General features: G+C 67.1%; 49 protein-coding genes (2 of these 49 cut by a window edge). 18 read left to right on the plus strand and 31 right to left on the minus strand.

Going from position 1 to position 57,671, the window contains the following annotated elements:
• Positions 1-546: the 3' portion of an SLC13 family permease gene (locus K9U15_RS06145; RefSeq protein WP_301155766.1), read on the plus strand. It extends 867 nt beyond the left edge of the window; the window shows 546 of its 1,413 coding nt (coding positions 868-1,413); the start codon falls outside the window, past its left edge; its stop codon occupies positions 544-546.
• 168 nt (positions 547-714) lie between these two features.
• Here the strand turns inward: K9U15_RS06145 and K9U15_RS06150 are convergent, their stop codons facing one another.
• The gene (locus K9U15_RS06150) at positions 715-2,214 is read right to left on the minus strand and encodes a helix-turn-helix transcriptional regulator (protein ID WP_154270536.1); all 1,500 of its coding nucleotides are present in this window, start codon (positions 2,212-2,214) and stop codon (positions 715-717) included.
• A gap of 273 nt (positions 2,215-2,487) precedes the next feature.
• On the opposite strand from K9U15_RS06150, the gene K9U15_RS06155 reads away from it, so the two are divergent.
• The 5 genes from K9U15_RS06155 (at position 2,488) to K9U15_RS06175 (ending at position 8,915) form a co-directional block, all read left to right on the plus strand.
• Positions 2,488-2,712, plus strand: a complete 225-nt coding sequence (locus K9U15_RS06155) for a zinc-ribbon domain-containing protein (RefSeq protein WP_096228009.1) — start codon at positions 2,488-2,490, stop codon at positions 2,710-2,712.
• 52 nt (positions 2,713-2,764) lie between these two features.
• A complete protein-coding gene (locus K9U15_RS06160; protein WP_096228008.1) occupies positions 2,765-5,386 on the plus strand; it encodes a molybdopterin-dependent oxidoreductase in 2,622 nt (873 codons plus the stop codon).
• A gap of 4 nt (positions 5,387-5,390) precedes the next feature.
• Positions 5,391-6,215 carry a 4Fe-4S dicluster domain-containing protein gene (locus tag K9U15_RS06165; RefSeq protein ID WP_096228007.1) on the plus strand — a complete coding sequence of 275 codons (825 nt, stop codon included), beginning with the start codon at positions 5,391-5,393 and terminating at the stop codon, positions 6,213-6,215.
• A 70-nt stretch (positions 6,216-6,285) separates the two neighbouring features.
• On the plus strand, positions 6,286-8,580 hold the full coding sequence (locus K9U15_RS06170; RefSeq protein ID WP_227115182.1) for a molybdopterin-dependent oxidoreductase: 2,295 nt from the start codon (positions 6,286-6,288) through the stop codon (positions 8,578-8,580).
• A gap of 5 nt (positions 8,581-8,585) precedes the next feature.
• Positions 8,586-8,915, plus strand: a complete 330-nt coding sequence (locus K9U15_RS06175) for an oxidoreductase (RefSeq protein WP_096228006.1) — start codon at positions 8,586-8,588, stop codon at positions 8,913-8,915.
• Positions 8,916-8,967: 52 nt separating this feature from the next.
• Here K9U15_RS06175 and K9U15_RS06180 read toward each other — a convergent pair whose 3' ends face one another.
• Positions 8,968-9,228 (minus strand): hypothetical protein, encoded by a 261-nt coding sequence (locus tag K9U15_RS06180; RefSeq protein ID WP_096228005.1) that lies wholly within the window; start codon positions 9,226-9,228, stop codon positions 8,968-8,970.
• 538 nt (positions 9,229-9,766) lie between these two features.
• On the opposite strand from K9U15_RS06180, the gene K9U15_RS06185 reads away from it, so the two are divergent.
• Positions 9,767-10,198, plus strand: a complete 432-nt coding sequence (locus K9U15_RS06185) for a PadR family transcriptional regulator (protein ID WP_015539665.1) — start codon at positions 9,767-9,769, stop codon at positions 10,196-10,198.
• Positions 10,199-10,334: 136 nt separating this feature from the next.
• Here the strand turns inward: K9U15_RS06185 and K9U15_RS06190 are convergent, their stop codons facing one another.
• From K9U15_RS06190 to K9U15_RS06230, 9 genes are all read right to left on the minus strand, one after another.
• The gene (locus tag K9U15_RS06190; RefSeq protein ID WP_096228004.1) at positions 10,335-10,772 is read right to left on the minus strand and encodes a GNAT family N-acetyltransferase; all 438 of its coding nucleotides are present in this window, start codon (positions 10,770-10,772) and stop codon (positions 10,335-10,337) included.
• Positions 10,773-10,785: 13 nt separating this feature from the next.
• Positions 10,786-11,760 carry a DUF169 domain-containing protein gene (locus K9U15_RS06195; protein ID WP_087191351.1) on the minus strand — a complete coding sequence of 325 codons (975 nt, stop codon included), beginning with the start codon at positions 11,758-11,760 and terminating at the stop codon, positions 10,786-10,788.
• Positions 11,760-13,118: a radical SAM protein gene (locus tag K9U15_RS06200; RefSeq protein ID WP_096228003.1), complete on the minus strand. Its 1,359-nt coding sequence runs from the start codon at positions 13,116-13,118 to the stop codon at positions 11,760-11,762. Before K9U15_RS06200 ends, K9U15_RS06195 begins: the two co-directional genes overlap by 1 nt.
• Positions 13,119-13,131: 13 nt before the next feature.
• Positions 13,132-13,998, minus strand: a complete 867-nt coding sequence (locus tag K9U15_RS06205; RefSeq protein ID WP_154270270.1) for a DUF2064 domain-containing protein — start codon at positions 13,996-13,998, stop codon at positions 13,132-13,134.
• A gap of 71 nt (positions 13,999-14,069) precedes the next feature.
• On the minus strand, positions 14,070-16,301 hold the full coding sequence (locus K9U15_RS06210) for a molybdopterin-dependent oxidoreductase (protein WP_123674669.1): 2,232 nt from the start codon (positions 16,299-16,301) through the stop codon (positions 14,070-14,072).
• Positions 16,298-17,281, minus strand: a complete 984-nt coding sequence (locus tag K9U15_RS06215) for a heterodisulfide reductase-related iron-sulfur binding cluster (protein ID WP_123674668.1) — start codon at positions 17,279-17,281, stop codon at positions 16,298-16,300. The genes K9U15_RS06210 and K9U15_RS06215 overlap by 4 nt, the downstream gene beginning before the upstream one ends.
• Before the next feature lie 114 nt (positions 17,282-17,395).
• Positions 17,396-18,376, minus strand: a complete 981-nt coding sequence (nrfD, locus tag K9U15_RS06220; RefSeq protein ID WP_301155767.1) for an NrfD/PsrC family molybdoenzyme membrane anchor subunit — start codon at positions 18,374-18,376, stop codon at positions 17,396-17,398.
• Positions 18,376-18,954 carry a 4Fe-4S dicluster domain-containing protein gene (locus K9U15_RS06225; RefSeq protein WP_041239379.1) on the minus strand — a complete coding sequence of 193 codons (579 nt, stop codon included), beginning with the start codon at positions 18,952-18,954 and terminating at the stop codon, positions 18,376-18,378. The genes nrfD and K9U15_RS06225 overlap by 1 nt, the downstream gene beginning before the upstream one ends.
• Positions 18,955-18,982: 28 nt before the next feature.
• Positions 18,983-21,880, minus strand: coding sequence for a molybdopterin-dependent oxidoreductase (locus K9U15_RS06230; RefSeq protein WP_123674667.1), 2,898 nt, complete (start codon positions 21,878-21,880; stop codon positions 18,983-18,985).
• A 772-nt stretch (positions 21,881-22,652) separates the two neighbouring features.
• Between K9U15_RS06230 and K9U15_RS06235 the strand changes: the two genes are divergently transcribed.
• The 3 genes from K9U15_RS06235 to K9U15_RS06245 all read left to right on the plus strand — a co-directional run bounded on the left by K9U15_RS06235 (position 22,653) and on the right by K9U15_RS06245 (position 25,236).
• The gene (locus K9U15_RS06235) at positions 22,653-24,407 is read left to right on the plus strand and encodes a collagen binding domain-containing protein (RefSeq protein WP_227115181.1); all 1,755 of its coding nucleotides are present in this window, start codon (positions 22,653-22,655) and stop codon (positions 24,405-24,407) included.
• 135 nt (positions 24,408-24,542) lie between these two features.
• Entirely contained in the window at positions 24,543-24,725 is a 183-nt protein-coding gene (locus K9U15_RS06240; RefSeq protein WP_154270573.1) for a type II toxin-antitoxin system HicA family toxin, read from the plus strand.
• Between the two features lie 22 nt (positions 24,726-24,747).
• The gene (locus K9U15_RS06245; protein WP_154270574.1) at positions 24,748-25,236 is read left to right on the plus strand and encodes a type II toxin-antitoxin system HicB family antitoxin; all 489 of its coding nucleotides are present in this window, start codon (positions 24,748-24,750) and stop codon (positions 25,234-25,236) included.
• Positions 25,237-25,406: 170 nt separating this feature from the next.
• Here K9U15_RS06245 and K9U15_RS06250 read toward each other — a convergent pair whose 3' ends face one another.
• The 6 genes from K9U15_RS06250 to K9U15_RS06275 form a co-directional block, all read right to left on the minus strand.
• Positions 25,407-25,988 carry a hypothetical protein gene (locus K9U15_RS06250; protein ID WP_154270575.1) on the minus strand — a complete coding sequence of 194 codons (582 nt, stop codon included), beginning with the start codon at positions 25,986-25,988 and terminating at the stop codon, positions 25,407-25,409.
• Positions 25,989-26,079: 91 nt separating this feature from the next.
• A complete protein-coding gene (locus tag K9U15_RS06255; protein ID WP_154270576.1) occupies positions 26,080-26,799 on the minus strand; it encodes a methyltransferase domain-containing protein in 720 nt (239 codons plus the stop codon).
• Positions 26,800-26,827: 28 nt separating this feature from the next.
• Positions 26,828-27,667, minus strand: a complete 840-nt coding sequence (locus K9U15_RS06260; RefSeq protein WP_087191913.1) for a hypothetical protein — start codon at positions 27,665-27,667, stop codon at positions 26,828-26,830.
• Between the two features lie 42 nt (positions 27,668-27,709).
• Positions 27,710-29,209 (minus strand): ATP-binding protein, encoded by a 1,500-nt coding sequence (locus K9U15_RS06265; RefSeq protein WP_087191912.1) that lies wholly within the window; start codon positions 29,207-29,209, stop codon positions 27,710-27,712.
• A gap of 61 nt (positions 29,210-29,270) precedes the next feature.
• Positions 29,271-30,890: a VWA-like domain-containing protein gene (locus tag K9U15_RS06270; RefSeq protein ID WP_301155768.1), complete on the minus strand. Its 1,620-nt coding sequence runs from the start codon at positions 30,888-30,890 to the stop codon at positions 29,271-29,273.
• A gap of 39 nt (positions 30,891-30,929) precedes the next feature.
• Positions 30,930-33,101, minus strand: coding sequence for a leucine-rich repeat domain-containing protein (locus tag K9U15_RS06275; protein WP_301155769.1), 2,172 nt, complete (start codon positions 33,099-33,101; stop codon positions 30,930-30,932).
• A 181-nt stretch (positions 33,102-33,282) separates the two neighbouring features.
• Here K9U15_RS06275 and K9U15_RS06280 point away from each other — a divergent pair, with 181 nt between their 5' ends.
• On the plus strand, positions 33,283-35,472 hold the full coding sequence (locus tag K9U15_RS06280; protein ID WP_301155770.1) for a sigma-54-dependent Fis family transcriptional regulator: 2,190 nt from the start codon (positions 33,283-33,285) through the stop codon (positions 35,470-35,472).
• Between the two features lie 197 nt (positions 35,473-35,669).
• Here K9U15_RS06280 and K9U15_RS06285 read toward each other — a convergent pair whose 3' ends face one another.
• The 8 genes from K9U15_RS06285 to rpoN all read right to left on the minus strand — a co-directional run bounded on the left by K9U15_RS06285 (position 35,670) and on the right by rpoN (position 44,510).
• Positions 35,670-36,002: a hypothetical protein gene (locus K9U15_RS06285; protein ID WP_087191908.1), complete on the minus strand. Its 333-nt coding sequence runs from the start codon at positions 36,000-36,002 to the stop codon at positions 35,670-35,672.
• Between the two features lie 54 nt (positions 36,003-36,056).
• The gene (locus K9U15_RS06290; RefSeq protein ID WP_087191907.1) at positions 36,057-36,320 is read right to left on the minus strand and encodes a hypothetical protein; all 264 of its coding nucleotides are present in this window, start codon (positions 36,318-36,320) and stop codon (positions 36,057-36,059) included.
• Positions 36,321-36,398: 78 nt separating this feature from the next.
• Entirely contained in the window at positions 36,399-36,743 is a 345-nt protein-coding gene (locus K9U15_RS06295) for an oxidoreductase (RefSeq protein WP_096227989.1), read from the minus strand.
• Between the two features lies 1 nt (position 36,744).
• Positions 36,745-39,084 (minus strand): molybdopterin-dependent oxidoreductase, encoded by a 2,340-nt coding sequence (locus K9U15_RS06300; RefSeq protein WP_096227988.1) that lies wholly within the window; start codon positions 39,082-39,084, stop codon positions 36,745-36,747.
• Between the two features lie 44 nt (positions 39,085-39,128).
• On the minus strand, positions 39,129-39,305 hold the full coding sequence (locus K9U15_RS06305) for a hypothetical protein (RefSeq protein WP_154270581.1): 177 nt from the start codon (positions 39,303-39,305) through the stop codon (positions 39,129-39,131).
• 580 nt (positions 39,306-39,885) lie between these two features.
• Entirely contained in the window at positions 39,886-41,109 is a 1,224-nt protein-coding gene (locus K9U15_RS06310) for a CynX/NimT family MFS transporter (protein WP_087191904.1), read from the minus strand.
• 40 nt (positions 41,110-41,149) lie between these two features.
• On the minus strand, positions 41,150-42,415 hold the full coding sequence (locus tag K9U15_RS06315; RefSeq protein WP_096227987.1) for a CynX/NimT family MFS transporter: 1,266 nt from the start codon (positions 42,413-42,415) through the stop codon (positions 41,150-41,152).
• Between the two features lie 709 nt (positions 42,416-43,124).
• Positions 43,125-44,510 carry an RNA polymerase factor sigma-54 gene (rpoN, locus tag K9U15_RS06320; RefSeq protein WP_154270584.1) on the minus strand — a complete coding sequence of 462 codons (1,386 nt, stop codon included), beginning with the start codon at positions 44,508-44,510 and terminating at the stop codon, positions 43,125-43,127.
• Between the two features lie 277 nt (positions 44,511-44,787).
• On the opposite strand from rpoN, the gene K9U15_RS06325 reads away from it, so the two are divergent.
• Complete coding sequence (locus tag K9U15_RS06325) at positions 44,788-45,606, plus strand: MBL fold metallo-hydrolase (protein WP_301155771.1); 819 nt, start codon at positions 44,788-44,790, stop codon at positions 45,604-45,606.
• Positions 45,607-45,813: 207 nt separating this feature from the next.
• On the opposite strand, the gene arsS is transcribed toward K9U15_RS06325, so the two are convergent.
• Both arsS and K9U15_RS06335 read right to left on the minus strand, forming a co-directional pair.
• A complete protein-coding gene (gene arsS, locus K9U15_RS06330) occupies positions 45,814-46,800 on the minus strand; it encodes an arsenosugar biosynthesis radical SAM (seleno)protein ArsS (protein ID WP_154270184.1) in 987 nt (328 codons plus the stop codon).
• A gap of 2 nt (positions 46,801-46,802) precedes the next feature.
• Complete coding sequence (locus tag K9U15_RS06335; protein ID WP_041239384.1) at positions 46,803-47,135, minus strand: arsenosugar biosynthesis-associated peroxidase-like protein; 333 nt, start codon at positions 47,133-47,135, stop codon at positions 46,803-46,805.
• A gap of 597 nt (positions 47,136-47,732) precedes the next feature.
• Between K9U15_RS06335 and K9U15_RS06340 the strand changes: the two genes are divergently transcribed.
• The 4 genes from K9U15_RS06340 (at position 47,733) to K9U15_RS06355 (ending at position 51,059) form a co-directional block, all read left to right on the plus strand.
• Positions 47,733-48,344: a hypothetical protein gene (locus K9U15_RS06340; RefSeq protein ID WP_301155772.1), complete on the plus strand. Its 612-nt coding sequence runs from the start codon at positions 47,733-47,735 to the stop codon at positions 48,342-48,344.
• A 604-nt stretch (positions 48,345-48,948) separates the two neighbouring features.
• Positions 48,949-49,902, plus strand: a complete 954-nt coding sequence (locus K9U15_RS06345; protein ID WP_301155773.1) for a SpoVA/SpoVAEb family sporulation membrane protein — start codon at positions 48,949-48,951, stop codon at positions 49,900-49,902.
• Between the two features lie 61 nt (positions 49,903-49,963).
• Positions 49,964-50,260 carry a hypothetical protein gene (locus K9U15_RS06350; RefSeq protein WP_301155774.1) on the plus strand — a complete coding sequence of 99 codons (297 nt, stop codon included), beginning with the start codon at positions 49,964-49,966 and terminating at the stop codon, positions 50,258-50,260.
• A 139-nt stretch (positions 50,261-50,399) separates the two neighbouring features.
• Positions 50,400-51,059, plus strand: a complete 660-nt coding sequence (locus K9U15_RS06355) for a LemA family protein (protein ID WP_301155775.1) — start codon at positions 50,400-50,402, stop codon at positions 51,057-51,059.
• Positions 51,060-51,074: 15 nt separating this feature from the next.
• Here K9U15_RS06355 and rimI read toward each other — a convergent pair whose 3' ends face one another.
• Together rimI and K9U15_RS06365 are read right to left on the minus strand one after the other, a co-directional pair.
• On the minus strand, positions 51,075-52,454 hold the full coding sequence (gene rimI / locus K9U15_RS06360; protein ID WP_301155776.1) for a ribosomal protein S18-alanine N-acetyltransferase: 1,380 nt from the start codon (positions 52,452-52,454) through the stop codon (positions 51,075-51,077).
• A complete protein-coding gene (locus K9U15_RS06365) occupies positions 52,402-53,748 on the minus strand; it encodes a nitrate/nitrite transporter (RefSeq protein WP_301155777.1) in 1,347 nt (448 codons plus the stop codon). The genes rimI and K9U15_RS06365 overlap by 53 nt, the downstream gene beginning before the upstream one ends.
• Before the next feature lie 263 nt (positions 53,749-54,011).
• On the opposite strand from K9U15_RS06365, the gene K9U15_RS06370 reads away from it, so the two are divergent.
• Positions 54,012-55,319, plus strand: a complete 1,308-nt coding sequence (locus K9U15_RS06370) for an MFS transporter (RefSeq protein WP_087191892.1) — start codon at positions 54,012-54,014, stop codon at positions 55,317-55,319.
• A gap of 132 nt (positions 55,320-55,451) precedes the next feature.
• Positions 55,452-55,790 (plus strand): hypothetical protein, encoded by a 339-nt coding sequence (locus tag K9U15_RS06375; RefSeq protein ID WP_087191891.1) that lies wholly within the window; start codon positions 55,452-55,454, stop codon positions 55,788-55,790.
• A gap of 483 nt (positions 55,791-56,273) precedes the next feature.
• On the opposite strand, the gene K9U15_RS06380 is transcribed toward K9U15_RS06375, so the two are convergent.
• Both K9U15_RS06380 and K9U15_RS06385 read right to left on the minus strand, forming a co-directional pair.
• A complete protein-coding gene (locus K9U15_RS06380; protein ID WP_123674481.1) occupies positions 56,274-56,525 on the minus strand; it encodes a hypothetical protein in 252 nt (83 codons plus the stop codon).
• Between the two features lie 237 nt (positions 56,526-56,762).
• Positions 56,763-57,671, minus strand: partial view of an MFS transporter gene (locus K9U15_RS06385; RefSeq protein WP_301155778.1) — the 3' portion only. The gene runs 501 nt beyond the window's last position; 909 of the gene's 1,410 nt are visible here — the last part of the coding sequence; the start codon falls outside the window, past its right edge — the gene reads right to left on this strand; its stop codon occupies positions 56,763-56,765.

Below are 57,671 nucleotides of genomic sequence, written 5' to 3' on the forward strand. Positions count from 1 at the left end.
GTCCTCAACGCCACGGTGGTCGCCCTCATCGGCCTGACCGTCATGTTCCTGCCGGGCATGGACCTGCTCACCTGGAAGGAGTTCCAGGGCTCCGTGCCGTGGGGCATCGTCATCATGTGCGGCACCATCATGTCCATGGGCGGCGTGGTTGAGGCCACGGGCGGCGCGGCGTTCCTCGCCGGCGCTATCTCCGGCAGCGGCGTCATGGACCTGGGCTTCTTCGCGGCGTTCGCGCTCCTGCTCGCGCTCATCTACCTGCTGCACACCGTGTGCCCCATCGGCGTGGCCATCCTGGGCATCTTCCTGCCCATCATGATCACGCTGTGCGCCGGCTTCGGCGTGTCGCCGGCCGTGCCCACCATCGCGCTGGCCGTGGTAGTTGCCGGCAACTACCTCATGCCCGTGAACCCCACGGTCATGCTGACTTACGGCGAGGGCTACTACACCTTCGGCGACATGTTCAAGACCGGCATCGTTCCCTCGGTGGCCCTCGTGCTCATCATGGCCGCCTGGATGCCGTTCATCGTGGGGGTCATGGGCTTGTAAGGCGCCCCTCGCTTTCGCAAGCACCCCGCGTGCAAGGACCCCGGAACCGCTACGGTTCCGGGGTCCTTCTTCGTGCCGGCCGGGAAGCGGCGACCCCCCTAGGGCAAGGACTTCCTGCAGGCAGGCCGGTACCGCTCTGCGGGAGACGGCCGGGCGCGCACCCGAGCCTCACTCCCCGTCGTAGCCCTCCACGATGTTCATGAGATGCTGCTGCGAGCTGATATCGAGCTTGCGGTAGATGTGGTAGATGTGGGACTTGGCCGTGGCCGGGCTCACCACCAGCTGCTCGGCGATGTGCTCGGCGTTGCGCCCCTTGGCCAGCAGCAGGAACACCTCCTCCTCGCGCGGCGTAAGGCCGTAGCGCTGGGCCACGAGCTCGCAGCGTTTCCTGAAGAAGCCAGGCCCCGACTGGTCGGCACCGGCATCCCCTGCGGCTTCGAGAGCCCGTTCCGCGGCAGGAGGCGCCAGCAGCTCGTTCAACCGCTTCCGCACCTGGGCGTCGTCGCCCCCGTACACGCAGAACGCCACGACCAGCACCAAGGCGAACGCCACCATCAGCAGGTCGAGTTGCGTCCCCGCAAGCGGATACGCGAACACCGCGAGGTAGGCCACCGCCGACCCGGCCAGGAAACCCAGGTAGCTGGGGGTCTGGCGCAGGGCGAACCGATCCACCGGATGCAGCCGGAACTCGTAGTTGTCGATGCTCGTGGTGCACCATCCCACGATGGTCGAATGCGCGAGCGCGGCGATGATCATGCCGCCGCACACCACCCGCCCCGGCCCGTCGAAGAACGGAAACAGCAGCATGCCGGCCATGAGGACGGGCAGCGAGATGCGCTGGACGACCGCCATGTCCACGTCCACCTTGGACCCGAGCACCGCCCACAGAAGCGCCACCAGCGTGCCCACCAGCCCGCTCGCGCCCCCGATGACGGCCACCTCCTGGCCCATGGAGCACAGCTCGATGGCCATGAACCCGTACACCGCCCCCTGGCTGGCAACCGACAGCGCGGCCGGCACCGTCAGCACCTTCGTGCGGCGAAATGCCCCCACGGGCAGGATGCGCTCGGCGGGGATGCGCGTGGAAAGGTAGGCCGCCAACCCCACCGACCCCACGATGAACAGCGTGATCTCCGACAGGTTGAGCCACTGGGTGTCCGAGGCGTTGGCAAAGACGAACAGCAGCGTGCCCCCGATGGAGCCCAGCCCGATGGCCACCGCGGTACGCCGGGTGGGAATCAGGCTGAAGAACACGCACCAGTACATCATGATGCTTCCCTGGGCAACGCCGAACAGGGCCCAGGAGACCACCGAGACGGCAAGCGGGATGCCCGCGAACGCCGTGTTCACGAACGCGTTCGCCACCGCCGCGAGCGCGAGCAGCGAGCCGATGGCAAACAGGCGGTTGCGGTTCTCGAAAGCCCAATCGGCCTTCCATGCGCAGAACGCGAACGTGGCCGCCAGCGTCAGCACCGACACGATGCGCAGGGCCGTGGCCTCCCGCACATCGCAGAACCCGAGGAGGGCGAGGGAGGGACTGAAGGTGGCCGACAGCTCCCACCCGATGAGGAACGCGAAGCCGATGGTGGCAAGGACGTAGGTCAGGCGCAGATCATCGGGCGTCCTTGTCTCGGTTGAAGCTGTTTCCGCAGGTGAATAAGGTGTCATCCCCGCTCCTCAACATCAGAGTATGATAATGTTCCGGCCTATTCCCGCAATTCAACCTTAGCAGCGGTAGATAATTTTCCCCCAACGAAGAATACTGCCCGCATACGGGAGGAGGCGATTGCCCTTCCCGCATGCGGGCATTTTAGCGTTCCCGCGCTAAGCGCACAACCGCCCGCCTCGATCGCCGCTCCACACTGGCCGGTCGCTTTGCAGGGGGCATCCGGCAACCGCCGCACCACGACCACGCGGCCCTGCACGCAGAGAGGACGAACCATGTGCTTCAGACCACCCACCGTCGACAACGGACCCGTGAAGTGCCCCAAGTGCGGCGCCGAGGTCGACCCGAAGGCCGACGCCTGCCCGAGCTGCGGCGCCAAGGCGGCGCCGATGCCCGGGATCCCCACGCCCCCGGGCGCTCCCACCCCGCCGCCGGTCCCCGGCGTGCCCGGGGCGCCGAAGGCGCCGAGCGTGCCCAAGCCGCCCGCGCCCACCGCGTAAGGGGAGAGCGGGAAGGTTTCGAAGGGAAGCCAAGAGGAGAGGAGAGCAACGCATGACCACCAACGTGAAGGGCACGCCCATCGTGAAGGGCCTGGGCTTCGACAGCTTCGGGCTCGGCGCGAACGCGTGCACGGTCGACATCGACGAGGAGCAGGACAAGATCCTGCGCATCCGCCCGTTCCACTTCGACGAGCACCAGACGCCCGAGGAGCTGAACGCCTGGAAGCTCGAGGCGCGCGGCAAGACCTTCGAGCCGGGCTTCAAGACGCTCATCTCGCCGCTGTCGCTGTGCTACAAGAAGCGCGTGTACTCGAAGAACCGCATTCCCTATCCGATGAAGCGCGTGGACTGGGACCCGAACGGCGAGCGGCACCCCGAGACGCGCGGCACGAGCGGCTACGAGCGCATCAGCTGGGACGAGGCCGCGCAGATCGTGGCTGGCGAGATCAAGCGCATGCACGACGAGTACAGCCCCGAGGCCATCCTGTGCGAGATCGACGGCCACGGCGAGACGAAGGTCGTCCACGCAGCGCACGGCTGCATCACCCAGCTCCTCGACCTCTGCGGCGGCTTCACCCTGCAGGCCCGCCAGCCCGACAGCTGGGAGGGCTGGTACTGGGGCGCCAAGCACGTCTGGGGCATGGACCCGCTCGGCCAGCAGAACCAGCAGAACAACGTCATCAAGGATATCTCGGAGCACGGCGACGCGGTGCTCTTCTGGGGCTGCGACCCCGAGACCACGCCACTCGGCTGGGGCGGCTACATGGCGAGCCGCCTGTGCTACTGGTTCACCGAGCTCGGCATCAAGCAGATACACATCTCGCCCGACGTGAACTACACCAACGCCGTGCACGCCGACAAGTGGATTCCCGTGCTGCCCAACACCGACGCCGCGCTGCAGCTGGCCATCGCCTACACGTGGATCAAGGAGGGCACCTACGACCAGGCCTACCTCGACACGCATGCCGTGGGCTTCGAGAACTTCAGGCACTACGTGCTGGGCGGCGAGGACGGCGTGCCGAAGACCCCGAAGTGGGCCGAGCGCATTTGCGGCGTGCCCTCCTACACCATCAAGGCCCTCGCCCGCTACTGGGCCGCGCACGCCGTGTCCATCGCGCACTGCAACGGCGGATCGTTTATCCGCTCCTGCTTCGCGCACGAGCCCGCGCGCCTCGAGGTGGCGCTGCTCGGCATGCAGGGCGTCGGCAAGCCCGGCGCGAACCAGTTCAAGTTCATGGAGTGGACGCTGTTCGGCATCCCCACGCTCGATCCGCTGCCGCCCTCGGTGCACATACCCAGCCTCGGCGCCGCCTACCGCGGCTACGTGACCGGCACGAAGGCCAGCTTCATCCCCAAGACCATGATTCCCGAGGCCATCATGAACCCGCCCGTGCAGTGGTACGGGCATATCGCGGCCGGCTTCCCGCGCGAGGACCAGTTCGACGGGCCCTACACGTTCCCGCCCGAGGGCGGCAGCCGCATCCATATGGTGTGGTCGGACTCCCCCTGCTGGGAGACCTGCTGGAACGGCGGCTTCAAGATGCAGGACGCCCTGCGCCACGAGTCCATCGAGTGCGTGGTCGTGCAGCATCCCTGGATGGAGAACGACACCCTGTTCGCCGATATCATCCTGCCCTCCAACACGAAGTTCGAGACGGAGGACATCGGCACCGACTGCGATTCCGGCCAGTGGAACGTCGTGTTCTACGAGCGCCAAGCCATCCAGCCCATCGGCGAGTCGAAGTCCGACAAGGAGGTCGTCGCCGAGGTTGCCCGCGCGCTCGAGCAGTACGGCGGCGTCTACGAGGGCATGCTGGACAAGTACCTGGGCGGCAAGACCGACGACGAGTGGATCAAGGTAGGCTTCGAAACGAGCGGTGTTCCCGAGGACCTCACGTTCGAGGAGTTCAAGGAGAGGCAGTACTACGCCTTCCCCACGCGCGAGGACTGGAAGGACATCCCCGCCGGCATCCGCCAGTTCCACGACGACCCCGAGGGGCACCCGCTGCGCACGCCGTCGGGCAAGCTGGAGTACTACTCAACCACGCTCTCGCACTACTTCCCCGACGACCGCGAGCGCGGGCCCATCCCGCACTGGATCGACGAGGGCGCCGGCCACCAGGAGCGCCAGTACCTGGAGCGCGGGCGGAAGTACCCCTTCCTGCTCGTCTCGAACCACCCGCACTTCCGCGTGCACGCGCAGCATGACGACGTCACCTGGTTCCGCGAGATCGAGACCTGCAAGGTGACGGGCCCCGACGGCTACAAGTACGAGCCGGTATGGGTGAACCCCGTGGACGCGGGCAAGCTGGGACTTTCGACGGGCGACGTCGTGAAGGTGTACAACGAGCGCGGTGCGGTGCTCGGCGGCGTCATCGTCACGGAGCGTATCATGCCCGGGGCCGTGTACCAGGACCACGGCGCACGCTGCGACACCATCGTGCTGGGCGAGGGCGGCCTGGACCGCGGCGGGGCGAACAACCTCATCGCCCCCACGGCCACCACGTCCAAGAACGCGCACGGCGAGGTGACGAGCGGTTTCCTGGTGAACATCGAGAAGGTCGACGTGTTCGCGCTGGCCGAGCAGTACCCGGAGGCGTTCGGGCGCGACTACGAGCCCGAGTGCGGCCTGGTGGCAACCGCCCGCGTGGTCGACGGCAAGGAAGGGGAGTAGGGATATGGGCAAGGTGTTCGTGTTCGACGCGGCCAAGTGCAACGGCTGCCGCAACTGCCAGATAGCCTGCAAGGACGAGCACGTGGACAACGACTGGAGCCCCTGGTCGAGGCCCCAGCCCGACACGGGCCACTTCTGGTGCCGCATCGAGGAGCGCGTGCGCGGCCAGGTGCCGAAGGTGAGGGTGTCCTACGTCATGCACCGCTGCCAGCACTGCGAGAACGCGCCCTGCATGGCCGCGGCGCCCGAGGCGGTCTACCGCCGCGAGGACGGGCTGGTGATCGTGGACCCGGAGAAGGCGGCCGGGAGGCGCGAGCTCGTGGAGGCGTGCCCCTACGGCGCGATCTTCTGGAACGAAGAGCTGGCCATACCCCAGAAGTGCACCGGCTGCGCCCACCTCGTGGACGCCGGCGAGGCGCCGCACTGCGTGGACGTGTGCCCGCACGGAGCCCTGCGCTTCGGCGACGAGGAGGACCTCGCCGCCGAGATCGCGGCTTCCGAGGCGCTCGTTCCCGGGCGCGCGGGGGCGGACAGGCCCCGGGTGTTCTACCTCAACCTGCCGAGGCGCTTCCTGGCCGGCGTCGTGGTGGACCCGGAGGCCGACGAGGTGGTCCCCGGCGCCAGGGTGACGGCCGAGAACCTGGCCACGGGCGAGGTGCTGGCGACCGAGGCCGACGAGTTCGGCGACTTCTGGTTCCACCAGGTGGGCGCAGCCGGCTGGCGCGTGTACGCGGAGGCCGAGGGCTACCTCACGCGCGTGCTGGAGGCCTCGACCGTGGACGAGGACCGCAACATGGGCCCGATCGAGCTGTACCGGGCCGAAGCGTAAACCCCGCGTCGAGGGCCGCGCCGCACGGCCGCGGCCCTCGACGCTCAGACGAACCAGGTGAGGAGGAGCCATGTCAGAGATGTTAACAGGCGGGAACCCCGCCCAGGGCGTGCCGACGCCGCCCACGCAGGACGACCCGAGCGGACGCAAGTGGACGTGGGAGGAGGACGGCTGCACGGTCATCCGCTCCAACGCGCGGTCGGGCCCGGGATGCCACGACAACTGCGGCGTGCTCATGTACGTGAGGGACGGGGTGCTGGAGAAGATAGAGGGCGACCCGGAGAACCCCTACAACCAGGGGCGCCTCTGCCCGCGGTGCCTGGCGTTCAAGGAGATGCTCTACCATGAGGACCGCCTGAAATACCCCATGAAGCGCGCCAAGGAGGACCGCGGCAAGAACGCCTTCGAACGCATAACGTGGGACGAGGCCTACGACATCATCGAGCGGGAGATGAAGGCCGTCATCGAGCAGTACGGCAACGAGGCCATCTGGGTCACGCAGGGCACCGGCCGCGACATCAACGGCTACGGGCCGCTCATGGCCCAGTACCTGGGCACGCCCAACTACGGCACCGGGTTCCTGTCGGGCCAGGCGTGTTACGCGCCGCGCATCTTCTCAACCGCGCTCAAGGCGGGCGGGCTGTTCGTGTGCGACTACGCGCAGTTCTTCCCCGACCGCTACGACGACCCTCGCTGGGAGGCGCCCGAGTACATCCTCGTATGGGGCAACAACCCGGTGGTGGCCAACTCCGACGGCACGCTCGGCCACTGGATCGTGGAGAGCATGAAGCGCGGCAGCAAGCTCATGGTCATGGACCCGAAGCTCACCTGGGTGGCCGGCAAGGCCGACGTGTGGTTCCAGGTGCGCCCCGGCACCGACGCGGCGCTCGCGCTCGCGCTCTGCAACGTCATCATCGAGGAGGGCCTGGAAGACAAGGAGTTCGTGAGCTGCTGGTGCTACGGCTTCGACGAGTTCGCCGAGCACGTGAAGAAGTACACGCCCGCCTTCGCCGCCGAGACCTGCGGCGTGCCCGAGGACCTCATCGTGGAGGCGGCCCGCAAGATCGGCCGCGCGAAGTCGTGCTGCCTGCAATGGGGCGTGGCGATGGACCACACCTCCGAGGGCTTCATCACCGGCATGGCGTGCTTCGACCTCATGGCGCTCACCGGCAACTTCGAGAAGCCCGGCACCATGGTGGCCGCGAACCCCGTATGGGATATGAGCGTGACATGGATGCCGCGCGAGAAGGTATGGGAAGGGTGCTCAGAGCCGGTCAAGGACCAGGGACGCACCATGAACTTCAAGTACCCTGCGCTCAAGGCCATGGCCGCCATCAGCCCCGACATGCTGCTCGAGGCCATGGAGACAGGCGAGCCCTACCCCATCAAGGCCATGTTCATGATGCAGAACAACGCCATCGCCTGCATGGGCGCCCAGCCCCAGCGCATCCTGCCCGCGCTGCAGAAGATGGAGTTCAACGTGGTGGTGGACCTGTTCCTCACCCCCACGGCGCTCGCCTGCGCCGACGTGCTGCTGCCCGCCGCGTGCTTCGCGGAGCGCATCGGCATCACCGGGCACCAGCCCTACGCGCTCGGCGCCATCGCGCAGGCCGTGGAGCCTTTGGGCGAGTGCAAGTCGGACCAGCGCATCATCTACGAGACGGGCAGCCGCTTCACCGACGAGGCTCACAAGAAGTGGGATGACGAGCAGGGCTTCTACGACTACCTGCTGCGCAAGACCGGCTATACCTACGAGACGCTGCGCGAGCGCACCTGGGCCTACCCCGAGTTCGAGTACAACAAGCACGAGAAAGGGTTGCTGCGCCGCGACGGCACGGTGGGCTTCGCCACGTCCACCGGCCGCTACAACTTCTACTGCCCGGAGATGCTGCACTTCGGCCTGTCGCCCCTAGCCGATTACGAGGAGCCGCCCGAGAGCCCGGTGTCGGCGCCCGAGCTCGCCGAGAAGTACCCGCTCGTGCTCACCACCGGCGCACGTCCTTGGGGCTTCTTCCATTCGGAGCACCGCCAGAGCCCGTCCATGCGCCGCCTGCATCCCGACCCAACCGTGCTCATCCACCCCGAGACGGCGGCCGCCTACGGCATAGCCGACGGCGACTGGGTGACCATCGAGAACAACTTCGGCTCGTGCCGCCAGAAGGCGGAGCTCACCACCCGCATCCGCAAGGACACCGTCTCGGCCGACCACGCCTGGTGGTTCCCCGAGCGCGGGCCCGAGGACGGCACGCTGTTCGGCGTGATGGAGTCCAATATCAACAAGCTCGTCCCCATGCGTCCCGGCAAGGTGGGCTTGGGAGCGTCGTACAAGTCGCAGCTGTGCACCATCGGCAAGGTAGAGGAGTGATCGGCATGAGGCAAATGCTTGCAGTAGACTACGAGTTCTGCACGGGGTGCCACACCTGCGAGATAGCCTGCCAGCAGGAGCACGGCCTGGCGCCCGACCGGTTCGGCATCAAGCTGACCCAGATAGGCCCCGACCAGCTGGACGAGCGCCGCTGGCAGTACGAGTTCGTGCCCGTCCCCACCGACCGCTGCGACCGCTGCGCACGCCGGCAGGCGGCCGGCAAGGCGCCGACCTGCGTGCAGCACTGCCAGGCGGGTTGCCTGTACTACGGCACGCTCGAGGAGCTTGCCGAGAAGATCGACCTCGGCAAGAAGAAGCTCGCCCTGTTCAGCTAGCGCCTTTTCTGCCCGGCTCGCATGCCTGAAGGGGCGGTGCTGCAAAGCCCCTTCAGGTCGAGGGCGGGTCCTCGAGGTCGTCGGGGGCCGGGAGGCCGCCCTCCTTCCCCGCATCGGGCGAAGGGCTGGTGTCCTGCGCGGCGAAGAAAGCATCGATAACCGATTGGTCCCGCTTCGTGCCCAGAACCGGCTTGCGCTCGAAGGCAGCCGCCTTGGCTCGACGGGTGGGACCCTTACCGAAAACAGAGCGCTCCACGACGCGGGCCTCTGCATTGTCGAGCCTGCGCGCATGGCTGTGAACGTCCTCGTGCATGCAATCGCCTCCCTTGTCGCTCTCGCGCCTCGGCGCACCGCTACCGCGGTCGCCCCGGTCCATGCATCCATGATAGAAAGGCGGCATCCCCTCCCAAGGATGAACTCGGTAGCTGGGCAACGTGTTCTTGGCGACTGGCCTACCGGTCTCCCTAACGGTGCGATCAAAGCGGCGAACGGTGCGAGGTTTTTTAGTTTGCGCAGGTCAATGATTATGTCGAGCACCCGACAGCCGTCAAGGGGCAACCGTTTGGCGGTCGGGGCGGCCGCGAGCGCGAGCGCCCCGACCGCTCCGCCGCCCGCTTCCTCACGGCTGATCGGGGCGCCGCTCGCACTCCCAGCCGCCCCGCCTCCGCACGAGGAGATTGAGCGCCGTTCGCCCTCTCCCCGCCAAAACGCCAAGAAAATATTGGCATATTGCAACTAGTTATGAGATGATAGTGTTTGCAATTCTACCTAAGGAGACGCGTCCACCCTCCGCGCAGCCGATGCCGGAGCACAGGGGCGAAGTCCATTCTCGCGAGAAAGAGGTTCCGCCCATGTGGAGCAGCTGCCATCCCAAGTCCGACGAGGATATGAAGGAGTGCGCCGAGCTCGGCAAGTCGCTCAACCGCCTGTCTCAGCCCACCATCCTCACGCTGCTCGCCTGCTCCGACAAGCCCCTGCACGGCTACGTCATCGTGCAGCAGGCGGCGGAGTCCCCCATGTTCGGCGGCAAGAAGCCCGACGCCACCGGCATCTACCGCGCCCTCAAGCGCATGGAGGAGGCCGAGCTCGTCACCTCCGTATGGGACACGCCGGAGGAGGGCTCGGCCAAGCGCCTGTTCTCGCTCACCGACAAGGGCCGCCGCTGCCTGCGCCGCTGGATCGACGCCCTGGCCTGCTACGAGCTCACCCTCGAAGAGCTCCGCGGCCTCGCCGCCGGCGCCCTGGGCATCGACCTCCCCGACGCTCCCCTGTGCTCGCATTAGCAACGCCCCGCCCCTGCTGCACTAACGTAAACGGCGCCCACCGACGTGAGCGCCGTTTGCTTTTCGGGAACCGGCGCCGCTGCGCCCGAAGCCCGGAACACGGCCCCGTCGGGAAGGGCCGCCGCGCAGGGAGGGCCTACCCTTCCCGCACCTTCCGCACGGGCACCGGGCCGCATTCCTCGCGCATCTCGCAGTGGTCGCAGTCGTCCACGAGGGACATCTCGATGAGGTCCCAGCCGATACGCTCGTAGCCCAGGGCCTCGTAGAACGGCAGGCTCCCGCCGCGCGACACGAGGCGCAGCTCGCCGTGGCGCTCGAGGGCCTCCTCCATGAGCGCGCGGCCCACACCGAACCCGCGCCACGTCTCGTGGGTGATGACGGGGTTCACGAACGCCGTGCCGTCGTCGGCGAGCGCGATGCGGACGAACCCCACCACCTCGTCGTCCTCGTTCACGGCCACGCGCACGCCCTCGATGGAGGGGATGGCGTCCATGCCCTCCAGGTTGGCGTACCCGTCGAGCACGGCCTTGTCGTCCGGCCGCGCATCGCGTATGGTGAACAGCTCGTTCGTCATGGGAGCTCCTTCCCTACATGATAGGCGGAACGTAGATCTTCATGCGCGAATCCGGGATGGCCTTCTTCGCCAGCTCCGTCAGGCCCTGCGCCACGATGGGCAGCTTGTCCACGGGCAGGCCCATGAACATCATGTCCTCGGCCACGTCGGTGGCCGCACGGCAGCCGTAGCAGCCGAACGTGATGTTGGGCTCCTGCTCCGTCAGGGGGTACAGCACCGCCTCCACGCACATGGAGTTGAACCCGCTCGCGTGGAAGTCGAAGCGGTGGCCCGAGTAGTAGCTCATGGACATGCACAGCCACATCATCTGCTCGGGCGTGCCCGTCACCACCACCACCTCGGGCTTGCGCACCGTCTTCGCCAGGGGTGCCACGTAGGTGGCGCGGCGGCTCTTCGGCGGCAGCGTGGGGCGCTCGGCCACCATCCGGGCGGCGGCCTCGGCGTTCACCACCTTGTGGAACAGCACGTATATCTCGCCGGTGGCCAGCTTCTCGGGCACGCCGGTCATGCCGAAGATGGACGTGCCGTCCGGGCACGAGTGCCTATGCGGCGGCATGAGGATGCTCGCACCGCGGCGCGCGGCCATCATGGCCTGGCAGAACCGCTGGTTCTCGGGCGGCAGGGGCACGTCGGGCAGCGGCTCGTCCTTGTCGATCAGGCTCACGGCCACCGGCTGCCAGCGCAGGCCCAGCTTCTCCATGATCACGCGCTGCCATTCCGCGTACTGCTCGCGCAGCTCGCGCGAGATGGGCTCGGCCCGCGGCTCGTCGGCAAAGGGATCGTACACCGCGTCGCCCGTGGCCTCTACGGAGAGCGCGCGCTGCGGGCAGTTGCCAGCGCACGTGGTGCATCCCACGCAGTCCTCGATGCGCGCCGCGAAGGGATGCCCCTCCTCGTCGGCCTCCAGCACCTCGCACGGGCAGAACGCGATGCACAGCCCGCACTTCACGCACCGGTTCGGGTCGTTCACAATTCGGTAGTCGGCCATCAGCGCAGCTCCTCCTTGCACCACGGCGGGTACACGCGCCGCCCGGCGGAATCGGTCAGATGGTACGAGCAGAACGGGATGGCGCGTCCATCGGGCACCGTCACCATCATGGAGCACTCGCGCAGGCGCTGCGTGTCCATGGACACCGCGTCCATGTAGTTCATGATGACCACGGAGAGCCCGCTCGCCACCTCGACGCCCTTCTTGTCCAGGATGTCCAGGAACACCGAGCCCTGCGGGCTGTCGGGCGAGTACCCCGCGTGGTACTCCTCCATCGTCATGGCGCGCGTGGCCGGGTAGAACCCGGACGGATGCGCCGGCACGCCCGCGGGAGGCTCGCCCTTCACGAAGAACACGCCCGTGTCGCACAGCGGGTTCGAGCACCCGAGCGGCCACACGTCGCGCGGCTCGATGAGCCCGTCTGACTGCGCGGCCAGCTGGAAGATCACGTCGCCCGAGCTCATGGGCAGGGCGCGCTCGGCGTCGAAGCGGCCCGACGTGAACGCCGGCTGCAGGGCGAGCCCCGCCACCACGTCGGCGTTGTCCAGGCAGAAGCGCAGAAGGTCGCCCAGCTGCCCGTCGTTCAGGCCCGCCACCACGGCCACGGACAGCACCACCTGGATGCCCACCTCGCGGCAGCGCTCGATGACGCGCATCTTCACGTCCAGGATGTCACGCCCGCACGTGCCCTCGTACACCTCGCCCGTGAGCCCGTCGAACGACAGGTACACGCCGGTGAGCCCCGCCCACACAAGCTCCTCCAGATACCCGTCGCGCGCGGCGATGACCAGGCCGTTCGTGTTCACCTCGATGCCCCAGAAGCCCTTCTCGCGGCCCATGCGGATGATCTCGGGCAGGTCCTTGCGGCACGTGGGCTCGCCGCCCGTGATCTGCACGGCGCCGTCGGTGCCCACCGCGTTCGCAATGACGTCGTACATGTCGGAGATCTCGGCCAGCGTGGGGTCGCCCTCGCCCGTCTCGGCGCTCATGAAGCACACGGGGCAGTGCAGGTTGCAGTTGCGCGTGACCTCGATCTCCAGCAGCGTGCCGCGCCGCTGGTGGCGGCTGCACGTGCCGCACCCGTGCGGGCACGGCGCCGAGGCGGGCAGCGTGTTCTGCGGCGCCGTCATCGGGAACGCGAGCGAGCGCAGCCACTGGTAGTGCTCGGCATCGGGCCACATGCGCGTGGCCAGCCTTCCGTGGTCGGGGCAGGTGCGCTCCATCCACACGACGCCCTCGGCGTCGGCGTACACCTCGGCCGGCAGCTCGTCCAAGCAGTCCGGGCAGAGCGCCGTGGTCTTGTGCAGCGGCGTGCGCTGCGCGGCCGGATCGGCCGCCGTGTTCTCGTTCGCTCCCATGGCGGCGCTCCTGCTATTCCTGGTCGATGTACTGGCGCGGATCGTGCTCGTCGTTCGGCGGGGTGATCACCTGGATGCCCATGTAATCCACCCAGTCCAGCACGCGCTGGGGCACGAACAGGTCGGTCTGGAACGCGGCCGCCTGCTTGATGGCGCGCATGCACGAGATGGCGTGCGCGAGGTCGGTCTTCTCGTCGATGTCGGCCACGGGCGACAGGAACGCGGAGGGCACGTCGCGCTCCTCCAGCTTCTCCATGTAGCCGTCGAGCGCCGGGCGACCGTCCAGGTTGTAGTAGACGCCCTGGTGGTCCATCGGCGTGTTGTGGCTGAAGCCCACGAGCGACGTGCCGCATTCCTGGCACGGCGCCTGCACGAAGCCGGGCTTGCCGATGCTCTGGAAGTAGTCGAGCCACTGGAACGCCTGCACGATGTGCGACTTCGGCATGGTGGGGATGTCGCCGCCCACGGACACGATGTGCTCGTAGCCCTGCGCGAAGATCTCCTTGAACGCGTAGTCGAAGTGGTCGTCGAACGTGGCGCCCTTGTCCGTCATATAGTGGATCTCCATGGGCCAGGGGCCGATGGCGTCGTAGGTCTCCTTCATCAGCTCCACGTTCTCGGCGGGCGTCGTGGACACGAAGAAGTCGTACGTGACCTTGTCGACGCTCGGGTCGGCCGCCACGGCCGCATCGTTCTCCATCTGCAGCTCCATGAGCGCGTGCATGGCAAGCTCGCTCACGTCGTACAAGCTGCGCTTGAAGAACTCGGCCGCCTGCGCCGGGCTCAGGAAACCGTCGTGCTCGGTCGTCAGGCGCGTCTTCACCATGCCCGGCACCGGGGGCTTGCTGAACAGCAGCAGCGCTTGCTTCTTCTCGGCCATAGGAACTTATCTCCTTCTCGTCGTTCTTACCAGTTGTCTCCCGCGTGCGCTCTCCGCGCACGGCAATTCGTCTATTCCCAGCTCAAAGGCTCGTCGATGCGCCGGATGACGCAGTCGATGGCGTTGTACGACCACGTGCCGATCAGCGGCTCGCCCGGCTCGCACGACGTGAGGCAGTTCACGTTCGACTCCCACATGCCGCCGAGGTCGGGGCCGCCCGGCTCCCACTCGGGATGCCACCAGCCGTAGTCCACGTTCACCAGGTCGTCGCGCAGGGGCGCGGTCTCCAGTATAAAGCGTGCCGAGCCCTTGTCGGTGGCGATCTCCACGCGGTCGCCCGGTTCCAGGCCCAGCCGCTCGGCCGTGGCCTCGCTCACCTCCGCCACCGGGTGCGGCGACTTCTGGCGGAAGGCCGGGTTGTTGAAGTACATCGACGCGTTGTAGGGCTGCTTGCGCGAGCCGGTGATCATCGGCAGGTGCGCGCCGCCCGCGCGCTCGGCGTCCTCCACGAGCCCCGGCGAGCACAGGGGCGTCGCCGGCGCGGCCGGTTCGGGCAGGCGCGGCCCGCCGAGCGTCGGCAAGAACTCGCTCGCCAGCTCTATCTTGCCCGTGGTGGTGGCGAAGCCCTGCGGCTTGCCGTCGGGGCCCGGCAGATCGTGCTTGGCGTACGCCGGCGGCTGCCAGTAGATGCCCAACTGGCAGAACGCGTCCCAGTCCATGCCCGCGCGCGCGAGCTGCGCCGCGAACGCGTCGGCCAGCGTCTCCTCCGGCCACGCGTCAACCTGGCCCAGGCGCAGGCCAAGGCCGCGGAACACGTCGTAGTCGCACCTTCGCTCGTAGTACGGCTCCACGGCGGCGGGGCCGCCGTAGCCCATGTTCGCCACGCCGCCGTGCACCTGCAGCACGGGGCGCTCGATGGCACCGGCCGCCGGCAGCACGTAGTCGGCGATCATGGCCGTGGGCGTCATATAGTAGTCCAGCACCACCAGCAAGTCCAGGCCCATGAGCGCATCGAACACGCGGTGCGTGTCGGCATAGGTGAGCAGCGGGTTCGTGGCGTTCACGATGAGCGCGCGCACCGGGTACGGCTCGCCCTCCTCCATGGCGCGCAGCACGAGGTGCGGCAGCGCGGAGGTCAGGTAGCGCTCCGGCAGCGTGCGGCCCAGCTTCTCGGTGAGCTTGCGGGCGCGGTCGTAGCCTTCGTAGCACTGCAGCGGCGTGAAGGGCGTGTTCAGGCAGCGCGCGCGCCTCTCGGGCGCAAGCGCGTCGGACATCTCCAGCTCCATCTCCGACACGAAGTCCGGCCCCTCGGCCAGCACGCACGAACCGGGCTTGTCCACGTTTCCCGTCACGGCGCGCAAACAGCAGATGGCGCGGTGCGTGGGCGCCACGTTCGCGCCCACCTGGTCAACCCCGCGGCCCGACACGAGCGCCGCGGCGCCCGCCCGCCCGAACAGGCGCGCCGCCCGCACGATGTCGTCCTCCGGCAGGCCGCACACCGCGGCCACATGCGCGGGCGTGTAGGGCCGCACGTGCGCGGCCAGCTCGTCGAACCCGTGGCACCAGGCATCCACGAACGCGCGGTCCGCCAGGCCCTCCTCGATGATCACGTGCAGAAGTCCCAGCGCCAGCGTGCAGTCGGTGCCCGGCCGCACGGGCAGCCAGAGGTCCGCCACGGCCGCCGCCTGCGTGCGCCGCGGGTCGACGACCACGAGCGGCGCATCCGAGCGTGCGAACGCCAGGATGGACCGCCAGAACGCCGAGTTGTCGGACTGCGCCGGGTTCGTGCCCCAGATGAACAGGCACTCCGTCACCCCCGGCACGATGTCGGCCTCCACGGTCCAACCGAACGTGAGCGCATCCATCCAGATGCGCGGGTTCCAGCAAATCTGCCCGATGCCCATGTTGTTGGGGCTGCCGAACAGGTTCATGAAGCGGTGCAGCGGCCAGAACGAGGCATGCGGGCCGCCGATGGCGCTCGCGAGCGTCTCCGGGCCGTGCTCGTCGGCCAGCGCCCGCAGGCGCGCCGCGATGTCGTCGAGCGCCTCGTCCCAGCTCACGCGCTCCCACTCGTTGCCGCCGCGCTCGCCTGCGCGGCGCAGCGGGTAGTTCACGCGGTCCGGTCCGTCCAATGCGTCCAGGTTCATGCGCCAGCGGCGGCAGCCCGCCAGGATGCGCTCGTCGTAAGGGTAGCGCGACGGGTCGGGCGCGAGGTCCGTCACGCGCCCGTCCTCCACGGTGGCCAGAAACGCGCAGCAGTAGCCGCAGTAGTGGCAGTTCGTGGGTTTGACCTCGGCCGTCATCGCGCCTCCTCCCCATCGTCGCCGGCCTCGGAGGCAAGCCCCTTGAACGGGCGCGCCTCGCCGCCGTCCGCCGCCGGCTCGTCGAACAGGAAGCGCAGCTTCATGTAGGCGTCGGCGGCACGCCAGTCGATGCGCCAGTCGAACAGCAGCTCCAGATAGTGGAACACCGGCACGCGCCACTGCGAAACCGAGAGCAGGAACGAGCAGCTCACGCAGGCCGCCACGATGGCGGAGCCGCCGGCTTCGACGGCCTCGGCCCCGCGCGCCTGCGACTGCGCGAGCGCCTTGTCCGCATGGCCGGCCGCCCGCACGAGCGAGCCGCAGCATTGGGAGCTCCGGCGCGCATGCGCGGGCTCCACCGTCAGCTCGGCGGGCATGAGCGCCCGCAGGCCGTCGGCGAACTCGCCCGTGGCCCGGTCGGGGCAGGAGTCGTGCACGCTGAACCGCAGCGGCGGGTGGGCGCCCTCGGCGCACGCCTCGTAGAAGTCCGCACCCGCCTCCAGCTCTTCGGCCAGCAGGCGCTCCGCCACTCGGGCATCTACCCGGTAGCCCAGCGCATCCAGCTCGAGCGGCAGCGGCACCACTTCCACGCCGGCCGTGCGCTCGTCCTCGGCAAGGGCGCCGCGCAGCGCGGCGACGCAGTTCGGGCAGGCGGCCACGATGCGCTCGACGCCCGCCGCGGCCACGTGCTCGCACAGCTGGTCCTCGAACGCTGCGCGCACGGCCTTCCCGTCCGGCTCGAAGCTCAGTATCTTCCCGCAGCACAGAAGCGAGATGCCCTCGACGCGCCCGGCCCCGGCCAACAGGTCGTAGACCGCCTTCACCAATGGCAGCGCATAGTTGATAAGCGAGCATCCGGGGAAGAACAGGGTGCGGGCGCGCAGCGGGCCGTCGGCCGCCGCCACCCGCGTGCCAAGGCCGGGGAAAGCGCACGCTACGGTGCTTCCCGCCAGCACATCATCGAATACGTAGTCTTCCATGTTACCCCCTGGATACTCGGTTAAAACCGCAGGCGGGGGCCCGACCGATAAGTCGGGCCCCCCGTCAGCGCACGCGCGGCGCGAAGCCGGCGCGCTCGCGGCCTTGCGGCCGTCTTAGAACTGGTTATCGCCGTACGTCCACTTGGTGATGAACTCCGCGTCGTTCTTGGCAAGGCGGTTGTAGTAACGGTTCTCGCCCGGGATCTCGGCGCGGTCATCGGTGTTGACCACCATGAAGCGCAGCAGGCAGCCGCCGCACAGCACCAGGATGGGGGCCACGAGCGTGGCCGCGGCGGAGTGCCCGCCGCCGATGTACATGACCAGCGGCACCACGAGGCCCAAGCCCACCATGCCGACCCAGAACAGGCCCGCGTAGGAGCCCTTCACCCAGCGGCGCGCCGCCGCCTTGGCGGTCTCGTTGCCGGCACCCGCGAAGGACAGCACCATGGTCAGCAGCACGATGAGCTCGGCAACGACCAGCACGATGTCCACCACGTGCAGGATCTCCAGCACGATCTCGGACACGACCAGGCTCTCCAGCGTCATGGCCGCCGGCCAGCCGCCGATGGAAAGCACGATGGCCGCGCAGCCCGTGGAGATGGCCGAGACGGTGAACAGCACGGGCAGCGCCGGGGTGGCCCAGAACGCATGCGCCTTCAAGGTGGACAGCATGATGCCGGTGTACATCATGATGCACAGGCCGAAGAAGCCGGCCACGATCAGGAAGAAGTCCGCAGCGGGCTTCAACAGGCCGGACAGGCCCGCGAAGATCGGCCAGGCGTCGCCGATGAACGCCAGCAGGAACAGCAGCGCGAACACCGCGGCGATCACGAGGAACGTGGCGCCCCACTTGATGATGGACTTCGACGTGGTCCACACGCGCCAGAACACGCCCGGCTGCCCCAGGTCGACAACCAGGAACACGCAGCCGATGGCCACGCACACCAGCGAAACGAGCACGGGCAGCGCGAACACCTCGGCGTAGCCGGGGACCACGAAGCTGTTGAAGATGGCGGCCAGGAACAGGATGCCGCCCGCCAGACCGCCCAGGAAAAGGTACAGGGCGATAGGCGGTTCCCAATAATGATGTTTCATTATGCCTTACCTCCCAAATCAGGAATGTAGTAGATCTGCGGCTCGGTGCCGAATTCCTCGAAGAGGCGCTCGGTCTTCACGGAGCCGATGAGCTTGGAGACCTCGCTGTTCGGATCGTCGAGATCGCCGAAGATACGGGCCTTCTGATGGCAGGTCAGCACGCAGTACGGCTGGGCGGAGGGGTCCAGCTGGCGCTTGTCGCGGCAGAACGTGCACTTGCGCACGTAGCGGTGCATGCGGTCCTCCAGGTGCGAGGCGTCGCGCATGCCGTACGGGCAGGCGTTCACGCACACCTTGCAGGACAGGCACTTCTTGGGGTCCACCCACACGGTGCCGTCCTCGTCCTGCTGGCTCGCGCCGGACGGGCAGCAGGGAACGCACTCGGGGTTCTCGCAGTGCATGCACAAAAGCGGCTGCCAGGACTTGTGGACGTTCGGCCACGTGCCCTGGGCGCCCTCGGTGACCACGGGGTTGTAGACGATGTCAAGGGGAAGCTTGTTCCACGTACGACAAGCAACCGTGCAGGAGTGACAGCCGATGCAGCGACGCTGGTCGATGACCATGACGTAACGAGTCATTTATCTATCCTTTCTTCCTACTCGGCGGCTATTCTTCGACGGGCGCATACGACATGTCGTAATGCTTGCCCGTGGCTTCGTCGACCAGATGGCCGGTGGCGGCGTCGTAGAGCCAGCCGTAGTTGGCGTCGTGGAAGGCGCCGTTGTCGGGGTCCAGCATCCAGCCGCTGTTCGGGTCGTACACGTAGGGGAGGTCGCCCAGCGTGGCGTAGCCCTTCTCCTGGTTCCAGGTCAGGTTCTCGGGCACCTCGTAAGGGGCGGCCTGGCCGGGATAGCAGCGCACGCCCGCCGCGAACACGATCTCCTCGCGGTCCATGGTGTACATCTTGCCGGTGGCGTCGTCCACGAGGCACTCGTTGGCGGCATCGTAGCGCCAGCCGGTGTGGGCGTCGTGGTAGCCCTTCGTGCGCGGGTTGATGAGCCAGCCCGACTCGTCCAGGCGGAAATTCGTGCCCTTCTGGTACAGCGTGTTGCTCTGCCACACCCACTCGTAGCCCTCGGGCACGGCCTCGGCCGGCTGCGGCTTCTCGAACGGGATGGGCTCGCGGGCGAGCTTCTGGTCGCTCGGCATGACGGTCACGCCCGGCTCGGGCGAGGAGCCGGGGATGGAGAACTGGGTGTCCTCCTTCTTGTACTCCTTGTCGTACTCGCCGCACTTGTACACCTTGCACATGAGGCCGCGGTTGGCCCAAGAGCCGCCCATGGGGTCGCAGTGCTCGTCATCGACCGAGGTCAGCACATTGACGTTGGACTCGAGGCAGCCGAACGGGTTGTCCAGGTCGGCCGAGCCGTCGCGCTCGGGGAACCACCAGCCGCGCGGCGCGAACACCACGTTGGGATGCACCTCGGGCTCCACGTTGGCGCGCATCTTGATGCGGCCGCGGCGCGTCTCGATCCAGCACCAGTCGCCGTAGGCGATGTTCAGCTTCTCGGCCAGCTCCGGGTTGATGGAGAAGTACGGGTCGGGATACAGGTAGCGGATGCCCTGCATCTGGAAGTGCTCGGAATGGTGGTACGGCATGAAGCCGCCGCCCGTGGTGAGCACGATCGGGTACTCTTCCGCAATCTCCGGCGTGTCGATCTCGTTCTCGATGCAGCCGATGTAGGTGGGCATGCCGGGGTAGCCCAGCTCGCGCAGGATGGTGGAGTTGCACTCGACCTTGCCCGAGGGGGTCCAGAAGCCGTTGGCCTTGAACTTGTTCTGGTGCAGCGGCGGATAGTACATGCGGTAGTAGTCGACGAAGTCGTTGTAGCTCTCCACGCCGCCCAGGCCCAGGGGCTCCAGGATGTGGAAGTACGCCTCTTCCTCGGTCTCCCACGGCCAGTTCGCGGGATCTTGGCCGCAAGCCAGGCCCAGCTTGCGCCAGAACGTCATGTCCGTGTGGCGGTCGTACTTCGGCTGGATGGCGCGGCGGCCGCCCATGATGGAGTCGGTGGCGCCGTAGTGCGTGACGATGGTGGGACGCTCCAGCGCGCCGGCTGCCGGGAACACGTAGTCCGCGAACAGGGCCGTCGGGGTCATCCAGTAGTCCACAACCACGAGGAACTCGCACTGCTTGAGCGCCTGCAGCGTCATCTTGGCGTCGCCGTAGGAGTTAATGGGGTTCGTGGCGTTCACGATGAGCGCGCGCACCTGGTAGGGGTCGCCCGTGATGATGGCCTTGAACACGCTCGGGCCGTGGGCCTCGCAGAACCACTCGGTGGGCAGCGTCTTGCCCCACGTGCGCTTCGCGTTGTCCGAGATCAGCTGGTAGCCGGGCCAGGAGGTCAGCTTGAACTTGTCGGAGCCGATCTGCTTGGCCTTCTGCTCCTCGGGCAGGCACTCGTTGAGCTCCATCTCCTCGTCGGTGAGGTAGTTGAGCGCGGGGCCCGGCATGCCGTCGCCGCCGGGGACGTCCAGGTTGCCGCAGACGGCGCGCATGAGGGCGATGGCGTGGCTGCCGGTGGTGGAGGCACGGCCGATCTGGTCCCACGTGCAGCCCCACTGGATGCAGCCGGGGGTGTTCATGGCGTACAGGCGCGCAGCCTGGCGGATCTGCTCGGCATCGAGCCATGTGATGGGCGCCGCCCACTCGGGCGTGTACTCGGCCACATGCTCCTGCAACTCCTCGAAGCCGTCGCACCACTCGCCCACGAACTCCCAGTTGACCAGGCCCTCGTAGATGATGGTGTGCAGCATGGCCAGCGCGAGCGCGGCGTCGGAGCCGGGACGCAGCGGCAGCCACAGGTCGGCCTTGGAGGCCGTCTCGGAGTAGCGCGGGTCCACGACCACGATCTTCAGGCCGTTCTTCTGCAGGTCGGTGTAGCCGTCCATGCCGCCCAACGTGGAGGCGCCGGGGTTCATGCCCCAGAGGATGAGGCACTTGGCGCCGGCGAGGTCCGTCTCGAACGGCGACCAGCCGGCCACGCAGGTCTCGGCCATGAACGTGGGGATCCAGCACAGAAGGGCGTTGTGGAAGCCGTTCGGCGTGCCGAACTGGTTCAGGAAGCGGCGGCGCGCCCAGTCGTCGGTGCGCGTCGTGCCGCCGGCGGAGGCCACGGCCTCGGCGCCGCTCTCCTCCTTGATCTGGTTGAGCCTGTCGGCAACCTCCTGGATCGCCTGGTCGTACGGGATCTTCTCCCACTTGCCCTCGCCCTTGGCGCCCACGCGCTTCAACGCGTGGTTGATGCGGGCGGGGTGGTTGACGTGCAGCAGCGCGCTCGTGCCGCGGCAGCACAGTCCGCCATGGTTCGAGTAATCGGGATCGCCTTCGATCTTGATTACGTCGCCATCCTTAACGTAGGCGAGCACGCCGCAGTTAGCATGGCAGAAATAGCAGAGCGACTTGACCATCGTGACGCCGTCTTGATGGATGTCGACCTCGGTCGACACGGTATCCGGGCTCACAAGGCCCTTGAGACCGGTCGACGTCTTGGAAATCTCCATCTACCTTCCCCTCTTCTTCTCGTCCGTTTACCTTACCGTTGAACCCTGTCGTGCCGTTCGCATGATTATGCGCGGAAGCTCCGCTTGGCCCGAACGCTCTCACTCGCGCGGATCATGCACGCCAGTGTATAAAACGCCCGTTCCAACCACATCACACCGGAAGTTCTAAATTCCGCGAGCGGGTAAGCCCGATAGTATTAATTGATCGGACCGCGATTTTCACCCCGACCGCTCGTCTGGGCATTCCGCCGTTCGGCGGTTCGCCACCCCCTGAGCGAGCCTTGGCGTGAAACGTTCGCACCCCCTGCGCGAAATGACGTTGACAGCTCCTCCGACCGCTTCTATCGACTGATGGCCGTCATCGAACTCCTTGCGGCCTGAACCGTTGTTCGATGCCAACCAGTAGTAGATAGAATCGGCTATTTGATTATAGCTATGCGGGATAGCATGTGCCACCCTAGCGGCGTGTTTTTGCGGCGAATAACACGCAAAAGGGGCGGGAGGGGGAACCCGGCAGGAAGCCCTCCGGGCGGCTTCCGGGTACCGCCCGGAGGGCTTCCTGCGAAAACGGGCTGGACCGGTGCTGGATGCGGGCAAGGACCCGACGGTCCGGGCGGCGGAAACGCGCAAGGTCCGGACGGTTCCCACGTCGGAAACGCGCAAGGTCCGCGCGACCTGCGGACGGTCGAATTACGGTCGGCGTGCAAGGTCACGGCGCTAGGATGGAGGCGCCGGGACAGACCCGGCACGAACGACGAGGAAGGGGGCCGACATGGGCCCGTCGCACACGCAGCCGCACATTCATGAGGAAAACGGTGCTGTCGAGGCAGCGCCCTGCCTGCGCCCCCTCTCCCCCTCGGGCCGCAGGCGCCGCAAGCCCGCCGCGTGCGGCGCGGCGATGCTCGCCGCATGCGCCCTCGCCCTCGCGTTGGCGCTGGCAGCTCCCCAGCCGGCCGAAGCCCTCGGGGGCATCTCGGGCATCTGCTACGTGGCCTGCACGAACGCCCATATCGACGGGCCGGACGGCGGCAACGTGTTCGAAGTGACGTTCCCCGAGTACGGCATCACGGCCACCGGCTACTGCATCTCGGGCTCCGTCTACGGCACGCCGCTGCCGGGCACCTACCCGTTCACCGGCGAGCCTGCGGACGACGGCGGCTTCCAGATCACCGTGAACTGCCGGGGCGCCGGCATGTACGAGAACCATTACTCGCCCTACGGCGCTCAGAACGTCGGCGGGTTCAAGCTATACCCCTTCGGATCGGTGGAGGTGCTCAAGCGCTCCGCCGCGCCGGAGGTCACGGACGGCAACCCCTGCTACCGCCTGGACGGCGCGGCGTACGGCGTGTACGCCGACGAGGCGTGCACGCGCGAGGCGCTCTCGCTGACCACCGACTCCTCGGGGCGCGCCCGTTCGGAACGCGTCCTTGCGCCGGGGCGCTACTGGGTGCGCGAGAAGGCGGCGCCGGAGGGCTACCTGCCCGACCCGGGAACCTACCCGGTCGACCTCGCGCAGGAGGACTGCCGCACCGGCGCCGTGCCGGCCCTCCATGTGGAGGACGCGCCCCTGCTCGCGCCTGTCGACGCCCTCGTGCAGAAAGCGGACCGCGAGACGGGCGTCCCCGTACCGCTTGGCGATGCGAGCCTGGCGGGCGCGGCGTTCACGGTCGAGCACTACGCGGGGCGCTACGCCTCGCTCGAGGAGATCGCCGTGGCGGGCGCACGGCCTGCGCGCACCTGGGACGTCGTCACCGACGAGCAGGGACGCGCGACCGCGGGCGCGGGCGACCTGACCGGGAACGGGCGCGGAGCCCATGGCCTGCCGCTCGGCACCGTGGTCGTGCGCGAGGTGCGGCCGCCCGCCGGCTACCTGCTGCCCGACCCGCCCGTGCTCGTGTGCGCGGTCGAGCCCTCCCCCAATGAGCCGAACGCCGCCGTGTACCGCGTCCCCACCGTGGCCGAGCAGGTGGTGCGCGGCGACGTGGCGCTGCTCAAGCTCGGCGCAGGCATGGGCGGGGACGGCGCTGCAGACAGCGTCGGCGGAGGCGGCGCCAACGGCGCTTCGGCGGACGCGGCAGGCGCGACGACCCAGATCCCGCTCGCCGGCGTGGCGTTCGATATCGTGCACCTCTCCACGGGCGAGGTGGCAGCCCGCCTTGTCACCGGCGAGGACGGCCGGGCCTCCACCGAGGGGCTCCGCCCCGAAGGCCTCGACGGCGCGCTGCCCTACGGCCTCTACGAGGTCCGCGAGGACCCCGCCACCACCCCGCCGGGCTACCGCACCGCCGAGCCCTTCGCCGTCGCCGTCGAGAGCAACGCCCGCACCTACTGCTACGAGGTGGTGAACGAGCTGGCCAGCGCCCCCGAGGAGCCGCCAGCAGGCAACGGGCCCGCCGAAGAAGCACCCCCGGCCCTGCTCGCCGAGACGGGCGACGCCCTCGCCCGCGCGCCCCGCTGCACCGCGCTCGCCGCCGTGGTCAGCGCCACGCTCGCCGCCGCGTTCGCCCTACGCCGCCAGCGCCCGTAGGCGCGCCTGGCGCAGGGCGACGGGCGCTGGGGACACACGACCCCGCGAAACCGATACGGGACAACGCCCGTCTCCCTCCCCTTTCGCACTTGATTAATTCTTAATTATAGTTTATAATTTTTAGGAAGGACGACCATGGTCAAGAGACGCGACCTTGTCAAGGAAGTCGAAGCCCAAGGGCTGAAAAACTACGGCGGGGCGAGCCACGATATCTTCAAGAAACCGGGATTCACGACATCGATCCCACGGCACCGGGAAATCGACGAGGACACTGCCCGCGATATCAGAAAGCAGGCGGGCATCGAGAAGCGACGCTAGCTCAACTAGGAAGGAACCATCCATGCTGCACGTATATGAGTTCGAGCTTTTTATCGGGCAGGACGGCTGGATCATCGCCCGTCCCTTCGACTTCGACGGCGCCACCCAAGGGGCCGACTTGGCCGAAGTCTCGGCCATGGCGGCCGACTGGCTCAAGCTCGAAATAGAGTTTCGCCTCATGGACGGCAGGGATATCCCCGAGGCAACATTTGGCCACGAGCCGACGCATGAGGACGGTCGCATCCTGCTCGTAGCCGTGGAGGCGAGCCTCGACACCGTCCCCGCCGTGACGGCATCCGAGGCGGCGGAGCTTCTCGGGGTGTCCCGCGCACGCGTCTCCCAAATGCTCAAGGCCGGCCTGCTCATGGGCTTCCGCAAAGGGCGCGACTCGTTCATCACGCGCTACAGCGTCGACGCCCGCCTGCGCGAGAAGCCCAAGGCGGGACGGCCGAAGAAGGCAGCGTCGAAGCCCAAGCCGAAAGCGGCGGCGAAGCCGGCGGAAGCCCGCTAGGAAACGAGCGGAGGGACGGGCTCGCGCCCGCCCCTCCAGCGGCCTCCACGCGCAGGCCGCTCCGCTCACTGCCACGCCCATCCTTGCCCTTCCATCTGCGGCACGGTCGCGCGCACGGCCACGCCTCCCCGTCCCGCGGCCGACGCCGTCGGCCGCGGGACGGAAGCGGGCTACCAGGTGGCCGAGCAGTCGCAGCCGGTGCGGACCTGGCCCTTGCCGTTGGCGCGCCTGCGCAGCTTGTCGACGTCCCAGCGCTCGAAGATGAGGGCGCGGTGCGCGCGGTAGATGTCGAAGGCGCCCTCCAGCTCCATCCCCACGCACGTGAACGAGCCGTTGATGGCGCCGTAGAACTCGGCGGCGTGCTCGTTGAAGCTGTTCTCGGCGAACAGGTAGACGTTGGCCGCGTGCCCGCGGCCCTGCAGCGGCACGAGCAGCTCGTTGCCGTTGCCCTCGATGAAGATGCCCTTGTTCTCCAGGCGCACGCCGCGCACGGCCTTCTCGGCCTCGAAGCGGTCGGCCCAGGGCTCCTTGTTCATCTTCGCCCAGTACGCCCAGGCGTTCTCGAACCGGCAGGCATCGTCGTCGTAGATCGCCTGGAAGAACCCGCGGCAGTCCTCCGCCGCCTCCAGATGCCCCTTGAGCCGGGGCCACACCCCGCCCGCGATGCTAGCCAGGGCCAAAAGTTCCCGGTAGTCCTTCGCCTGCGCTGCAGGCACCGCCTCTGCCTGCGCCTTCAGTTCCTCGTACTGCATTGGTCCTCCTCCTTCGAGCCGCCGGCGCACGAGCGCGCGGCAGCGTTCCTTCTCCTTGCCCGGGCGTCCTGCGCGCCCGGTCCCCGCGCGCCTAGCGGCGCGGCTTGTCGATGCGCGCCGTGGTCTTCACGAAGCGCACGTCCTCGCCCGTCTCGGCCACCGGCACCTCGAACCCGCCCTTGTAGCCCGTCTCGGGGCGGACGTCGGACTCCTCGTAGTAGTCCGGCCGCGCAAAGCCGATGCGCGCCATCATGGCCTCGAACTCCTCGCGGCTGGGCGCGGCCTGCACGGCGTTGCCGAGCTCCCGCGCGCGGGCCACCGTGGCCGCGTCGCGCTCCCCGGCCGCCACCACGCCGTCGTACACCAGCACCCCGCCGGGGCGCAGCACGCGGAACGCCTCGCGGAACACCGCCTCGGGGCAGAAGTCCACGTTGACGCTGCTGTTGGCGAACACCAGGTCGAACGTGCCGTCCTCGAGCCCCGCCGCGGCGAGGTCCTCGGGATAGGCCACCAGGTACTCCATGTTGTTCTCGGGCAGCCCGTTGCGGCGCCACGCGTCGTCCTGGAAGGAGCGGGCGATCTCTATCCACTCGGGCGTCGGGTCCACCCCCACCACGTGGCCGCGCGGCCCCACGTAGTCCGACAGCTTGATGACGCCCTTGCCCCGCCGGCAGTCGATGTCCAGCACGCGCTTGCCCTTGATATCGCCCAGAAGCGTCATCTTGCACTGGCTCGCGAACCCGTACTCGTTGGGAAGCTGCCCGTAGTACGCCCGCAGCGCCTCCGGATCGATCGCCTTCTCCGCGCCCATGCCCAAGCCTCCGTTCCTGTCAGCGCCGCTACTTGTACGACACGCGCGAGTTGTTCACCAGCCACGAGAGCGCGGCCTCGCGGCGCGCGAACACCCGGGCCTCGTCGCCCAGCCCCTGGTCCTCCAGCTGCTGGCGGATCTTCTCGCGCTGCTCGGCATCGTTGCCGGGCATCTGCGCCGTGATGTCGGCGTCGGAGAGCTCGATGTCCAGGTGGTCGGCGAGCGCGTCGATGGCGCACGTGATGCGCAGCGCGTCCAGGGGCTGGCCCGGCAGCAGGTCGGCCGGGTCAGGATCTTCCACCAGGCGCTTCGCCAGCTCGTCCAGCACGAGGTCGGGGAACTGGGCGTCGTTCTTGGCCATGTCGGGCAGGCCGAACTGCTTGGCCACGCCCTCGCGGAACTCGGCCACCGTCGTGGCGGGCTCGAAGTGCTCGGCCACGAACGCGTCGGTAAGCTCCGGCGTGCGGCAGCTCAGGATCTTCTCCACCGTCACCTGCATGGTAAGGCGGGAGGCGTCGCCGTCCTTCGCCAGCGGCAGCTTGATCTTCGCCTCGGCGTCCTTCGTCTCGCCGGGCGCCATGCCCACGAGCTCCTCGTCGAACGTGCGGGGCATCTCGCCGCCGCCCACGTGGTACAGCGAGTGCTCCAGCACGAAGTTGGAGGCGGGGTTGCCGTCCAAGCGCGCGTCCACCGTGGTCACCACCACGTGGTCGCCCATGGCCACGCCGCGCTCCTCGGCTATCTCGTGGTACTCGGCCAGGGGCTCGAGCAGCTTCTCGATCTGGGCGTCCACGAGGCTCGCGGGCACCTGGGGCTTCGGCAGGTCGAGCTCGACCGGATCATACGAGGTGAGCGTGTACTTCTTCATGTTCTCTTCTCCTTTAGGTTGCTTGCTTTCCTTGGCTTGCATCTACACGTCGAGGTCTTCCACGCGCCGGCGCAGCTCGCGCTGGCGGTCCGACAGGATCATGTCCTGGTTGTGCGCGAAGTAGGACTCGCTGCCGTACTGGGCGATGTAGCGCGCCGAGCTGGTGCGCGACGTGAGCTCGGTCGTGAACACCACCATCTCCTGCGCATCCCCGAACGCCGCCTCCACGAAGGCGAACGCGCGGGCGAGCCGCTGCTCCACGTCGGCTGCGCGCGCCTGCAGCGCCGCCGCCCGAGCGGCGAATGCCTGCGACGCGAGCGCGAAGGCGTCCTGGGGCGCGGCGCCGTCGACCGCCTGCCGCAACGCCGCGATCCCGTCCAGCTCGGCCTCCGCCGTCGCGCGGCGGCCCTTCGACAGGTTGCCCGCCGCCACGCCCAGCTCCAGCTGCGAGGTCCGGGTCCGCTCCAGCTCGTCCAGAAGGCCGCGCACGTCGCCCCCCTCCTCCGCGGCGGGCTTCAGGCCCCGCAGGTCGTCGCGCAGCGCCACGAGCACGTCGGTCTCGGCCACGATGTCGGCCATGTCGCCGCACACGGCATCCAGCAGGAGCCCCACGAGCGACAGGCGCTCGTCGAACTCCGCCCCGGCCGCCCGCTCGATTATACCGGCAACGTCGCCCCCGGCAAGGATCTCGTCGATGCGGTAGTCGTCGCGGTACTTGTTGAACAGGTCGTAGTACGCCGCGAACTCGCGCGCTATCGCCTCGTTCTGCACGTACTGCACGACCAGGTCGTAGTCCACCGCCTTGCCCAGCCGCTCGAACACGCCCATCATGTCCGACAGGTCGTCCCAACCGCGCGCGGTGACGAACGACTTGCCGTCGAGCGACGCCTCGATGGAGTAGAAGCGGTTCTTCTTGATCTCCAGGAACGTGAGGATGGCCGGGTGCGTGCCCTTGGACACGGCGTAGGCCTTCCACGCCCCGAAGTCGGGCTCCACGCTGATCTTCTTCACGCGGTCGAGCGTGACCACGTCGAACTCGTGCACCGACTTGTTGTACTCCGGCGGGTTGCCGGCGCAGGCGATGATCCACCCCTCGGGCACCGCATGGCGCCCGAACGTCTTGAACTGCAAGAACTGCAACATGGAGGGGTAGAGCGTCTCGGACACGCAGTTGATCTCGTCGAGGAACAGGATGCCGCGCCTCACCCCGCTCTTCTTCATGTAGGCGTACACCGAGGCGATGATCTCGCTCATGGTGTACTCGGAGGCCTCGTACTCCAGGCCCTCGAATTCCTCGTGCACGATGAACGGCAGCCCGAGCGCGCTCTGGCGCGTGTGGTGCGTCATGGAGTAGGACACCAGGCCGATGCCCAGCTCCTGCGCGATCTGCGCCATGATGGCCGTCTTGCCGATGCCGGGCGCACCCACCAGGAACACGGGGCGCTGGCGCGCGGTGTCCAGAAGGGGCCGCCCCTGGTCGTCCACCGCGAGGTACGCCTCGATCGTATCTTTCACCTGCTGCTTTGCTTCCGCAATGTTCATGTTGCACTCCTTGGGTCCGCCTGTTGCCGCCTGTCGCCGCGCGTCGCGCGCGCCTCGTCCGTCACGTCAATCCCCTCTCGTCCAGAATGACCTTGAGCGCCCAGGGGGGCACCGCCGGGTCGGAATAGCCATCGTCCAGGAACACGAACACGGCGTCGTAGGCCGGCTGCCGGCGCGGGAACGTGCCCTGCCCGTCCGTGAAGTACACGAGCCCGCGCAAGTCGGCGAACTCCCCCTTTTCCACCAGCAGGTTCACGTAGTCGAACACCGGGCGGAAGTCCGTGCCGCCGAAGCCCTTGAGCTCCAGGTCCTCCAGGTACAGGTCGAGCTCGTCGAGCGAGGTGATCTTCGTGTCCTCCTGCACGCGCGCATCGCACTGGATGACGTGGATGTTCACGCGATCGGTGAAGCTCTCGGCCTGTTTCAGTATGTTGTACGTCTTGCGCATGAACGCCTGCACCAGATCGCCCGACACCGACTCGGACGTGTCGATGGCGATGGCGAAGTCGTGCACCGCCCGCGCCTCCCGGTACTCCAGCGGCTCGATGAGCGGCATGTTGCCGTACCGGTCCAGCCCGTAGGTATAGTAGATGTAGTCGAACTCGTCGGGGTTCACGCGCATGCGCTCGTGCAGCGTGGCGAAGCGCTTGAGGAACTCCGCGTAGTCGTGCTTCTCGCGGTTCACGGCCGCGAGCGCCGTGGCGAAGCTGCCCGCGCCCTCGCCCTGGCGCAGCATATGCGCCTCCAGCTCTATCTGGATGTGCCGGCTCACGTCTTCCCACGCCTCGGCAAGCTCCTCGTCGCGGGCGCGCTCCTCGTCGGCCGCAGCCGACGCGTCGTCGGGGCCGCCCTCGTCGGCCGGCTCGTCGCGCTCGCCGTCCTCGGCCGGCTCCCGGTCCCGGTCGTCGTCGCCCCCGCCCGGCGAGGGCATCTCGGAGGCGCCGCGCGTGTCGTCGAGCGACTCGCTCCCCTCCGACGTGGGCAGCTCGCCGCCCTCGCGGTCCTCCGACTGCTGCCGCGCCGCGCTCATCGAGCCGCGCGCCGAGCCCTCGGCCCCGTCGTTGTACCACAGCCCGTGCGTGTCGCGGAAGAACATCGGCGCCAGCGAGCGCAGGTCGATCTGGCTTCCCTCCTCCGAGAAGAAGTGGTAGAGCCGCTCGGCCGTCACCACGCCGCCCACCTGCGCGCGGATGACCTTGAGCGATTCGCGGGCACGCCGGTCGAAGTTGCTGGGGAAAGCCTCGCCCACCAGCTCCAGCAGCAACGCCTCGATGGCGATGTCGCAGGCCACGTCCCACGGCTGGCGCAGCACCGAGTACAGCATGAACGGATGGCGGAATATGCAGTGGAACAGGCAGTGGATGACGTCGCGCACCACCTCGTTCGGCGAGAGCCTGAAGCGGGCCACCACGTACTCGGGGTCGTAGTACAGCTTGACGCCGTCGCTCGCTATGCCGTACACGTCGAAGCTCGGCACGAGCGGCATGCGCCACAGCGCCCGGTCGAGGAAGCGGAACCGCACGGCCAACGACGTGCGGGCGTCCTCCAATATGTCGCCCGCCACGGGCAGGCACCGCTCGTAGCGCTCGCGCTTCTCGGCCTGGCGCGCCTCGGTGGTCAGGCCCACCTTGGGCGCCGCGGCAGCCTGGCCCCCCAGGCGCTCCCGTTCTTTGAGGACCACGTCCCCCTCTGCTATGGGCGTCAAGTCTTTCATAGGCGTTTACAAGCTGAAGTCCACGCCCGCGGCCGGCATCAGACGATGCTGCAGCTCGAGCAGGCAGGCGGTGGCTTGCGTCCTCCCCTCGCGCGTCGCAGTGCCCAGTTCCGCTTCTATGGCCCCGTCGTCCAAAAGCCCCCGCCCCGCCAGCCACGCGAGCGCGTCCAGGTCGCCCTGGTCGGCGAAGTAGCGACACGCCTGCCGCGCCTTGCGCTGGAAGATGTTCTCGTACAGCCCGCGCGTATGGTCCGACAGGCACATAGGATGCTGCAGGCGGTACAGGGCCGCCGGCGCGAACTCCCGCATGGTCGCCGCGTGCGTCACCCACGAGTCGTAGTACTCGAAGTCGAAGGCGGTTCCCCCCGGCCCAGCGCCGAACAAATACGACGGCGAACGGTAGCGCGAGGAGAGCTCGGGCACCCGGAACTCGCCCGCCTCGTAACCGTCGACGAGCTCGGGGAACACCACGCGGACGAGCGGGATGGAGCGAGCCGTGGAGAACGCCCCGTTGCAGATGCTGTGCAGGTGCCCGTGCAGGTGCAGCTCGGCCACGCCGGAAGCGCCGCAGAAGGCCAGGCTCGCAACGTGCGTCACCTGGCGGGGTATGCGCACCACGTCGTCGGGCCCCACGTACAGAAGGCACGTGTCGCCGCCCATCTTGCTGCCGTCGCGCTGGCACAGAAGCCCGTTCTCCAGGTAGAACACGGGGTTGGCCGCATCGAGCGAGATCGACTGGAGGGGCCGGCGCGGCATGAGCTGGTTGTCGCCCTGCACGAGCAGCGCGTCCTCGCCGATGGACCGCACGTTCTCCGAGAGGCGCAGCGTGGAGAGCGACGTGTCCAGAAACGCGCGCTCGCCGATGCGCTCGAGGCTCTCGGGCAAATCGACGCGCACGAGCTGCCGGTTCCCCCGGAACGCCTCGCGCCCCACCGAGAACACGCCCTCGGGCAGCTCCACGGTGCGCACGCGCGCATGGCGTTTGAACGCCTCGTCGGCCACCGCATGGGTGCCGGGACGCACCCGATAGGACTCCACCTGCCCTATCAGCTCCAGGAACACGTCATGGCGGTACAGGCCGCCCTCGGCGTCCAGGTCGAGGCAGCGGTTGGCCGGCGACACGCCCAGGCCCCTCTCGCCGATGCGCGCCTGCGCGGGCGTGTGGTCGAACGCGCGGAAGCCCAGCTGCTCGAGCCCCGCCGGCAGCTCCGCGCGCGCGAGGGCGGTGAACGCGAACGCCTCGGCGCCGATCTCCCGGCACCCGGCCGGCAGGTGCGCCTGCACGAGCCGCGCGCAATGGTAAAAGGCCTTCTCGCCCACCGCCTCCACCGAGGCGGGCAGGCGCACCGCGGAAAGCCCCGTCTTCGCGAACGCCATGCGGCCCAAACGACGCACGCCCTCCGGCAGCGCCACCTCCTGGAGGTCGTCCAGCGAGTCGAACGCCCGCTCGTCCACGTCCGTGCACCCGGCGGGCACCTCGTAGGAGCGGCAGGGAACCACCAGGCGGTACAGGTGCCGCCCGTCCCTCGACAGCAGCGCCCGGCCGTCGGTGGAGAAGGCCTCGTTGGCGGGATCGACGGTCACGCGCTCCAGGTGCGGCAGCCCGAGGGGCTTCGCGTCGAGCGCCTCGACGAGCGGCCCGAACGCCACGTGGGCCACCGGCGCGTCCGAGAACGAGTTTCCCTCCAGCCGCACCAGGGGCATGGGGAGCTCCACCTCCGCGAGCGCCCCGCACTGCAGGAACATGGTGGGGTCGACCTGGTCCAGCGCCGCCGACAGCCGCACGCTGCGCAGGTTGACGCAGCCGTCGAACACGTGGTTGCCCGCGAACTCCACCGTGTCGGGCATCGAGACGCGCCGCAGCTCGGCGTGGCCGCGGAACAGGTTCGTGGCCAGCGAGGCCACGCGGGCGCCGTCCACCTCGGCCGGGATGTCCACCTGCTCCGCCGAGCCCTCGTAGGACACGAGGCGCGCCGTGCCGTCCTCGCGCAGGCGGTAGCGGTACTCGCCGCAGCGCAGCTCCTCGCCACCGCACGTGCGCTTGGCGTAGGGCAGGAAGTATCCTTTCGAGACCAGCTCCTCGGCCGGGGAGCGGCGCACGGCGGCACCCTCGAAATCCCGCCCCTCGGCAGGCGAGCGCCGAATGCCGTGGTCGAACGCCCACGGATCGTCCCCCATGTCGGCCCCCTTCGCATCGAGCCCCCACGGCTTCCGGCCGTTGAAGCCCTCGGGCGCGGCATGCGAGGAGATGCCCCGGTTTCCAGAGCTTTTCTCAAAATGATCTTCTTGCGTAACTTGCTTCACCTTTTAATCCTATAATGTCGTTATGCACTTAACCCGTAAGCGCAAGGGGGGCGCCATGGACGACGTTGCAGGCACCAAGGAACTTGACTACGCCAGCGATCTTCAGCTCATCAAGTCCATGCACGAAGACGATTCGTTTTGGGATCGCATCTTCGATGCGAAGCTCGACTTCCTCAACAACGGGGGCGACCCCCGCCAGGCAGGTTGCGTGCGGCCCGAGATCGCGGAGTCGTGGATCAACTCGCGCAATTTCGGCTTGAGTCCCGACCAGCCCGACCTCGGCGAGTACATCACCGAGCAGGCATACGAGGAAACGCTCGCGGAGAACGCCGAGATCGTGGCTGCCGCGAAGTCGCTCATCAGGAACATCGAGTCGCTGAACCTGCAGAACGACTACATGTTCGAGCTGCTCGACGTGAACGGCACGCCCCTCGTGCAGATCGGTAACCTGTGGCTGCACCGCTTCGCGGGCCCGAACTACCAGTGCAACGAGAGCAACATGGGCACAAACGCGCACACGCTGTGCATGCGCCACAAGAAGCCGTTCGTGCTCATCGGCCCCGAGCACTACTGCTTCGCGCTGCACGGCCTCATCGCCTGCGCGGCGCCCATCATCGACCAGTTCGGCGCCAGCGTGGGCGCCCTTGCGCTCACGCAGCCCACGTCCGACGAGCTGCTGTCCACGGCGAACAAGAAGATCCTCATCCACGCCATGAGCCTCGTGTCATCGCTCGCCATCACCCTGAGCGACCAGCTGCGCATCAGCGGCTACGACGCCCAGCTCGCCGAGACCGAGTCTCGCTACAGCAAGGCGTCGCTGGAGGCCCAGCGCTACGAGACCATCTCGCAGAACCTCATGAACACCGTGAAGGACGGTATCCTCATCTGCGATGCCGAGGACACCATCTCGCTGGCCACCCCGGAAGCCGCCCGCATCTTCAAGACGTCCCCCGAGGAGCTGCTCGGCACGAACGTGAACGCCCTCATCAACGACAGCCGTACGTTCGAGGAGGTCATCGAGCAGGGCGGCCACTCGACCTTCGACGTGGACGGCATGCCCCTCGAGGCCAAGATCTCGCGCATCTACGGCGGCGACCACGACTTCGAGGGCTACATCATCGCGCTCAAGGAGGCCAAGCGCGCCACGCTCGGCGCCTCGCGAGGCAAGCTGGGAGATGCGGCCGACATCACGTTCAAGGACATCCTGGGCAGGAGCTACCAGATAGCAAAGGCGAAGAAGCTCGCCTCCCGCTTCGCCCGATCGCGCGAGAACATCCTTCTGGCGGGCGAGAGCGGCACCGGCAAGGAGCTGTTCGCCCAGGCCATCCACAACCAGGCGTGCCCCGAAGGACCTTTCATGTCCATCAACTGCGCCGCCATCCCGCCCCGCCTCATCGAAAGCGAGCTCTTCGGCTACGAGAGCGGCAGCTTCACGGGCGCCGAGCGCGGTGGCAAGCCCGGCAAGATCGAGCTGGCCGACGGCGGGACGCTCTTCCTCGACGAGATCGGCGACATGCCGTTGGAACTGCAGGCCACGCTTCTGCGCGTGCTGGAGAACAAGCGCATCATCCGCGTGGGCGGCAAGTCGTACAAGCAGATCGACTTCCGCCTGGTGGCCGCCACGAACCAGAACCTGCCGAAGCTGGTGAGCCAGCACCAGTTCCGCGAGGACCTGCTCTACCGCATCTCCGTGCTCACCGTCGACCTGCCCCCGCTGTGCGACCGCGTGGGGGACGCGCTCTACTTCGCACGCTACTTCCTCAACGAGTGCCACACGAAGACGGGCAACGGCAAGGTGTCGCTTTCCAACGAGGCGTCGCAGTTCGTGAGCACCTACGCCTGGCCGGGAAACGTGCGCCAGCTGAAGCATGCCATCTACTCCGCCTACTACACCTGCGAGAACGGCGTCATCTACATCGACGACTTCCCCAGCTACATCGCCCAGGCCAGCGACCTGCGCAGCAGCGAGGAAGCCGGGGCGGCCGCACCGGCGGACGATGCCGCAGCCCCTTCGCAAAACGAATCGTCTTCAGCTATCAAGGTGCCGGACGAGCAGGCCGCCGCCCCCGGGGCCGAGGCCCCTGCCGCGACGAGCGGGACGCTGCCCACCCTCTCCCTCAAAGAGCTCGAGGGCATCGCCATCAACGAGGCCATCATGCAGGCCGACGGCAACATCGCCGCCGCGGCCGCCATCCTCGATATCAGCAAGGCCACGCTGTACCGCAAGCTCAAGGAGAGCCAGTAGCCCTCCTGCGCCGAACCGCGGCCCTGCCCCGAGCCGGAGCGCAGGCTCGGAAAAACCAATCGGGCTGGAGATGAGCGTTAAGCACCTTCTCCAGCCCGATCAATAACAGGCACGGTTTGCAGCCGCCATGCCCTCGCCCCCCTCGCTCTCAGGCTGCGCTCAAGGCAACCGCGCGGGCTGTCGCCCCGCAGCACGCCCTAGAAAACATGCCCGCACTTCTTGCAGGCAGTCCGTGTCCCCAACACGTAGCTGCCGCACTCCGGGCATATCTTCGTACGCCCCGTCTCCACGCACTCGTTGCACAGCGGCCGCTCGAACGGCGAGCAGAAGAAGCAGGCCTTCTTCACCTCGGCGTTCAGGTGCGTGACCGCCTTCTCCTCGTCATGGGCGACCGGCGCACCGCACTTCTTGCACGTGTCCCGCTCGTAGGGGTTGTACCACCCGCACTCGGGGCACTCGACGGGAAACTTGTAATCCGCCTTCTTATGGCAACGACGACACCAGGGGCTGCATGTTCTACAGTTAGGCATGGGCGCTTCGCCTCATCCTAAAACACGCGCTGTATGCCGCCGGACATGGCATGGTTAGTTCGCCGGCGGCTTCGGGGCACCCGGCGCTTTTGGGGCTGCAGGAGCGCCCGGGGCCTTGGGGGCACCGTCGAGGCCCTGAGGCTTGAGGGAGATCTCCTTGGGAGCGCCCGGAGAAGGGGCCGCGGCCTCGTCAGCGGCCTTGCGGGACTCGTTCAGGTCCGCGCCGCACTTCTGGCAGGTCTCGTTCGTGGGCTTGTTGAACGCGCCGCACTCGAGGCACTTCACAATGGTAACGGTATTGGCCGGTCTGTAACACATAGTTTTCTCCTTACGTGACGCCCTCTCGGGGCTGGTGCCCCGGCGTTTAGCCGGGGCACCAGCAGAGAAGACGAGGCTTTACTGCTCAGGTACGTAGATCCAGGTACGGGGCATTTCCTTGGCCTTCTCGGCCAGCTCGTCCACCGTGCCGTACTTCATGCAAGCCGACTGGCAGTGATGCACGCAGGTCGGGAGCTTGCCCATGGCCGTACGGTCGGCGCACAGGTCGCAGAGCGACGTCATGACGGGCAGGTAGTTGTACTCGTACTTGCCGTCGGGCATCAGGCGCGGGCCGTCCTCGAACAGCTGGATGCCGTTCGCCTCGCCAGCCTGCCAGCCGTGCTCCACCTTGCAGGCCATCTCGCAGGAGTGGCAGCCGGTGCACCACGTGTAGTCGATCAGAAGTCCATACTTCTCAGCCATCTTAGAAACCTCCCTTGCGGGTCACGATCTCGCTGGGCGAGCAGTCGTTCTCCTTCGTGACCGGGTAGATCTTGCAGATTTGGTTCGCGTACGGGGCGCCGTAGAGCGTCGGGCCCGTCACACCCTGAACCGTCAGGTTGTTGATGTTCGAGTCGAACACGCCGAACAGGTTGGGCTCGGCGCCGTCGGTCTCGGGGAACCACCAGCCGTGCTCGGAGCGCACGGTGTCGGGCTTGAGGGACGCGTTGATGCGCACGCGCTGCTTGCACTTGCCGCGCATGTTCTCGACCCAGATCCAGTCGCCCTCGCACACGCCGATCTTCGCGGCGGTGTCGGGATGCAGATCGGTCAGCGGATCGGGATGCGACTCGCGCAGACGCGGAACCTGGCGCTCCTCCGAGTGGAAGTACTCCCACGTGCGGGCACCGGTCGTGAGGACGTACGGATACTCCTCGAACAGCTCCGGCGTGGAGATCGGGGACTCAGGCGGCTCCTCGTAGTACGGCAGCGGATCGAAGCCCCATGCGTCGAACAGGGTGTTGTACAGCTCGCACTTGCCCGTGTTCGTGTTGAAGCCGGGCTGGCCGTCGTCGCGCAGCCAACCGAGCTCGTGCTTGCGGTACGCCCAGTCGTCCGGCCAGTCGATGACCTTCTCGGTGAGGTCGAGGAACGTCTGGTCGGTCTTGTGCGGCCAACCGGCATGGAAGCGGTTGCCGGACTGGATCCACCACGTCATGAGCTCGACGTCCGTCTCCCACGGGAACAGCCGGGGATTGAGGCGCTTGCCCAGCTCGAGGATGATCTGCTCGTCGGACTTGGCCTCGTAGTAGTCGGCGACCTTGACGATGGAGCGCAGCGGCCACCACCACACGCGGGCGGAGTTACGCTCGCAGCTCATGCCGCAGGGCAGCACGATGTCGGCGCAGGCAACCGCCGTCGGGGTCATGAACACGTCGACCACGACGTTGTAGTCCACCGAGCGCATGGCGTTGTACACGCGCGGGGCGTCGGCGGCCATGTTGGCGATCGGGTTCGTGGACTGGATGAACAGCATGCGGATCGGGTACGGCTCGCCGGTCTCGATGGCCAGGAGGACCGTGTCGCCGTTGGCCGTCGGGTCGAAGCCGAGGGCGTGCAGCGGGGAGGTGTCCACGCCGAGCATCTTGCCGAGCATCTCGTCGGAGAGGTTCCACATGCCGCAGCCATAGGAGTCGGGAATGTCGTAGGCGCAGCGCGGGATCATCATGCCGCCGGGCACGTCGATGTCACCGCAGATGGCACCCAGGGAGAGCAGAGCCTGGGCCAGCGGGATGCCGCAGACGGTCTGGTCGACCTTGAGGCCCCACTGGATCGTGGAGGGGTTGCCGGAAGCGTACGCACGGGCGGCGGCGCGGATGTCGTCGGCGTCGATGCCGGCGATCTCGGCGGCCTTCTCGGGCGGGTAGTCCTTGCAGCGCTCGGCCAGCTCGTCGAAGCCGTAGCACCAGTTCTCAACGAAGTCGTGATCGTAGAGATCCTCTTCGATGATGACGCCCAGCATGGAGATGACGACCGCGGCGTCGGTGCCGGGGCGCACCTGCAGCCAGTGCTCGGCCTTGGAGGCCAGCCACGTGCAGGAGGGGTCGAGCACGATGAGCTTCGTGCCGCCTTCCTTCATGACGTCGACGATCCAGTGGCCGAAGAAGCCGTCGCCGTTGGAGATCAGAGCGTTGTTGCCGCAGATGAGCATGTAGTCCGGGAACACGTACTCCGGATCGGCGAAGCGCTTCTCGAGGTGCTGCGAGCAGTCGGCCACGAAGAAGTCGCCCATGAAGCAGTGGCCGATGGTCGTACGGGGCAGGTAGCAGGCGTCGCCGGACAGGAAGCCGAGCACGAAGTTCGGGCTGCCGAAGGCGGCGTAGCTCAGGTACGGGGTCTGCCAGCAGATGTTACGGCCGGTGCCCTGCATGGACACGATGGACTCGGGGCCGTACTCTTCCCAGATGGCGCGCACGTGCTCGGCGATGTCGTCGTACGCCTCGTCCCACGTGATGCGCTCCCACTTGTTCTCGCCGCGCTCGCCGACGCGCTTCAGGGGGTACTTCAGGCGGTCAGGATGATAGAACGTCTCGACGACGTCCAGGCAGCGCATGCAAAGACGGCCCTGGTTGTAGGGGCTCAGCGGGTCGCCTTCGATCTTCTCGACCTTGCCGTCCTTGGTGTAGTACAGAACAGAGCAGCCGTTGTGGCAGCCGGGGGCGGTCCACATGTTCGTACGCGTGACCGTGTACTCGCCTTCCTGCCACTGCCAATCTGTTTTGTAGACGTCTTTGTTGACGCCTTCGAGTTCGTTGGTAAGCATACTTGCTATCCCTCTCTCTCCGATTCTCCTCTTTCGGGCAGTACTTAGACTTCCCCGTCTTTCAACGTCGGACGACGAGGCTTCGTCCAATCGCGACCCGAAGCATCCTGCGCCTTCTGCTGCCAGGCTTCCTTGTTCTTGTTCGGGTCGGCCAGGTGCTCCTTGATGCGCTTCTCCTGGAACTCCTTGTCCAGATCCAGCCTCTTCTTCTCCTCTGCCATTTGCATGTCCTCCTCTCCGACAAACCTACGCCATGCTCTCGCATGGCCTTACAACGTAGATCGAAGGGCGGTCGGCCTAACCCTCTTGCCGCTCGCGCCTTACGTAATAAGTAGTTGCATGGTCCGTGCCAATCCGTTGAAACCCGGTGGGTAAATTGATATATACCCAGTTCATAAGCGTAAAAAAATTTTGAGCGAAATAATTCGCCGTCCATGGACGCGCCGGCGCGCCAACCGGTTTCTCAATTTGCTCCTCGAATGCGGGTGTCGGACGGCGAAGGACGCTCGCATATTGAGATTCGCCCGCCATTCGGGTTACTTTTGAGAATCACGGCGTCCGGCGACCGCGCATCCCAACCGGCGGCGGAAGTTCTCCGGACGGTGGCGTCGCAAACCCAGGCGGACGCAATGCCGGGAATCGGGTGGGGGAAGCACCATGGGCCGACGCCCCGTCCCCCTGGGAAAAACAAATGCGGACGCCTCGTCGGAAGCGTCCGCATCGTTTCACGCGGCGCCGGGATCGCCGGCGCCCTCCCTTTCCGGGAAGGGCCCGGACGCCCGAGGGCGTCCGGGCCAGCCTCTAGGCGGCTGTGGGCTCGGCCTCCGGCACCTCCTGGACCGGAACATCGTCCGCGCTGTAGAGCTTCGTGAACAGCAGCGCCACGGCGCCCAGGACGCAGGCTCCGCAGATGGCGATGGCGCCGGCATGCCAGCCGGCGGCCTCCACCACGGCGCCGATGATCGGCGGCCCTAAAAGGATGCCCACGTTGAAGCCGATGGACACCACGCCCAGCGCCACGCCCGCAAGCTCGGGCTTCTTCACCGTCTGGGCGGCCATCGTCCACAGCACGCACGGGAAGCCCGCGTCCACGAAGCCGTAGACGATCACGAACCCGATGAGGAACGACGGGTTGTCCATGAACATGCCCACCAGCGAAGCCACGCCGTAGGCGACGAGCGCCGCCACGCCGAACAGCTTGCGGTTCTTGACATGGTTCAGCAGCGCGCCGATGACCACGGCGGCGATCACGCCGAAGATGGAGAAGTACCCCACCCACATGTTGGCCTGGCCCTCGTCCCAAGAGAACGTTTGGGCCCAGCACGTGGCGATCCAGTTGACAAAGCCGAAGCAGCCGATGCAGAACAGCATCGTCGCCAGCGAGAGCACCCAGGCCGAAGGCGACTTCATGCCCTCGACGATGGACACGTCCTCGCTCTCCACATCCGCGTAGCTGTCCTCGGGACGAGGGCTCTTCACGCAGAGGACGTAGAGCACGAACGCGACGACGCACGCAACGAGCCCGAACCACCATACGCCCTGCCAGCCGAAGCTGGTGGTGAGCACGGCGCCCAAGAAGAACATGACAGCCTGGGCGCCCATCTGGTACGCGGCCCAGATGCTCATGGGCAGGCCGCGCTTCGCCTCGGGGAACCACATGGCGATGAGCGACGGTCCGATGACCGACATCAGGCCCACGCCCACGCCCTCCACGATACGGCTCGCCATGAGCACGGGAACGCTGTCGGTGAACACACCGATGAGCGAGCCCAATATGGCGCATGCCAAGGCTACGATGCCGCCCTTCTTCGGTCCGAGCTTGTTCAGCACGATGGAGGCCGGGATGGCCATGACGATACCCACCAGCGAGAACAGGGAGCTCAGCCAACCGGCTGTCGCCATATCGATATTGAACGCACCCATGAGGGTGGTCATGCAGGGTGCCACTTTGTTCTGCACGAGCGCCAGCGAGATGCCGGCGAAGATGGTCGCGAACGCGACGATCCAGGCTCGTTTCGTCTTCATTAAACTACTCTCCTTCAGTTACACGGCTGCTCGGTCTTGCCTACACAGCCGCTTGGGTCAGGTCGCTATCGATTTCCGCAGCGCGAGCCGTGGCCTTGTCGGAGTCGTGGTCATGCGTCTTCACGAAGAAGAACGCAATCGCACCCAGCACCGAGGCGACTGCCAGCGGGATCGTGGCAACTCCCCATCCGTAATTCTCGATGAAGAAGCCGGTCACCGGAGGGCCGAGCAGCGTGCCGATGTTCAGGCCCACGTTGAGGATGCCGATAGCCGTGCCCGAATACTCCGGGCTCTTGGCGGTCGAGGGGCACAGCGTCCAGTACACGGTCGGAATGGCGCCCTCGAGGAACGGATAGATGAGGATGAAGGGCAGCAGCAGGCCGGGCTCCTCCATCCGGAAGCAGAAGAACAGGATGAACGTGTACAGCAAGAAGCCCAGAACACCAACGTAGCGGCGGTTCTTGAGCTTGATGTGGTTCAGCAGCCAGCCGATGAAGATGACCACCGGGATCTCGATGGCGTACATGATGGAAACCCACCAGTTGGACTGGTTCATGTCGCCGCCGAAGAACGTCTGCGCCCAGTAGAGCGAGATGTACGTGGCGAAGCCGAAGCAGCAGAACGTGAAGATGGTGCCGGCGATGGTAAGGATCCACGTGCCCGAAGACTTGAAGCCGTCGCCGAACTTGAACTCCTCCTCGTCCTCGCCCTCGGCGTAGTTCGGCGTGCCCTCGGGAGGCGCGTCGACCTTCCACATGTACAGGACGAGCACGACCACGCAGAACGCCACGCAGAACCACCATACGCCCTGCCATCCGAACGACACGGTCAGGCCGCCGGCGATGAAGAACAGAAGCGTCTGGGAGCACATCATCCACGAGCCCCAGAGACCCATGGGAAGACCGCGCTTCTCGGCGGGGAACCACATGGATATGACCGCAGGTCCGACAACCGCGATCATGCCCACGCCCACGCCCTCGAGCACGCGGGTGGCCATGAGCACCCACAGATCGGTTGCGAACGCGCCGATGACGCCGCCCACGGCGGCGCAGGCGAGCGAGATCACGCCGATCTTCTTCGGGCCCATCTTGCGCATGAGCGCCGCAGCCGGGATGGCCGTGATCATGCCCATGATGGTGAACACCGACGTCAGCCAGCCGGCATCCGTCTCGCCGATGTTGAAGTACATCATCACGACGTCAATGCAGGGCGGTACCTTGTTTTGGACGTTGGCAAGAGCAAAGCCTCCGAAAAAGGCGATGATGACGACGGTCCATGCCGCCGCAGTCTTTTGCTTTTTAGTCAATCCAACTCCTCCTTATTCCGACAGTCCCCGTTTACTTACGAAACCGGTCTCGGAAACGCGTTTGGATTCGAACGGATGCAGGGATGACAGCTCGTCGACCTTTCCCCCCGATAAGCTGCACACCCGTTCACTTGGCCGATCCCTTTTCAGCCCAAACCAAAGACGCCTCGTAATCATCGATGCAAGAACCGTGCCACTTTCTTGCGGGAAATACCGGCAGGTCACGAGGCTGCGCGTGCGCAAAGGCCGCAGAAAGTTGCACGGAACAGGCGTCACAATATGAGAACGCATGAGAATTTGTTTAGAAATAAGACGAGGCGCACCTAGGGAAACGCCGATTAACGCAACCATGTTCTTCTTGATTGCACCAGGTTTGCGGCATTCGCACACGGCCTTTTAACATGACTGATAGAGTCATGGACGAAATCGGAGGCTATGGCATGCTTGAACGAATTTCTGCCGGCATGAATTCGAGAAACCCCCGATGGCGAAAAGCCGCCCACAAGGTTCGTCGTCGAAAACATGCCATAGCCTGCGATTTCGTCCCGCCCCTTCTGCCACGTCCTTTTGGCGGACGCCAGGAGACAGGGGGACGGGGTCAATGTCTCATTTTTGATCCAAAAATGAGACATTGACCCCGTCCCCCTGTCTCGCCCCGAACCGGATCTGTGGCGGGGCTTGGCTTGCGGGGGCGCCCCTTTCGCTGCGGCTAGCTGCGGCGGCGTGCGGCTCGGGCCGGGATGCCCAGCTCCTCGCGGTACTTGTTCACCGTGCGACGGGACACGGACACGCCCGCGCGCTCAAGCGCCTCGGAGATGGCCTGGTCGCTTAGCGGGTTCGACGGATCCTCGCGATCCACGAGCTCGCCTATGCGGTGCTTCACGCTGACGGACGACACCACACGGTCGGCACCCTGGTAGGCCGAAGAATGGAAGAAGAACCGCAGCTCGAACACGCCGCGCGGCGTCTGCATGTAGTTGCCGTTCGAAATGCGGCTCACCGTCGACTCGGACACGCCCGTGGCCTCGGCCACCTGGGCCATGGTGAGGGGGCGCAGGCAGTCGTAGCCCTTCTCGAAGAACTCCACCTGCATCTGCACCATGCAGCATGCCACCTTGTAGAGCGTGGCATGGCGGAAATTGATGCCGTCGATGAGGCTCTCGGCCTCCTTGAGCTTTTCGCTCAGGTACGTCTCGGTCTCGTGCTCCTTCACGTGCGACGCCATAGCCCGGTACGTGGGGTTGATCTTCAGGTGCGGCAGATAGAAATCCTGGAGGCTGACCTCGTACGTCCCATCGTCGCACGACGTGACCACCACCTCGGGCCAGATAGGGCGCGACGGGCGGCCGAACTGGCTCGCAGGACGCGGGTTGCACGAGCGGATGACGTCGAGCGCCTCGCCCAGCTGCGCGAGCGAGATGCCCATGTCGCGTGCGATGGCGGCGGGGGTGCGCGTCTCGAACTCAACGAGATGGCTCTTGATGAGCCGCTCGAGCAGCGGGGTGAGCTTGCCGCTCTTCCGCAGCTGCAGCAGCAGGCACTCGGCCAAGTTGCGCGCGCCCACGCCCGTGGGCTCGAACTGCTGGACGAGCGCGAGGACCTGGGACACCTCCTGCTCGGGAACGCCGAGGGAGGCCGCCGCCTGGTCCACGGCGATGCGCAGGTAGCCGTTGCCGTCGATGTTGCCGATGAGATACTCCCCGATGGCCTTCGCGCGCGGGCCGTCGGCCTGCAGGCGCAGCTGCTCCAGCAGGTGCTCGTCGAGCGTGTCGCCCTCGGCCAGGAAGCGGTCGAACGAGAACGAGCGCTGGGACAGGTCGCTGCGCTCGGCATCGAACGTCTCCGGGCTGCCGTGGCCGCGCTTCTCGAAGAGCGCATCGGCGCTCACGTCCTGGGAGTACCGCTCGGGCGCGAGGGGGTGGCGCGGCTCGACCCAGTCGTCATCGTCGAAGAACGGGTTCTCCTCCACGCACTTCCGCGCGTACTCGGAGAGCTCCTGCGCCGACATGCGCAGGATGGCGATGCCCTGCTTGAGCTCGGTGGTGAGGTGCAGGTGCTGTTGCAAGCCGAGATCGGGCCTCTGGTCGACGTTCACGAAGCCGCCTCCGCCCCATCCGGTACGCGAGCGCCCCGGGCATGTCGATAATCTGCCGGTAAGCCTTGCCGCATGACAGCCTCTTCCCCCCGTCGGAAACCGCCTACCGAGGATGCGGGCCCCTCTCGGACGCCCCGCCTCGGATCGAATGGTGCCTATAGTAGCACGATCGGGCCGAAAGACGATGACTTCTTCGGTCGGGAGTTTCGCAAACCGCTCCTGCGAAAAGCGCTATCATGGGAGAAAAGACACGGCATCGACCACCGAGGAGACCGCGATGGAGCACGGAAAGCACACGTTCACGTTCATGGGGACGGCCGCCGGATGCGGCGTGCCGGCCTTCTTCTGCGACTGCCCCGCCTGCAACGAGGCGCGCCGCGACCCGCGCGCGCGGCGCGGCGACTGCGGCGCCCTGGTGCGCGGCACGAACGCCGACGGCTCGCCCGGCAGGAACGTGCTCATCGACACGCCCCCCGACCTGCGCCACCAGCTGCTGCGCGAGGACGTGCGCCGCGTGGACGAGCTCTTGTACACGCACGCGCACTTCGACCACCTGGGGGGCCTCGGCGAGCTGGAGTACCTGGTGCAGCTCGTGCGCAAGGCCGCGCTGCCCACCTATGGCAGCGCCGCGGCCCTCGAGGGGGCGGGCATCGAGTTCCACTACATGACGTACTGCCTGGACATGCGCGAGCTCGCCCCCTTCGACGAGCTGGAGCTCGACGGCGTGCGCTACACGGCGCTGCCCGTGACGCATGCGCCGGGCACGTACGGCTACCTCATAGAGACGCCCGAGACGCGCCTGTTCTACGCGTCGGACACCGGGAAGCTCCCGCCCGAGACGGCCGAGCGCGTGCGCGGCGTGGACGTCATGGCCATGGACGCCACGTTCTGGAAGCGGAACTGGTCGCCCGACGCGCACCACAGCGTGCAGGAGTGCATCGAGGAGGGCCTGGAATTGGACGCGGGGACGCTCTACCTCACGCACCTGGCCATGCACTACGACGAGCCCGTCACGCTCGCCGAGCTGGAGGAGTACCTGCAACAGTACGGCGGCCGCGTGAAGCCCGCCGCCGACAGCCTGACGATCGGGATCTAGGAAAAGCGCGCTGGTTGGCGCAGTGGGTCAGCGAGGCCGGCCGTGGTGCCCGGAATTCGGGGGATGGCGGAGGCGAGGCGTACTTCGGTACGCGAGTCTCCGGCACCGCGCGAAGTCCGGGCACCACGGCCGGCCGCAGCGTCTGCTCGTTCCGTCGTTCGCAGAACGACGGAACCCTTACGGCGCAAACTACGCCGTGGAGCCGCCTCAACTGCTGCCGGCGCCGGCGCAGCAGGCGTAGCAGTGGTTGCCGAACGCGATGTCGCGCTGCAGCGGCAGCGTCGGGTCGGCCGCCAAGTCGGCGATGGTCAGGCCGTTTCTGCAGGGCAGGCCGGCCGCCTGGTTGAAGTCGCAGTCGTACAGCGCGCCGTCCCAGCCCACGGAGAGCTGGCTGCGGCACATCATGGCCGGCACGGTATCGGGGTTGAACGCGCCCACGAGCTTGCCCATGTAGCGCTCCAGGTTCCCCGTCTTGTGCAGCAGGTTCCCGAAACGCCCGAGCGGGTTGTTCGCGATGGCGAACACGTGGTCGAACACGATGCCGTAGTCCTCCGCCAGCTTCGCGCGGTACTCGCGCTCCAACGCCTCCTGGTCGGGCGGCAGGAACGCACCGCTCGGATTGAACACGAGGTTCAGTGCGGGCCCTTCCCCGCCCGCGCCCTCGGACGCGCCGTAGCCGAGCGTGTTCAGCTTCTGCAACATGGCTATGACGCCGTCGAACGTGTTCGCGCCGCGCTGCTTCTCCACCGGCTTCGCCGTGTAGTGGGGCAGCGAGGCGAACACGGTGACGCCCAGCTCGGCGAGCACTTCGGGCAGATGGCGGTAGGGCTCGTCCAGCAGCACCACGAGGTTCGAGCGCACGATGACGTCCAGGCCGCGGGACGCCCCCTCGCGGACGAACCATTCGAAAGCGGGGTTCATCTCGGGGGCGCCGCCCGTCACGTCGAGGGTCTTGAAGCCGCGGCCCGCGGCCACGTCCAGGCACTGCTGCAGCGTCTCGCGCGCCATGACCTCCGTGCGCGCGGGGCCGGCGTCCATATGGCAGTGGCGGCACGCCAGGTTGCACAGGCGGCCCACGTTCACCTGCAGCACGTCGAGCTGCCCGCGCGTGCGGCGCGTGGCCTCGTCCGTTCGCTCGTAGAACGGCGGGAACGAGTCCATGACGGCCTGGGCCTGTTCGCTGGTTTGCGGCATGGCTACATTTCCAACTGCTTGACCACGTTCTTCATCTGCACGCCGTGCACGAGCGCGGCGCCGCCGCGGATGGCGTTGGCCACGTGGAAAGCCTCGGTCATCTGCTCCTCGGTCACGCCCTTCTCCAGGCACGACTGCGTGTAGGAGTCGATGCAGTACGGGCACTGCACGGCGCCGGCCACCGCCAGCGCGATGAGCGCCTTCTCGCGCGCCGTGAGCGCGCCCTCGGCGAACACCTTGCCGTAGTAGGCCATGTAGAGGTCCCAGAGCTCGGGGGCCTCCTCGCCCATCGTCGAGAACTTGTCGAGGTCTTCCGGGTTGTAGTAGGTCTCCATGGCCTTCGTCCCTTCCTGCATGCGTCGCCCGGGCACGCTGACCGTCCCGGTAATGATAGATTACGTCTTATACTAGATTATCACCATTATCGCGGCTTGGCTAGCTTGCCGAACGAAAACGCGCATCGTGGCCGGCGGATGCATGCAGAAGGAAGGCCGCGCGCGTCGCCCGTGCCCCGCAGCACGCGGCCGATCGTGCTGCGCGTCGCCCGTGCCCCGCAGCACGCGGCCGATCGTGCGGCCCCGCACGCCCCGAGCCGCGAGCGGCCGGCTGTGCGCGGCGGGCGGTGCATAGCGCCTGATGCGGTGAAGAGTTAATGGTGATGAACTTACATGCCGGCATCGGTGAGGCGCGGTGCCGTATACTGGGTGCATCCGATGAGTTCGGATTCGTATGCGCTTAACGCGCTGCCCGTTTTTTCATCATCGACGACATCTACGATGCAGCCTCGCCGCCTGGCGCCCGCTGCCGGTCGTCCTGTGTCGGCGGGGTGCTCCCCGCCGAGCTCGCGTCAAACGCCTGCGCCGCCTGCCGCGGCCCTGCACGACGCATGAAAGAAACGACAAGAGAATACGCACCACGACCGAAAGGACCCCATGTCTCTGCATGCCGTACGCCCTCTGCCCGACAACGCCTACACCCGCGCCCTCCGCGGCGCCGTCCCCGTGCCCGCCGGCGGGAAGGACAAGCTCGCGTTCCAGGTGCTCATGGTGTTCTGCATGGTCACGTGCATGGTGACGCTCAACTGGCTGATCCACGCGTCCGACCGGTCGCTGGCCGCGTTCTCGGAGGTGCTCTACGAGTACCTCCTCACGTTCATAGCCGCGCTCTTCGTGCGCACGGTCGTGGCGAACCCCCTCGTCGGCCGCCTGGCGCGCGCCGTCGTGCCGGCCGGCCTCGCCGGTTTCAGGCGCACGGTCGCCATGACGCTGGTGAACGTGTCGGTCATGGTGACGTTCATGACGTTCTTCGGCGTGCTCATCTCGAACGGCCCGGCCGGCTTCACCTGGCTCGCCTACGCCGAGAGCCTGCCCCTGTCCTACCTGCTGGCGTTCTCCGTGAACCTGCTGGCCGTGGGTCCCTTCGTGAAGGTCGCCTACGCAGCCGCCGTGAAACCCGGGCTGCTCTGGGCGTCCGAGAAGGCCGCCGAGCTGCGCGCCGCCGCCCGCGCCGCCATCCCCCGCACCCTGTTCGGCCGCGGCGAGTAGCGCCCCTCGCCCGTCTGCCAGAAGCGTCGGCCGGCCGCCTTTGATCAACGAACAGATGTTTCACGTGAAACATCCCGCACCCCCTATCCTGACCATGCGATGAAATCCCCGTTTCGTGGCCGCTCTCGACAGACAAGGTTTCCTGCGCGCGCCGGACCGGCAACCCGACCAGGGGCAGGGGGAGCGCGACGCCCCCCCCCCTGCCGCCTTCCGTCCAACGCTTGCGCCGCGATGGGGCCGCAAGACGGAGACGGCAATTCCGCAAAACGACGTGAATTTTCGGTTAGCGAAAAAATCATCTCTGCGGGTATTGCCTAATAGTAGATATCATCTTATACTGGAAGAGGTCTGAAACACAGGAGCCGGAAACGTGCCGCGTTTCCGGCTCTCCTGCTTTCCAGCGCTTTCGCCATCTTTCCCCATCAGCATTCCCACCTGGGATTTTCCCAGCAGCGCAGCACGATTCATCCCCTCGTGTGGACGAAAATCAACAGGGGCTAGTACGCACGGGTCGATACCCTCCCCCTCGCGCGCCGGTACAATGGCGGCGTCTCGCGCTTTCGCGCACGTCACGTTATCGGAACCTACAGGGGGTATTGCTTCGATGAAAGCCTACAAGACCGTGATCTACAGTTTTCTGATCGGCGGTGTGCTCGCACTCGTCGCCCAGGCGCTCGTTACCGTGTGGACGAACGTGCTCACCGGCACGCCCATGCAGTTCTTCATCGGCGGATCGACGCTCATCAGCATGGGCATCATCGGCTGCATACTGGGCGGCTTCGCCAACTACCAGCTGGTCGAGGAATGGGGCACGTTCGGCGCGCTGCTGCCGTTCTCGGGCTTCGCCATGGCCGTGGGCATGAAGATGGTGGGACCCTGGACGAAGCAGAACGCCACCGCGGGCAAGGCGATGTGGCAGGGCTTGTGGCTGGTCATCTGGTTCAACGCCGTGGCTGCCGCGTTGAGCATCCTCTTCGGCTTCATCTGCGGCACCATGGGCACGGAGCCGCTCGTGGTTGTGGAGAAGAACACGACCGCGATGGTGTTCCCGCTGGCCTTCCTGGTGGGCGGCGGGCTGTGCGCGCTGTTCCAGGTGGTGTATTTGGTGGTGAAGGGCATCACGCCGAAGTGCCAGCCCGTGTGGATCCTGCTCACGGCATGGTTCTGCGGCGCCATCCTCGCGCCGCTCGGCGTGTCGGGCGCGCTTGCCAACTTCGCCGGGCAGGGCTTCAGCGTCATGATCCCCGTGGGCGGCTACAACATGTACAATGTGGGCGTGTCGTTCGCGATGGGCGAGATGGGCGAGGGCCTTGCTCACTTGGGATCGTTCTTCCTGGCGGTGGCGGGCCTGTTCTTCACCGGCTTGGCAACGTTCCTCATCTACAACGCGAAGTTCGGCCGCACGCCCATCCATGAGGTGCATCGTATGAAGGCACAGCACCTCATGGACGAGCTCGACGACATCGTGCCCGGCGCAGCCGGCACGCCCCTCGTCGCATCGGCCGGGGCGGTGCCCATGGCCGTGGCCGAGGAGGCCGTGGACCGCTCGATAGGCTAAGGCGGCAGGCAACGGCCCCGGACGCACCAGGCAGACCGGTTCGAGGGAGAAGGAGGCCCGCATGGGCAAGAAGGGCAACGGGCGCATCGAGAAGGCGCGCGCCGAGATCGAGCGGCTCAAGGCACGGCGGCGCCTCGACCTCATAAAGATATTGGCAGCCCTTGCCGCCATGATGCTCATCTTGCTGGGAAAGCCGATGCTCGAGAACGCCGGCATCATCGAGGCGGACAACATGGTGGTGAACGGTGCGATGTGGATCTCGGCGTTCGTCCTGGCCATCTTCGCAGGCTCGGCAGGCCGCGACCTGTCGAAGTGCGGCCGCAGCATCGACGAGGTGCGCACGCGCGCCGGACTCTAGGCGACCACCGAGCCGGCCAGCGTCCCGGCTCGGGCGCCACGGTGCCACTTCATACTCCAGAACCATACCAGAAGTGGTAGGGTTTCCCCCGGCCCCCTTCGTATAATGGCGGCGTTAGCCGACTCCGAAGGGGGCCATCATGTCTATCATGCCGATTCTCGTGCCGTTCGTCGTACTCGCCACCGGGTTCGCCACCATCATGTTCCTGCTCTACCGCAACCTGCAAAGGCTCGACCAGGAGGCCGGCGACGCCTGGCGCCAGGTGCAGGAGCAGCGAGCCGTGCGCCTGGATGCCTCCCTGCGCCTGCTCGATGCCCTGGACGCAGCCGGCGAGCTTGCCGACGCGCCCACCGCCGGCATCCGCCAAGCCCTGGCCGCCTGCCGGGAGGCGGACGGGCCCGAGGCCGCTACCGAGGCCGATAGCGCGCTCGCCCGGGCATGGCGCTCCTTCTCCGCTGCAGCTGACATGCGGCGCGTCGTCGCGCTCGACTGCGCCCACGAGGCGATCGAGCAGCTGCAGGGGGCCGATCGCCTCCTGCCCACGCGCGAGCGCCTGTACAACAACGCCGCCACCATGTACAACAACGCCGGCGTGACGTTCCCCGCCTTGCTCGTGGCGAAGCGCGCGCACTACGCCCCGCGGCCGCCCTACCGACCGCAGCACCTGCGCAGCGCAAGCGAGGCGGCCAGCGCCGCCGACTCGGAGACCCTGGCCGACAAGTCGCCGCGCATCATGAACGCGTACATGCTATGGGCCGTGGGCATGTCGGACACCATCACCGAAGAGGCCGGCCGATAAACGCGCGCTCGGCGCTCACCCCAGCGGGAGCGCCATGATCACGGCATCGTCGGGAGGATCCTCGTAGTAGGCCGACCGCACCGCCGCCTCCTGGAAGCCCAAGCGCGTGTAGAAACCGCGCGCTTGGGCATTGCCCGCGCGCACTTCCAGCGTGAGGACGCCGTGGCCGCCGGCACGGGCGTCCCGCACCGCCTGCTCCACGAGGGCACGCCCGACGCCCGCCTTGCGCCGCGCGGGATCCACGGCCACGCGCACGATGGCGGCGCCGTCGGGGGCGCCCCACCATCCCAGGTATCCCGCCAGCCCGCCCTCGGTGAAAGCCGCCGTGTAGTGCGCGCACGGGTTGTGGCGCAGGTCGAGCGCGAACGCGAGCGGCGTCCACGGATCGCGGAACGAGGCTACCTCGATGGCCATGACGGCGCCGAGGTCCCGCTCGGCGAGCGGGCGGATGGCAACGGCGGGAGCGTCCGCGGGAGCAAGCGGTGCGCCGCCGCGCGGACGCGCTTCCGTTTGGACCTCTTGCGGCTTGCGGAACGCCTCGGGCGCCGACTCGAAAACGGGGCCGGCGTACTTCCATGGCGAGGCGCCTTCCTGCGGCTTCTGTCCTATGGCCACGAACGACTGGGTGACGAAGTAGTAGTCGTCCTGGTCGAACAGCGTGCCCCACGCCTCCACGAGGGCGTGGATCTCGGCAGCGGTTCCCTCGTCGACGCACGCGGGAACGTTGCGGCGGAAGTACACGCAGCGCTCGAACAGGGCATGACGCTCCTCGAGCGTCTTGCCGCACGTGTCGGCCGCGAACTGGCGCACCGCCACGTTGCCCAGGCCCGCGCGCCTCATAAGCGTGTAGCACTTCTCCCCGTTGCAACGGTCCGTGCAGGCGGTGTGCGGGGTGTTCGGCAGCACGTGCCGCTCGTAAAGGTCGAACAGCCGGCGCATAACCTGCTCCGGGTCGGGGTAGGACAGCTTCGCGGCGTCGTCCGTGGTCTTCACCACCACGAAGCCGCCGGGCACGAGCAGCCGGCACGCTTTGGAGAGCGCGGCCTGCGGGTCGGGCAGGTGCTGCAGCACGTGGGAAAAGTACACCAGGTCGAAGCGCTCGCCCGCCTCGGGCTCGTAGTCCTCGAATGTCGAGCATGCGAACGAGAACCGCGCGTCGCCGGCCGTGCGCGCTGCCGCCTCGGCCACGGCCTCGGGCAGCGGGTCCACGCCCACGACACGCGCCACGCCTGCGTAGGGCGCGAACTTGAGGTAGGTGTTGAAGCCATCGAAGCACCCCACGTCCAGCACGCGCACGCCGTCTCGCCCAGCCAGGTTCACGGCCTCGAACGCGGCGTAGTCCTCAGGCGCGGTGCGCAACGCCTGCTTCACGATCTGCCCTTTGCCCCACGCCATCGGCGCTCCTCCCCGTCGTCTGCCCTGTGGCATCCTGCAGCTCCCCTGCAATCCCCGTACCCGCCGTCTCCCCCGCAGCCCCGTACCTCGCCTGCAGCCGCGCGTTCGCCGGCTTGCACAGCGCGCCGCACGCCAGCGACAGCAGCGCGAAGGCGGGCACGATGACGAAGAACGCCTCGTAGCCGCCGGTCCACTCGAACAGCGCCGCGGCAACCAGCGGGAACACCAGGTTGAACGGCGCCAGCACCACGGCGCTGATGCCGGTGTTCATGGCCAGGTCGCGCTGCCCGAACGTCGTGCGCATGTACGACGTGTTGATGGCCGCGTACATGCCGTACAGCAGCCCCTCGACGAGCAGGAACGGCGCGAACAGCCACGGCGCCTCGAACCAGTAGGCCGCCGCCATGCCCACCGACACGGCCAGCGCCAGCGCCGGCAGCACCACCAGCGTGCGGTTCTGCCCGATACGGTCGTACAGGATGCCGCCCAGCGGCCGCCCGAACCCGTTGCCCAGCCCGAGCGCCCCCACGGCCGCCGTGGCGAACGCGATGGACGACCCGATGCCCGTCATCATGACGGACGCCTCGGCGATCACTGCGCCGCCCGCCCCCATGACCACGCTGCGCCAGATGCAGAAAAGCCAGAACGACGGCTCGCGCACCGTCTTGGAGCCGGGCAGGCTCACGCCCACCGCGTCGCGCTTCGGCTTGAGCGCCGCGATGCGCGGCGGCGGCTCCTGGATGAAGTTGACGGCCACGAGCGCCTCCACCAGCGCCAGGGCAGCAATGACCACGAACGCCAGGCGCCAGCCCAGCGACGAGTAGATGAGCGCCGAGGCCAGCGAGCCCAGCACGAGCGCGCCCATGCCGAAGCCCATGACCAGCACGCCCGAGGCGAACCCCACCTTGTCGCCGAACCACGCGAGCGTGTTCGTGGTCCACACCGTGTAGCTCATGCCCGAACCCAGCCCGCAGCACACGCCGTAGAACACGTAGAGCTGCCAGAGCTCGGTGATGAACTGGCACGAGAACAAGCCCAGCACGATCAGCGACGTGGAGGCGACGAAGCACGCGCGCAGCGAGAGCACCTTCGAGAGCGGCCCGATGGACAGCATGCCGAACGACAGCCCGATCATGGCGACGGAGAACACGAGCGACGTCTGGCTGCGCGTCCAGGCGAACTCGGCCTCGAGCGGCGGAATGAAGATGGACCAGGCGTAGATCGTGCCGAACATGAGCATGGTCAGGATGCCGCAAACGAGGATAGCGTAGCGGTTCGTGCGTATGTCGGCCACGCTCATCGCCTCCCTGACGTTTCCCGGCGGAGGTGCCGACGCCTCCGCGCGGAAGCTGCGCGCAAACGCGCGCAGACCGTTTCGCTCGCGATGCAACCTACCACCGGCATGAGGAACGCCCCTACCGTGAGGAGTATGAAAACGAGGGCATCTAGTACGGACGACTATACGCGAGCCCGCGCGCGCACGGCACAATGGATGATGTCGCACGGCATGCCCGCGCTGTCCGTGCGCGCGTGTAACCATTGAAAGAGAGGGGATCCATGCCTGACCTTACCGTCGGCCAGATCAAGAGCAAGCGCATGCTCTACCTGGCCTTGTCCACGCTCACCTTGCTGTTCCTGGGGCTGATCTACGCATTCTCCATGTTCGCCGCCCCCATCTGCACCACGTTCGGCCTCGAGAAGGCCGCCGTGGGGCTCACGTTCAACATCATGATGATCACGTTCTGCGTCGGCGCCGTCATCGGATCGCAGATCGAGGCCAAGATCGGCGTGCGCAACACGCTGTTCGTGGCCGCAGCGCTGTTCTTCTGCGGCTTCGCCGGCACGGGCCTGTTCGGCAACGGCAGCATCACCGTGGTGTACCTGTGCTACGGCGTGCTGGGCGGCCTGGGCGTGGGCGTGGGCTACAACTCCGTCATCGCCACCACCAACGTGTGGTTCCCCGACAAGGTGGGCTTCTCGTCGGGCGTGCTCATGATGGGCTTCGGCCTGGGCTCGCTCATCCTGGGCACCCTGTCGGTGAACCTGGCGCCGACGCTCGGCCTGGGCACCGTGTTCGCCGCCATCGGCGTGATCACCGCGCTCGTGGTGGTCGTGCTGGCCTGCACGCTGCGCCGCCCGCCGGCTAACATCGTGGCCCTCATGGCCCCCGAGAAGGCGACCGCGTCCGGCTACGACCCGGGCGAGCAGGACACGCCGCTCAAGTCCTCCACGTTCTACGTGTACTGGGTCTGGGCCATCATCGTCATCGCCATCGGCCTGGCCACCATCGGCAACTGCGCCTCCGATGCCCAGCTCGTGGGCCTCGACGCCGGCTTCGCCACGCTGCTCGTGGGCCTGGTGTCCACCTGCAACGGCCTGGCGCGCGTGGTCATCGGCCTCATCTACGACAAGACGAACGTGAAGATCACCATGCTGGTGGACGGCCTCATCGCCGTGGCCGCCTGCGCCTGCATCATCGGCGCGCTCACCACCGGCATCTCGGCGCTCTACGTGGTCGGCGCGTTTTGCTGCGGCTTCTGCTACGGCGGCGTGCCCGTGGTGGCCTCGGCGTTCGCCCGCCAGCGCTACGGCGCCAAGAAGTACCCGCTCAACCTGTCGCTGGCGAACTTCGCCATCGTGTTCGGCTCCATCCTGAACATCGTGGTGCAGGGCGCCGTGGGCGGCGACAACCGCCTGGCCGTGTTCATGGTCATGGGCGTGCTGTCCCTCGTAGCCGCAGCCGACGTGCTGCCGTTCTCCAAGAAGTGGAACAGCGACATGAAGATGCTGGAGGGTCGCAAGGCGAAGGCCTCCGGCAGCTCCGCCGACGTCGAGGCGCCCGAGACGGCTGCCGCCGCCTCGTAAGCGAGCGCCCATGCGGGAATCGGCGGGCTTGCTGCCTCCGCAGGCTTGCCGATTCCCCGTCGGGGCGGCCTCTGGCGCCAGAGGCCGCCCCGACGGGGATCACGCGATCCTAATCAGGGGAAAGGACACGTTATGGGCAGAAACATGAGCCAGCGCAAGGCGAAGGCGTACCAGGACATCGAACGTCTCAAGGCGAACCGTCGCAAGGACCTCATCAAGTGCGCCGCCGCCCTCGCAGCCATCGTCGTGCTCGTCACGGTGAAGCTGGGCTTGGAGACGAGCGGCATCCTGGAAGTAGGCAACATGGCCGTGGGAGCCGCAATGATGATGGCCGGCATCGGCCTGGCCATCTTGGGCGGCACCTCGAGCGTGGACTTCACCCGCTCCGGCAACGAGATCAGGGGCATCCAAGCGAGCGTGGGCATCACGAAGCAGGACATCAAGGACTACGAGCAGGCAAAGCGGGGATAAAGCCGGCGAAGCGCGCGCATGGCGGCGATTCGAAAGCCTTGAGCTCGAGCCCCGCCTTGGAGCCGTCCCGTTGAGTAAGGGCCCTGCCCTAGCTCAACGGGGAACGTCCCCCGGGTTGAAGCAAAGGGGCTGTATCAAAAGTTTCGCCTCGTCGTCTCTCCCGGGACGAGCGTAGGGCAAGGGCTCTGCCCTTGCTGCCAGCCGGGATCGCATTCTGGGACTTTTGATACAGCCCCTTCAACCCGTGAGATACGGCTAAGAAGAGCTTTTGGATACGGCCCCGGTGCGGATCCCCCGAGCTCCCACCTCTCACGCAAGGCCTCGAGAGAGCAGGCGAACACATGACAATGCGGAGGCAATACTCCCCCGAATGCTCCGCCGCCTGGTTTTGAAAGCGCGGAAGGTTGGCCAGGGCGCCTCTCCGATCAAACGCAACGCGGGGCGCCTGCCCGGCTGCCGAGACGACCTAGCCCCGCCGCACCCTCAGTGGCCGGTAACGCCGTTGCCGGTGAGCTCGGTGGCCAGCACGAAAGCCGCCAGAAGCAGTCCCAGCACGATCCAGCAGATCACCTTGGCGGTCTTCGTGGATACGGGGCCTATGCGGTCGCTGCGCGGGTCGTTGTCCACCGTGAAAGCGGCAGCGCGGATCTCCTTGGTGAAGCGCGTGCGACACTTCGTGCAATGGTCCTCGGAAGCCGATTCCTTGCCGCAGAACGGACAGATGATAGCACTCATCGCGAACCCCCTTGTATCGATTCAGCCCCTCGGCACCCGGTACATCGGTCGGGTTTGCCAAGGCGGTTCGCCGCAATCGTCGGCATCCTGCGCGCGACCAGCAACGCTCTATGAGATGCGGCGACCCGCGAACCGCCCTGGCAAACCCGACCGACGAGGCCCCTTTCCAGGAACCCCGTCGGCCGGTCGAACGTCAATCCGCTCGCATCTTTTCAGGATGGGGCGGTAAAGCAGTGCTTACGCCTTTGCGTCGGCAGCCTCATCGGCGATGTCGTCGATGTTCATGCCCTTGGCGCCCTTGGGAAGCAGGAAGCCAGCCAAGAAGCCGAACGCCATGGGGGCGGCCAGCAGGGCGATCAGCGGAGAGAACGCCCAACCCGCAGCCTTCAGGCCGCCCAGGATGATGGGCGACAGGATGCCGGCGGATTTGCCGAGCGCGACGATCGTCGCAACACCGGAGTTGCGGAACTCGGTGGGATAGGACTCGGACATCATCGGCTGGGCAGCGGTGATGGCGTAGTTCAGGGCGAAGCCCATGAACACGAACGCGATCAGGTACGGCCAGAAGCTCGTCTCGGCGGGCAGCTTGACCACCTGGGAGACGATAAGGCAGGCAACCACCGACAGGCCGTAGCCGAAGATGAGGTTGCGCTTGCGGCCCATGGCCTCGGAGACGAAGCCGGTGGTGCAGTTCGCCACGACGGACGCGGCGTTCTGCGCCATGGCCAGCATGTACGACGCGGTAACGGCGCCGCCCGTGGCCTCGAGCATCAGGGCCGGCAGCCAGGCGTTCACGCCGTAGATGCTGAAGTTGCCGGCGAAGTAGATGATAACCAGCGCGATGGTGGTCTTCAGGTACTTGCCCTTCCACACCTCGGCCGGGCTCGACTTGGCGGAAACCGGCGGCACGAGAAGGTTCTCGGGCTTGAGCTCGTAGGGGATCTCCTTGCCCGCGCGCTTCTCGATGCGCTCGAGCGTCTTCACCGCGCCGTCAAGCTTGCCGTGCACGGCGCACCAGTGGGCCGATTCCGGGGTGAACTTGCCGAAGATGAACGCGTAGATCACCGGCAGCGCGCCGATGGCGTAGCACCAGTGCCACGTGGCAACCTGGACCATGACCGTGCCCACGAGGGCGGCCATAACCCA

The organism is Gordonibacter sp. RACS_AR68 (assembly GCF_030418485.1).
Classification (GTDB): Bacteria; Actinomycetota; Coriobacteriia; order Coriobacteriales; family Eggerthellaceae; genus Gordonibacter; species Gordonibacter urolithinfaciens.

Coding starts and splice junctions, on each gene's coding strand:
- K9U15_RS06150 (WP_154270536.1), bottom strand. CDS start 2,214: ATGACACCTTATTCACCTGCGGAAACAGCTTCAACCGAGACAAGGACG.
- K9U15_RS06155 (WP_096228009.1), top strand. CDS start 2,488: ATGTGCTTCAGACCACCCACCGTCGACAACGGACCCGTGAAGTGCCCC.
- K9U15_RS06160 (WP_096228008.1), top strand. CDS start 2,765: ATGACCACCAACGTGAAGGGCACGCCCATCGTGAAGGGCCTGGGCTTC.
- K9U15_RS06165 (WP_096228007.1), top strand. CDS start 5,391: ATGGGCAAGGTGTTCGTGTTCGACGCGGCCAAGTGCAACGGCTGCCGC.
- K9U15_RS06170 (WP_227115182.1), top strand. CDS start 6,286: ATGTCAGAGATGTTAACAGGCGGGAACCCCGCCCAGGGCGTGCCGACG.
- K9U15_RS06175 (WP_096228006.1), top strand. CDS start 8,586: ATGAGGCAAATGCTTGCAGTAGACTACGAGTTCTGCACGGGGTGCCAC.
- K9U15_RS06180 (WP_096228005.1), bottom strand. CDS start 9,228: ATGCACGAGGACGTTCACAGCCATGCGCGCAGGCTCGACAATGCAGAG.
- K9U15_RS06185 (WP_015539665.1), top strand. CDS start 9,767: ATGTGGAGCAGCTGCCATCCCAAGTCCGACGAGGATATGAAGGAGTGC.
- K9U15_RS06190 (WP_096228004.1), bottom strand. CDS start 10,772: ATGACGAACGAGCTGTTCACCATACGCGATGCGCGGCCGGACGACAAG.
- K9U15_RS06195 (WP_087191351.1), bottom strand. CDS start 11,760: ATGGCCGACTACCGAATTGTGAACGACCCGAACCGGTGCGTGAAGTGC.
- K9U15_RS06200 (WP_096228003.1), bottom strand. CDS start 13,118: ATGGGAGCGAACGAGAACACGGCGGCCGATCCGGCCGCGCAGCGCACG.
- K9U15_RS06205 (WP_154270270.1), bottom strand. CDS start 13,998: ATGGCCGAGAAGAAGCAAGCGCTGCTGCTGTTCAGCAAGCCCCCGGTG.
- K9U15_RS06210 (WP_123674669.1), bottom strand. CDS start 16,301: ATGACGGCCGAGGTCAAACCCACGAACTGCCACTACTGCGGCTACTGC.
- K9U15_RS06215 (WP_123674668.1), bottom strand. CDS start 17,281: ATGGAAGACTACGTATTCGATGATGTGCTGGCGGGAAGCACCGTAGCG.
- nrfD (WP_301155767.1), bottom strand. CDS start 18,376: ATGAAACATCATTATTGGGAACCGCCTATCGCCCTGTACCTTTTCCTG.
- K9U15_RS06225 (WP_041239379.1), bottom strand. CDS start 18,954: ATGACTCGTTACGTCATGGTCATCGACCAGCGTCGCTGCATCGGCTGT.
- K9U15_RS06230 (WP_123674667.1), bottom strand. CDS start 21,880: ATGGAGATTTCCAAGACGTCGACCGGTCTCAAGGGCCTTGTGAGCCCG.
- K9U15_RS06235 (WP_227115181.1), top strand. CDS start 22,653: ATGGGCCCGTCGCACACGCAGCCGCACATTCATGAGGAAAACGGTGCT.
- K9U15_RS06240 (WP_154270573.1), top strand. CDS start 24,543: ATGGTCAAGAGACGCGACCTTGTCAAGGAAGTCGAAGCCCAAGGGCTG.
- K9U15_RS06245 (WP_154270574.1), top strand. CDS start 24,748: ATGCTGCACGTATATGAGTTCGAGCTTTTTATCGGGCAGGACGGCTGG.
- K9U15_RS06250 (WP_154270575.1), bottom strand. CDS start 25,988: ATGCAGTACGAGGAACTGAAGGCGCAGGCAGAGGCGGTGCCTGCAGCG.
- K9U15_RS06255 (WP_154270576.1), bottom strand. CDS start 26,799: ATGGGCGCGGAGAAGGCGATCGATCCGGAGGCGCTGCGGGCGTACTAC.
- K9U15_RS06260 (WP_087191913.1), bottom strand. CDS start 27,667: ATGAAGAAGTACACGCTCACCTCGTATGATCCGGTCGAGCTCGACCTG.
- K9U15_RS06265 (WP_087191912.1), bottom strand. CDS start 29,209: ATGAACATTGCGGAAGCAAAGCAGCAGGTGAAAGATACGATCGAGGCG.
- K9U15_RS06275 (WP_301155769.1), bottom strand. CDS start 33,101: ATGGGGGACGATCCGTGGGCGTTCGACCACGGCATTCGGCGCTCGCCT.
- K9U15_RS06280 (WP_301155770.1), top strand. CDS start 33,283: ATGGACGACGTTGCAGGCACCAAGGAACTTGACTACGCCAGCGATCTT.
- K9U15_RS06285 (WP_087191908.1), bottom strand. CDS start 36,002: ATGCCTAACTGTAGAACATGCAGCCCCTGGTGTCGTCGTTGCCATAAG.
- K9U15_RS06290 (WP_087191907.1), bottom strand. CDS start 36,320: ATGTGTTACAGACCGGCCAATACCGTTACCATTGTGAAGTGCCTCGAG.
- K9U15_RS06295 (WP_096227989.1), bottom strand. CDS start 36,743: ATGGCTGAGAAGTATGGACTTCTGATCGACTACACGTGGTGCACCGGC.
- K9U15_RS06300 (WP_096227988.1), bottom strand. CDS start 39,084: ATGCTTACCAACGAACTCGAAGGCGTCAACAAAGACGTCTACAAAACA.
- K9U15_RS06305 (WP_154270581.1), bottom strand. CDS start 39,305: ATGGCAGAGGAGAAGAAGAGGCTGGATCTGGACAAGGAGTTCCAGGAG.
- K9U15_RS06310 (WP_087191904.1), bottom strand. CDS start 41,109: ATGAAGACGAAACGAGCCTGGATCGTCGCGTTCGCGACCATCTTCGCC.
- K9U15_RS06325 (WP_301155771.1), top strand. CDS start 44,788: ATGGAGCACGGAAAGCACACGTTCACGTTCATGGGGACGGCCGCCGGA.
- arsS (WP_154270184.1), bottom strand. CDS start 46,800: ATGCCGCAAACCAGCGAACAGGCCCAGGCCGTCATGGACTCGTTCCCG.
- K9U15_RS06335 (WP_041239384.1), bottom strand. CDS start 47,135: ATGGAGACCTACTACAACCCGGAAGACCTCGACAAGTTCTCGACGATG.
- K9U15_RS06340 (WP_301155772.1), top strand. CDS start 47,733: ATGTCTCTGCATGCCGTACGCCCTCTGCCCGACAACGCCTACACCCGC.
- K9U15_RS06345 (WP_301155773.1), top strand. CDS start 48,949: ATGAAAGCCTACAAGACCGTGATCTACAGTTTTCTGATCGGCGGTGTG.
- K9U15_RS06350 (WP_301155774.1), top strand. CDS start 49,964: ATGGGCAAGAAGGGCAACGGGCGCATCGAGAAGGCGCGCGCCGAGATC.
- K9U15_RS06355 (WP_301155775.1), top strand. CDS start 50,400: ATGTCTATCATGCCGATTCTCGTGCCGTTCGTCGTACTCGCCACCGGG.
- rimI (WP_301155776.1), bottom strand. CDS start 52,454: ATGGCGTGGGGCAAAGGGCAGATCGTGAAGCAGGCGTTGCGCACCGCG.
- K9U15_RS06370 (WP_087191892.1), top strand. CDS start 54,012: ATGCCTGACCTTACCGTCGGCCAGATCAAGAGCAAGCGCATGCTCTAC.
- K9U15_RS06375 (WP_087191891.1), top strand. CDS start 55,452: ATGGGCAGAAACATGAGCCAGCGCAAGGCGAAGGCGTACCAGGACATC.
- K9U15_RS06380 (WP_123674481.1), bottom strand. CDS start 56,525: ATGAGTGCTATCATCTGTCCGTTCTGCGGCAAGGAATCGGCTTCCGAG.